A 57,671-nucleotide genomic window follows, 5' to 3' on the forward strand; every position below is an offset into this window, starting at 1 on the left:
TTGAGAACACGCCGTCGGTGACGATCAACTTGTGGCGAGCGCCAGCCGCATCTGCTGCGATCAATTGCTCTTCTAGCTCAGCCATGTTGTTGTTTGAGTAGCGGAAACGCATTGCTTTACATAGGCGTACACCATCGATGATAGAAGCGTGGTTCAGTGCGTCAGAGATGATAGCGTCTTCTTTGTCCAGTAAGGTTTCAAATAGGCCCGCGTTGGCATCGAAACAAGAGGTGTATAGGATGGTGTCTTCTTTACCTAGGAACTGAGAAAGCTTTTGCTCTAGCTCTTTGTGGATGTCTTGTGTACCACAGATAAAGCGCACAGACGCCATACCAAAACCGTGGCCGTCCATGCCCTCTTTTGCCGCTTCAATCAGCGCAGGGTGGTTCGCCAAACCTAGGTAGTTGTTGGCACAGAAGTTCAGCACTTCTTCGCCACTGGCAATCTTAACGGCTGCTTGCTGGTGAGAAGTAATAATACGTTCAGATTTGTAGAGACCTTCCGCTTTCACATCTTCAAGTTGATCGCGAATTTGCTGGTAAAATGCAGACGACATGGAGAATTTCCTTCCAGTTTGATTGGCCAACCTTGAGGTCGGCTGATTATAGGGCAGCCTTTATGTGATAATGGTCACAGGCGAATGCGCGTTATTACTTTCAAGTGTAATCCATGGCAGAGAAAACGATTATCCCAGTATTTGGAAAAGCATTAGTGAATTTCAGGCACAAATGAAATTTATACCCCTCCCCCATCCCATCCTAAAAAGAAAACGGAAGCACTTGGCTTCCGTTTTCATTGTTAACGCTAAGAGATGTTAGGCTCTGTTGACCTAAAAATTAAAGCGTTGCATGCCTGCCCCTGGTGCGAGCATTTTCTCGGCGATGTACTTGTGCACTGCCGTGGTGGGATGCGTCACGCCCCAGAACACGTATTTGTCTGAGCTGTGAGTGGCACACTCGTTGGTCAAGCTGTGGCTGTATAGGTAATCCGCAGAAGAGGCACGATTGATGTTCAAACAGGCGTCGCTGGCATTTACAAAACCATGTTGCTGTGGGTTTTGCGTCAGTTGTTCAAACAGGCCATGTGTATCGTAGAGGGTAATGTTGTAACCCTGAATGATGTAGAAGGCTGCTTGCGCTTTGATGAACTCATTAAACTCGACGATCTTCGCGCGCACTTTCTCTATTTCCGCTTGGGTGGAGTACTTGAACTGTGGCGCTTTGGTTGCGTCGGGTAAGGTCATCAGCATGATGTTCTTCGCCCCTGCGTCAGTGAGTTTGATCAGTGCGGTGCTGAAATCGGTTTTCACATCCACCACTTCGCGGTTGTAGTTCATGAAGTCGTTCAAGCCAAATTCCAGAGTGAACAAGGTGTTTTCTGGCTTGTAGTTTTTCGCCATTTTGGCGTACGTGAGGTAAGAAAGTACCTGATCTTTCACGCCAGTTAGCGCCACGTATTGGTTGGAACCAGCCGCGCCGCCCACAGCCCAGTTATAAAGAGGCAGTTTCTTCGCCTGCGCGATGTATTCCGTCCAAACAAAACCGTTAGAGAAATGGCCAAGGAACCAGGTATCTGGGTTGGGGAAGCGCCACTGCGCTGCGTTGAAGATGTTGCCGGTATCAGAAAGGCTGTCACCGAATGCGACAATCTTGTTGATTTGATCGGCTTGCATCACCGGATCATTGGTCCAAATGGTGTGGTTGTATGACCAACGGTTGTCCGCGGCAAAATAGGTGATGTCTGCGGCATCGTGCGTGACTCCTAGCGTCTCTTCACAACGTTGCTTAATCACGTTTTGTGATGTGTTGGTGTAGAACATGTTTTTCAGACGAACCGAGCTCCACCAGTAACCGTCGATGGTAAAGTAGCTGCCGTCCGGATTTTCCGCCCATTCCCAATCGGTCGCCGATTCGTCATGAGAGTTGCCCGTTCGATACCAACAACGTACATAAGTATACGTTTCTTTGCTTTGCGTACTGAACACCTGTGCTGAAGTGATCGCTTCAGGAGAGAGAGCTGGCTCATCCGCCACTGCAGATGTGAAGGGCAACAGAGCACCCAACAGAATAGTTATCTTCTTCATAGAACTATCTTCTTATGTTTTGATTATTAATCACCAGTTGAGAGCATTTCTCACTGGGAACCTTCTCATTTTGAGTACAAACTCTATCAAGTCAACTAACTAAGTATTCAATTTTACAAAACTGGTACCAAAGTCAAAAAGCATTCATGAGATTTATAGCACCATAATTTATAAATTTAGAATAATTACTCACTCACAATAGTTTAACATTCACTTTTTAGTAATTAAGCTTTTGCTTTATAAGAGTTTTAATCGAACAAACCATGTTCACTCGTTCTGTTTAATCGGTGACAGCCTGTTCATTATCTGTTCTATATGATGCATTTTTTTTGGCATTTTATAATCAAGCGTTATAGCTAAGTAACGCAATTGAAAACTCATGAAGTGACTTTTCATTGCGCATTTACGCATAAATAACCAGCTCAAAAGGAATAGAGCAAATGCATTACACAACAACAAAAGCTTCCGGGATTTTATCCCTCACTGCCCTTGCTGCAGCCATCATGACGTCCACATCGGCTCACGCAGTTCCGCCGATGGCCTTCGACGAAAGTGATCTTCCCACCAAATACATCGTGAAATTTAAGGAAGGCAGTAACGCTCGCTCAGCAATGACTCATAACCGCTTCTTTGCGCCAAACATGGTTCGTGAAGCGGTGTTGGATAAAGTCAAAGCGCGAAAAGTCGAAAGGCTTGGCAATCAAGCCATTTATAGCGTTGAAATCGACAACTCAGAACTCGGTGAACTGAGAAACCACACGGATGTGGAATATGTCGAAGTGGATCCACCACGCTATTTACTCAGTGAAACGACGCCTTGGGGTTATGGCGCGGTCAACGCCCAATTGTTGATGGACAGTGACGCTGGCAATCGCACCGTTTGTATCATCGATTCTGGCTACGATTTAAGCCACAACGACTTAAGCGGTAACCGCGTTAATGGCAGCAACGACAGTGGCACAGGATCATGGAGCGATCCGGGTAATAACAACGCCCACGGCACTCACGTTGCAGGCACCATCGCAGCGATTGCCAACAATGAAGGCGTGAAAGGCATTATGCCGAATCAAAACGTCAATCTGCACATTGTGAAGGTGTTTAACGAATCAGGCTGGGGATACTCTTCGAGCTTGGTGAAGGCGATTCAAACTTGTGCTGACAACGGCGCGAATGTTGTGAACATGAGCCTTGGTGGTAGCCAATCTAGCCGCACGGAAGAAAATGCCCTGAAGACGATTTACGATCAAGGCGTGTTATTGATTGCTGCGGCAGGTAACTCGGGCAATACCGCTCACAGCTACCCGGCTTCTTACGATTCTGTCATGTCCGTTGCGGCGGTGGACAGCAACAACGACCACGCAGCGTTTTCTCAAGCCACTAACCAAGTAGAAATTGCCGCGCCAGGTGTGGCGATTCTTTCAACCGTCACCGTGGGTGAAGGGGTGCTTTCCGATATCTCACTCAATGGCAGCAGCTACTTTGACCGTGGTGTGGTGCCACATAATCGCCTGATTGTTAGCGGCAGCAATTATGTGCCAGCCCCCGTGGCAGGCAATGTTACCGCAGCGCTCGCCTCTTGTGACGTCTCTTCCGGCCAATATGTGTGTGGCGATATGAGTGGCAAAATCTGTTTGACTGAGCGTATCGACAATCAAACCGCCTCCGCTCGTCCAGAAATCAACGCGGTGAAAGCGTGTCACGATGCTGGAGCCAGCGCGGCGATTGTCTACAGTAATTCGGCACTGCCGGGCTTGCAGAATCCATTTGTGCTCGATAACAACGACAGCTACCGCATGGTCTCAATGACGGTTGATCGCACATTGGGTCTGGAGCTGGCGAACGTAGTTGGTCAAACGTTGACGGTTTCCACCACCACAGGTCGCGATTACGAGTACTACAATGGCACGTCAATGGCGACGCCACACGTGACCGGCGTCGCGGGCTTAGTTTGGAGCTTCCACCCAACTTGTACCGCGCAGCAAGTGCGTAAGGCGTTAACCGCAACGGCAACCGATATCGATGTCGCAGGACGTGACAACCGTACAGGCTACGGCTTGATCAATGCTGACGCTGCCAAAGCGTACTTAGATGCCGGTTGTAATGGCCCAGTAGGTACGGGTGGAGATACGTACACCAACAGCAATGTGGTGTCGATCCCTGATAATTCGCGTGCGGGTGTGATCAGCGTTTTGGATGTAGCGCGCTCAGGCGATGCTGGTGTGGTTAGCATCGACTTGGATATCAGCCACACATACATTGGCGATCTTAAGGTCACACTCACCTCACCAACTGGTGGAGAAGTGGTGCTGCACAACAACTCTGGCGGTTCAGCGAATGACATTCGTCAAAGCTACCAAGTGGATTTCAGCGGTTTTGAATCTCAAGGTGTTTGGGAACTAAAAGCCGTAGACAGTGCCAGAAGAGACACAGGGACGATTAATAGCTGGACATTAACCTTCCAGTAAGGAGTCATGATGAAGAAGTTCACCGCAAAAACGACCGCGATGACGACAACGATTCTCGCCCTCACCATTGCCGCAGGGTATTCCTTCGCCAATAACAAGGGGTTTCCTGTCGATGGTCAAAACGAAGCGTTCGCCACTCAACAACCGGCAAGATACTTTGTTAAGTATCAAGCAGGCAAAGAGAGCGAGGTCCGTGAGCTTCTTCGCTCGCTCAAAATCGAAGTGGTGGATGCCTTGGTCAAACAACGTGTGTTGGTGGTGTCCGGTAGCCAAGAGCAAATGGATCAACTGGCTCAAAGCGAATGGATAGACTACACCGAGCAAGAGCCTGTTAGGCAACTGTACACCCAGTAATCGAGCGCAACGAGCCATGCAAAAACGCCCCAGAAGTTTGGGGCGTTTCGTCTATTGTTGGCCACTGTTTAGGGTTCGCGGCCATTTATTATGCCTATCATATTTGTGCCCGTCATAGAGGGTCACTGCGCGATGGCTTGTTCTCTTTCCACATTATCTTGGCTGTTTTCTGCAAGCCAGTAGAGCCAAATCATCATTAGGCATAGAGCGAAACAGAGCCCAAATAACCAGTTTGAGTTGAGCGAATCGATCACCATACCGCCGACCAATGGTGACACTGCAAAGCCCAACGAATAAAGCGCCGATGCGCCAAAATAGGAGCCGCGCAAATGCGCTGGAGCCAAGCGGTCAATCTGCACATTCAAGGTTGGGAAGGCAATCACTTCGCCTAAGCTCATGACGAAACAAGCCAGAGCCCAGCCCCAAGGTAAATCCGCTGGCGTGAGCATAAATCCGATTTGTGCCAGTGCCATCAACATCATGCCAATACGCGTACGCAAAAAGAGTGGCACGTGCTCAAGCCATTTCAACATCGGGAACTGGAAAATAATGATGGTCAACGTGTTCACCAGCACCAATCCGGCCACCAGCGTTGCCGCATCGGTAATATCTGAACGCACGATGACCTGTGGGATCGACGATTCCAACTGGGCATAGACAAACATCATCAAGAAGTTGGCAATCATCAATTTCACAAAGATGGCATCGCGGCTAATCACCTTCATCGTGGCACGGAAGTTAGGCAACAAAGAGGGATCGGGCTTGGTAAAGGTCTGTTTGCGTTCAATGCCAAAAAACAACCACACGGTGTAAAGCAAATACGTCACACCGGTGATGTAGAAAAGATGTTGCGGTGAGCTCAAACCAATCGTCACCCCCAACAGCGGGCCAATCGCACCACCTAGGTTAAGCAAAAAGTAACGAATATTCAGCGCCAGTTCGCGGTCTTTCACGTTGGCAAGATTATCGCCAATCACCGCTTTGGCGGGCGCTTCGATCATCGGACGCATTAGGCCCGTCACCAGCATCAGAAAGTAGAAGTGCCACAGTTGATCCGCCAAGGCGATGCCTGTGTACGCCGCAGACGCCACCAAACTGCCGCTCACCATCACCCACTTGCGGCCAAACTTATCGGACAAATAGCCCGAATAGAGCCCCGTCACCGCGCCAACAATCGCCGAGCCAGCCAGCATGCCGCCAATTTGCGCCGCACTAGCGTTGTAATCTTGGTATAGGAAAACAATTAAAAATGGCCACGCCATGAAATAACTGGTGCGCGCCAGCAAAGTCCCACTGAGCACCGTCCAGATGGAAAAATTAAAACGCCTTATTCTCTCTCTTTGAAATAAACTTTCTCTCTCCATACGCCTAGCCTCTCTCATCCGTTTTTTCTGTTTTTTTCTTTTTAAGTTTGTGTCAACGTGCCCATCGCAAGCGTTGAAAGCGCTCTCTTTCGCAATCGGTTGCTGATCACAATTTGGCCAGTATAGAGAGCCAAGTCACAATATGTAACCCCATTGTTAAAATTAATTTTCTCTCTTATACCGCGAGCTAACGCACTACCAGAAATGTGTTTTTTGAACCAAACAAACGTGAGCGGTTGCGCGCGAAAACAGGCGGATTTCTGTTACACTGCCAAGCCAAATGGTGTTGTACAAGAAGCGCATTCTCATGGTTAACCCGAAACTCATCGCCCTCCTGCCCGATCTTGCCAGTTTTATCTTGGTGGTGAATGAGGGCAGTTTTACCGCCGCAGCAAAAAAGCTCGATGTGACCCCTTCCGCGTTAAGCAAGTTGATCACCCGCTTAGAACAGGCATTGCAGGTGAAATTGTTTGAGCGCACCACGCGCAAATTGCTCATCACTCAGGCGGGGCAAAAAGTGTATGACCAAAGCATTGCGATGGTGAATGCCGCTCAGCAAGCAATTGAGATTTCTGCCTCTGACCACAGTGAACCGGCTGGCGCCTTAACCGTAGCGGCGCCAGAAGCGTTTTTGAACTCCGTACTGCAACCTTTTGTGGTGCCCTTTTTGCAGCAGTACCCGAATATCCAACTCAAACTGCGCGCCGCAGACGGCCAGATTGATCTGTTTCGCGACAATATTGACGTGGCGTTTAAACTGACCGACAAACCAGATGAAAATTTGGTGCTCAAAGAGCTCAGTAAAACCCATCTGGTTTTGTGCGCCTCTCCGGATTACCTCACGCAGCGCGGCATGCCCACCCACCCGACCGAACTCACCGAACATGACTGCTTGTATTTGGCAGAGAACGATAAAGACAACCTGTGGTCATTCTTTAAAGATGAGGCGTTTTATTCGGTGGCTGTTTCTGGTCGCTATGCCGTTAACCATTCCCAAATGCGTCTGAACGGCGTCAAACAAGGGCTCGGCATCGGCATCTTCCATGATTTTGTGATTCGCGATGCGCTTGAACGCGGTGAAGTGGTCAAGGTGTTGGACGATTGGATGATCAAAAGTAATTATCACGGCGCGATTGCCATGCAATATCCGCAAACCAAATACATGCCCGCTCGTTTGCGCGTGTTTATCGATTTTATTAACCAGAAGTTGGTGTTGTGATGCTGAAAGCCATTCATCATGTCGCGATTATTTGCTCCGACTACCCTCGCTCAAAGCAGTTCTACAGTGAACTGTTAGGGCTGACGATCATTGCAGAAAATTACCGCGAAGCACGAGATTCTTATAAGCTCGATCTGGCGCTGCCTTGTGGTACGCAGATCGAACTGTTTAGTTTTCCCAATGCGCCAGAGCGGCCCAGTTTCCCGGAGGCGCAAGGGTTAAGACATTTGGCGTTTGTGGTGGAAGACATTGTGCAGATGAAACACTATTTAGAAAGCCACGATGTGCTGGTCGAGCCGATTCGGATCGACGAGTTTACTGGTAAACCGTACACCTTTTTCGCCGACCCCGATGGCCTGCCGTTGGAGCTGTACCAACAGTAGCTTTACTAACGATAGCTTTACCAACGATAGCTTTACCAACGATAGCGTTATCACGCTAACCAAAGTGATTTGGGTGAGAGTACCCAAATCACCTCAGAACGTGTTCTGCGATCTCTTCAAACGCGCATTTAAACCTCTCTATTTAAACCTCTCTATTTAAAAAAATGGCTCGATTCAAATCGCTGAGCTTAACGCCTAACTAAACACGGCTTTCAAACGTTCAACACGATTAAACAGCAGCCAATCGAGCAGCAACGCCACCGCAATGCTTGCACCCGCCAGCGGGAAGAGCACGCCGATCACCACGAGCGTCACCAACGCTGTTTTCCACACGCCATCGCTGGCAAATTTTGCGGGCACGCCCAGCTTACCCTGACCAACAGGACGACGAAGCCACCACATGATTCCCCCTGTCACGGCAATCACCACAAAGGCCAAACACAATAGCGCGTTGGCCACTTTATTGAACACACTGATGTCTCCTTGGTGCAGCGCAATCCCTGCCGCCATGGCTTTGGCGACGAGGTTGTAATCTTTCCATGTCACATCGGCCAAGATCGCACCGCTGTATTGATCAAAATGGCTGGTGCGATCCTGCGTCGGGTCGATAATGTCGCCGCTCATGGTGTTGGCAGAAAGGGTAAAGACGCCTGTGTCTGAGCGAGGAAAATTGAGTTTGTAATGGGTAAACCCTAACTCACGCGCTTTGTTCACCATGGCATCAATACCGATGTTTTCCATCATGGAGTGATGCGCTGAATCTGCCATTTTGCTGTGATCGTGAGAGACAGGCAGTGGCGTTTGTTCCAAATTCCACGGCATTTCTTCTTCACTGCCATGGTTAAGATCTTGGTGTGTGAGGGTAGAAAGCGGCACATCGTCCCATTTCTGCGCGGGGAAGCTACTCCAAGGTTGCACAAACTTGCCTCCCCAAATCCCTGCCCACGCCAAGCCTGAAAGCAAGAAAAAGAGCAGAATAATGCTGGTTAGCCCACCTAGATTGGCGTGCAGATCTCGCATCATCACGCGCTTGCCTGAGTGCAAACGCACGCGCAAAAAGCCCGCACGGCTAGCGTTATCTCGTGGCCACCACAAGTAAATCCCCGTCACCAGCAACAAAATCGACAAACTGGCCGCCACTTCGATGAGGTAATCGCCATACTCACCCATCAGCAGCTCGCCGTGAATATCATTCGCCAATTGGTACCAACTGTCGCTGCGGTCAATCGTGCCAAGCACTGCGCCAGTGTAGGGATCCACCGTAACAAAACGTGAGGTGCCGTCGGCAAACTTGACGTTAAAACGGTTGGCTAAATCGGCCTGTTTCGCCGGCACAAATTGGCTAATGGTGCCCTCTGGATAACGCGCTTGCACATTGGCCAGCTGAAGCGATGGCAATACCTCATGATGTTGAGGCGTAACTTGAAGAATGGATTGATAGCGAGCCAATTCGATTTCATCATCAAATAGCATCACAAGCCCAGTGACACTGAGCATCAGCATAAAGGGGATAACAAATAGCCCGGCATAAAAATGCCAACGCCAGGTGAGGAAGTAACGAGATTTTGCACGCGAGCTGGGCTTGGCGGTCTTAGAGTGATCGCTCAACATTTTATAAATTCCTTTTGCGAACGCTAAAAAACACCGTGACCGAAGCGGAAACAGTGCATCTTGAGCGTGTTGACTTTACTTAAATGAGTGTTGTTTTAGATTTTGTATTAAGTCAGCGTCGTGAAAGGTGGCGCGCGAGGAACTTGTCTTTCAAATCGTACACTTAGAGCCAAAAAAGTGTAGCGGTCTGAAATAACCAAGCTCTGTCGTGTAAGAGCAAGTGCAGTTGGAAGCGAATCTTGATGGAAGGTAGAAAAATGGCTAAAGGGACAAGGCTTACCACTGTGAGTGGGCACCTCTTCGCCTTCTTTTATTTGAACCAGTTCAAAGCCATTAACGGTACAAAGCGTCGCCCATACGCCTGCGCTGCTACCATGAGCATTGATAACAGGCATTAACGTGACTAATACCCAGCTTAACGCGGTTGCCACGAGCATTGAACGATGGAAAGAAGATAAACGCATCATAACCGTTATGTAACAATTTGCTCGAAATGTTATAGCAAAGCGTTAATCCTTGCAAAAGGGAGGTGAATAAGTGATTCGTTTATCACAAGAAATCACGCATTGGGTTACGGTTCTCATCACGATGCTCCTCCCTTTTAAGTTTGATCTTGCTTCCATAACAGCTAAGCAATTGGATTTACATCGTTTTTATCTATTAAATCTATCGATAATTCCCATTAAACAAATGCGGTTTATAGGGATATATTTCCCGTGGGCAGAAAAGAGCTTTTGATAACCAACTTGGCATAAATAGACAAGTAAGTTGGTGCAACGCATTGGAGAGCAACCATGCATATGTCAAAAAGCTTTTTATTAATTTCGATGGGTTTGGCGAGTATTTCGGTACACGCTCAAACGCTTACTCGTGACAATGGTGCACCCGTTGGTGACAACCAGAATTCGATAACCGCAGGGGAAAACGGCAGCGTATTGCTGCAAGACGTTCACCTGATCCAAAAACTTCAGCGTTTTGCCAGAGAACGTATTCCTGAGCGCGTAGTGCATGCTCGCGGTACAGGTGCGCATGGTGAATTCGTCGCATCTGGTGATTTCAGTGATTTAACTCTTTCTTCTCCTTTTGCTCAATCAGGAAAAGTAACCCCTGTGTTTGTGCGTTTTTCTACTGTGATTCATTCCAAAGGTTCACCAGAAACTCTGCGTGATCCACGTGGATTTGCGACAAAATTTTATACCGAACAAGGCAACTGGGATCTTGTTGGCAACAACCTACCCGTCTTTTTTATTCGTGACTCGATCAAGTTCCCTGACATGGTGCATTCATTAAAACCGTCTCCGGTCACCAATCTTCAAGATCCGAATCGTTTTTTTGATTTTTTCAGTAGCCAACCAAGCGCAACCAATATGCTGACTTGGGTTTACACCAATTTAGGCACCCCAGCGAGCTACCGCACGATGGATGGCTTTGGTGTGCACGCGTACAAATGGATCAACCAAAAAGGCGAAGTGAACTACGTTAAGTTTCACTGGAAGAGCCAACAAGGTGTGAAGAGTTTACGCCCGGCGGAAGTGACCAGAGTGCAAGGGGAAGATTTCAATCACCTGACTAACGATCTCTATACACAGATTAACGCGGGGAACTTTCCGAAGTGGGATCTTTACGTCAAAGTGCTTTCTCCAAAAGCGTTATCAAAACTCGATTACAACGGTCTAGACGCCACCAAGGTTTGGTTGGATGTGCCTGAGAAAAAGGTTGGCACCATGACGCTCAATCGTGTACCCGATAATTTCTTTTTAGAGACAGAACAATCTGCCTTTGCGCCATCCAATATTATTCCTGGTATTGAGCCTTCGGAAGATCGTCTGCTTCAAGGCCGCTTGTTTGCTTATGCCGATACGCAGTTGTATCGCCTCGGTGCCAACTTGTTCCAGTTGCCCGTCAACAGCCCGAAAAGCCCAGTGGCCAATCACAACCAAGATGGCCCAAGCACCAACTCTACTGGTTTAAGCGATGCGACGGGTTTAAGAAATGTGGATAGCTTAGACGTGAATTACGAGCCGAGCCGTTTGGTTAATCTGACCGTGGATAAACAAGCGAGAGCAGTAGAAACGCCACTTTCTGGCCATGTTCAACAGCAGGCAATCCGCAATCCGCGAGATTTCTTCCAAGCCGGCGTGCTTTACCGCAGCTTGAGCGAACAAGACAAGACGGACTTAATTCACAACCTGTCTGGCGATTTAAACAAGGTAAACGATGCCGAAGTCAAAGCCATCATGGTGAGCTACTTCTACCGTGCAGACAAAGAGTATGGCACTCGTCTCGCCAAAGCGACTGACGTCAATCTAAAACAAGTCACTAAACTGGCGTCGATGTAAAAAGTTTTGGCCCATAGAAGAAAATTCTGCTCTTTTCTGCCCCGAAAAACAGGGCTTCTATGGGCCAAATTTGCTCAATGGAGAGACCACCAATGAAGCGATTTACTCACATTATTTTGTTTTGCTCAGTGACGATTTATTCCATCTTTGCGATTTCGAGCGAAACTGACACAGTTCAAGAAGATCTTTATCAATCCCTCATCGGTTTATTTTTTGATGCCACTAGAATAGGTAATGGCGAAGTCATCAATGAGTTTTTGGATGCCGGTTTTCCGATTAACCAAAGGAATTACCAAAGCTATACCGCCTTGATGGTCGCAGCCTATCAAGGCCAACGAGAGATTGTTCAACTGTTGTTGGCAAGGGGTGCCAATGCTTGTTTACAGGATAAGAGAGGCAATACCGCGCTGATGGGGGCGTTACTCAAACGTGAAATTGGTATCGCTAAGGATCTTTATCAAGCAGACTGCCCCAGCGATTTGCTCAACAAAGCGGGACTGGATTTGAAACAATTTGCCGAAATATACGGTCAATCTGAAGTACTAAAATCGCTAGCGAAACAACAACCTATAACATCTATTTCCTCTGGAGGAAAATAATGAATAAACACACCTTACTTGCTGCCGTTTTGCTTTATTCGACCTCTTCATTTGCGCAGAGTTTGAGCGTTGAGATGAAGGACTTATCCAGCAATCAAACACTCGGCACCGTGACCATCACTTCAAGTGACTACGGAACGGTGTTGACTCCTAATCTCAAAGGGCTACCTAGTGGCCTGCACGGTTTTCACCTCCACGCCAATGGAAGCTGTGAGAGCAGCAACAAAGACGGCAAAGTGGTATTAGGAGGGGCGGCTGGTGGGCACTATGACCCGCAGAATAGTGGCAAACACGGCTATCCATGGACTGACGACAATCACCTTGGCGATCTACCTGCACTGTTTGTTGATGCATCAGGCAACGCGTCACAGCCAGTGCTTGCCCCTCGTGTTGCGTTAAAAGATGTCCAAGGCCGCGCTCTGATGATCCATGCTGGGGCTGACAATCACTCAGATCACCCAATGCCGCTGGGCGGCGGCGGTGCGAGAATTGTCTGTGGTGTGATCAACTAACCCAGCCTTAGCCTCCCAACATGGCTCTTCGATTCTTCTAGGCTCAGGGAATCTTAGGAGCCAAAACAACAAAGCCGCCTTTGAGTAGTCAGGCGGCTTTTATTGCCAAAACGAATTCACATTATTGTAAGCGCTGTGCTTACTTACTCAGCATCGAGGTTAGCAGATTGGCTTAACCAAACAATTTGCCCCAAATGCTGGTTTTCTTCTTCTCGTGGTACTCTTTACGCAACTCATCCACTTCAACCAGAGCTTGCTTGGCAGCCTCAAGATTTCCCTGTTCAAGCTCACCATTCACTTTATCAAGCGCCACTGTCAGCTTGTTAAAGCCTTCATGATACAAGTCGTTTTTCTCCGGTGCGTATTCGCCGGTTTTTGAGTTTGCCACCAGCGAGCGCAATTGGTTGACAGCCGCTTGCATAGACTCAATATCCTGAGCTTCCGCAGCTTGACGAAATTCCAACTTCATCTCTTTCATGTTGGCTTTTAAATCCACTTTGCTTTCTTGGTTGGCAAACCCAGTAAAAGAGACCATCACCAATGCTGAGCCTAACAATACTTTACTTAACTTCATTACTTCTCCGAGTTTTGTTGTCTTTATTTTTCCGCAGTAAGTGTACTCTATGAAGTCTGAAAATAGGGTAAAGAAATTGTAAAGATCACTGACGTAATGACGCCAACTCGTCGATAGGCCCCCTGCCCCTTAACTCAAGAAAATCGAGAAATTGCGATGGGCTATGTGTAATCACACGATGTGAATCAATACCGACAGAGTCCAGTAGCTCGCTAGCAAGATCTAACTTGCCAACATCCTGACAGAAATGAGCATCACTGCCCGTGGTAAAATAGGCGCCAAGTGCTTTGCCTACGCGTGCAATCTCGTAGCAACGCTCCACACTGCCGACTCGGCTGTGCCCTTTCAGAGTGGAGTTATTGATCTCGATGGCCACGTTATGCTCTTTGGCACAGTGAAGTACGGCATGGAAATCAAAGTCAAAATGAGGGTTACCTAAATGCCCCAACGCATCGATTCGGCCACCTTGAATCACATTGAGCAATGCTTGGGTGTGCGCTTCTTTGTTGGACGGCGCAAAAACAGGCTCGTGGAAACTGGCGATCGCCCAATCCAAGTTGGGGTCCACGCTAAGAGGGAGATCAATCTCGCCTTCGGTATTGAGAATATTGGCTTCCACGCCACGTAAAATCGCCACGCCTTCGAGGAAACGAGGCAATACACGCTGGTTGGCGAAAAACCAATAGTGAGGCGCGCCTGGCATGGATTCTGCGTGGTCAGTGGTACAAAACATGGCCAAGCCGTTTTCTTTTGCGCTACGCGCATTTTCAATCAGCGTGCTATAGGCGTGGCCACTCGCATAAGTATGACTGTGCGTGTCGATCTTCAGTTCCATTTCACTTCTCTAATTCACTTAATCGGATTGACGTCGACATTGTACGACACTTCGTAGTGCAACGATCTGATGTGAAATAAGTTTACTCTTCACTCAGCGCTTTTATCAGGGGCAGCGCCTTTTCCCAACCATGATTGAACATGGAAACAAAATCGCTGTGCGTGGTGATCGTCACCATCAACAGCAGTTTTCCATCTTTAGGGCGAAGTTGGTAGCTTTCCGTCGAACCAATCCATTTCATGGCAACATCGCTGTCTATGTCTTGAACATGTTCTGGGTTAAAGATGGCAACATGATGAAGTTCGATCCGCTGCTGCGGTTCAATCGCGTCAATCACCGCACGCGTGCCTCCCATGTCTGGGTCAAAGAACTTGATGTCTTCCCCTTCTTGCCAGACGCCGTCAAATTGCGAGTGAGGAGAAAACGCTTTCGCCCACTGTTTATACAGTTCCAGATCCGTCAGCACTTGCCACACTTTCTCCGGTGTCGCGTCGATTTCAACATGATAATTCAATGTCAGCATACTCTAGCCTCCCTGCTTGTTTAGTTAACACGCTAGCCTATACAGGCTAAAAATCAACCAGTTATTTTTTGGCAAGCGGCATAATTTCGACAATACTTATCCAAAGTAGGCGCGATCTCTCGATTTCGCCCACAACACCGAGTAGTTGTTTGGTGACAAGGATTGAAACGAAGACGCGAACCTGGAGCGCTCATGAAGAAACAACGTTACCCGCTGAGTATTCATATCACGAGTCTGTTTTTAGTGCTGACAACGGTTGTTGGTATTGTTCTGATCACCATCAGCTACAACCACTCGCAAACCTTGTTGACCAAAAGTGCCGAAGGGTTGAGTAACGAGCACGCTCACAAACTGGAATCGGCGTTTCAAACCTCTGTTGGTCCAATTTTAACCACGTTGGATTTTATGGCTGTGAGTGCTTTTCTTGATGAATACAACAATGAGAACAAGCTAAAACCGTGGTTAAGCGCTCTGGCCCATATTTTTGAAGAAAATCCCAATTTGGTCGCACTGTATCACGCATCTGAAAGCGGGACTTTCACCCAATATCGTATGCTGAATTCGCCCACCATCCGCCAAAGTTTTTCCGCTCCAGCGAACGCGCTTTTCCTGATTAATAATACCCATGTGGATGGCACCAACGAGTTCATCTTTCTCGACAGCCAGTTTGAACGAATGGACTACAAAAAGACCAATGACAACACATTTGATCCTCGAGTGAGACCTTGGTTTATCAACGCCGAAATGGACGGCGAGATCAGACTGACAGAGCCATATTTTTTTTACTTTCTAAAAACCAACGGGGTGACGCTTTCTCGACGCTCGGTGAATGGGCAATACGTGGTGGGAGCCGACTTCACTTTGGCCACCTTATCAAACCAGCTTGAACAGCTCGCTTATTCAGATCGAACTCGCCTTGCCTTGCTCGATAAAGAGGGACGTTTACTGGCGCAGCACCAAGTTGGCATAGACATTCAAGCCGATGTCAGCGAACAGCAACAAGTGCTTAAAACCAGTATTTTTGCCTCGCTGCTCGCAAAGGTTGGCTACCCGACCACCCTATTTGAAACCGCCACCTTCAACGGCTTGGATTGGTCAATCACCATGACGCCGGTTTTTCTCACTGACAAAGTGCAGCTTTCACTGGCGGAAGCCTCACCCACCGATGAGATCTTGGCGGATCTGCTCTCGATGCGTGACAAACAAGTGCTCACGGCGATTCTTCTACTTGCCATCTGTTTTTGTGTGGTGTGGCTAGTGGCCAATCGGCTTTCAAAGCCCCTTATCAATCTTGTGTATCTGACAGACAACATCGCACGCTTTAACTTTAAGAAAACACGTTATCCTCAGAGCATGATCAAAGAGGTCTCTAACCTCACCAGCTCCATTGAATTGATGGAACACACACTGCACGATTTATTGCGATTATTGCGTGATACCGCTGGTAACCAAGAGTTTGAAGTGTTAGCCAAAACCATTGCGCACCAAGCGTATTTGGTGACCAAAGCTGAAACCATCTTGCTCTACATTCAGTCGGAAGAAGAGAAAAAGCTGATTTTGGCCGCCAATCACGCCATCATCCCATTTAAGGTCGACATCAATGATTTCGTTAATGAAACCCCTTGGTTGATGGCACAACTCAAGGAGGGCGATACCATCCACCTTGATCGCTCCACCAATGCGTTAAAACGTCATCAGGACACGATTTTTAACTCAGATATTTTTCTTTTTCCGCTCCTTAATCGTGAAAAACAATTGGTCGGCATTGTCACTGTGGGCTATGAGCGCCCACCCAGTGAAACAGAGCTCGCCAAGCACGCATTCTTGCGTGAGCTACTCAGTTTTGCCGAAATCGCCAAAGACAATATTGACCAAATGCAGCAACAAAAAGAGATGCTCAACGCCTTCATCGAGCTCATTGCCTCTGCGATCGATACCAAATCGCCCTACACTGGCGGGCATTGTCAACGCGTTCCACAGTTAGTGACTTGGCTGACGGAAGTGGTGGAGAAAGACAACAAATACTTCCCTAGCTTTAAAGTGAATGCCAAACAATGGGAAGAAATCAGACTCGCGGCATGGATGCACGACTGTGGCAAGGTCACCACACCAGAATACGTGGTGGATAAAGCAACAAAACTGGAAACCATTTACGATCGCATTCATGAAGTTCGTATGCGTTTTGAATTGCTCAAACTGCAAGGGGAAGTGGACTATTGGCGTGCACGCAGCCAAGGGGAAGATCCCGATGCGGCAAAAGCACACCTCACCATGCTCCATCGTCAGTTGGATGACGAATTTGCTTTTGTGGCCCGCTGTAATGCGGGGGGTGAGTCAATGGCCGAAGCGGACATTGAAAAACTCAACACAATTGCCAATCGCCAGTGGAAGCGAACGCTTGATGATCAACTGGGTGTTTCTTGGATTGAACAGCAACGGCACCGCAACAAACCTGAATTACCCGTGATGGAGCCACTGCTGGCAGATAAAGATGTGCACAAAGTGCCATGGGAAGCAGGATTCCACCCAAGCCAACACTGGCAGCAAGCGTATGTACTCAAGCCGGGAGCGTACAAGTACGATCGTGGCGAGCTGCATAACCTGACGGTTCGCTACGGCACGCTCACGGATGAAGAGCGCTTTATCATTAATGATCACATCATCCAGACGCAAATTATGCTTAATCGCCTACCTTACCCTGAGCATTTAAAAAACATCCCTGAAATCGCCGGGGGGCACCATGAGCGAATGGATGGTAAAGGCTACCCACTCGGTCTTCATGAGGAAGAGCTCTCCGTACCCGCACGTATTATGGCCATTGCGGATGTCTTTGAAGCGCTCACCTCTGCGGATCGCCCTTACAAGAAAGGCAAGACATTAGCAGAATCGCTGGAGATCATGACCAATATGGCAACATCAGGGCATATTGATCCTAAGATCTATCTCTTGTTCTTAATCCAAAAAGTGGACCAGAAATACGCCAGCGCATTTGTTAACCGCAGCCAGTTGTCTGAGATAGACCGAGAGTCGCACATTGAGCGGGTGAAAAACTACATGCGCAACCAGTTCTGATATTACGCCTGCCTCTGTTTTAGAAACGGAGGACGCGACATGATCATCGGCCAAAGTACGTTGAGCATGGTGGCGAAAATGATCAATCCCAAACCGGTGATTTGCCAAAGAGAAAACGACTCATCAAAAAACAGCCATTGCCAAGCCGAGGTAAACAGTAAATTGGTAAAAATCAATGGGGCTAACTGAGAGCCGCTGTTCGCTAGCCGGTACGCTTTAGCTCTGTTCACTTGGGTATTGATGATCAAACAAGAAATCGTCAGCAAAGCGATAGCCACTGGCAAACTGAGCCAAGTTTGCAACGTTGCTGTTGCCTCTGACGCTGCGATATCGACAAACACCAAAACAGGCAGGAGCAACAAGGCGGCCAAGCTGAATGTCCAGAAGTTAATCTCCTTGGGTGACAGCGCACTCTTACTGGCTCGATAGAGCGTCAGTTGAGATCCCGAGTTGAACACTCCCCCTGCCAAACCCGCCAGCAATTCGAGCCTTAATGAGAACTCCCCTTCTTTCCCTGCCAATAATATTACGCCGACAAACGTCGCCACCAACGCCGCTATCGTCAATTTCGACACACTGGTTTTGAAAAAGAGACGCTCAAGCAACGGCATAAACAATGGGCCAGTAGCAAAGAGCACCACGCTTTCCACCAAACTCAGATGTTGAAGCGACCAAAGGAAAAAGAGTTGGCAGAGGGCGATACACAGCGCGCGGCCGAGCAAGGGTTTCATTTCCGCCTTATTGGGTATTTTTATTTTAGTTATTCTTAATAGAGCCAATAGTAAAACGGCTGGCAAGGCAAAGCGTAAAAAGCTAAACCATTCGATAGGAACAATATCGACTAAATATTTGGAAATCAGACCTGTCACCGATAAACTCAATGTCGACAGGAGCATATACAAGATAGATTTGTCTAATGTGTGCATTTCACTACTCCTCAGTACCCGCTCATTTTAGGCGGATATGCGGGGTAAAAATAGCGAGTAATACTGACCATATCTGTAAGGTAAACTAACATGAGAAAACAAGTACCACTCAAATCTCTCTATGCTTTTGTGGCGGTGGCAGAAACGGGCAGTATGACCGAAGCGGCCAGTCTGCTTCATGTTAGCCATTCTGCAATCAGCCAAGCGGTCAAATCACTAGAAACTCAGGTCAATCGGCCACTGTTTGAAAGAGTGGGCCGACACGTTCGCTTAAACAATCATGGTAAGAAATATTACAAACAAGTCGCGCCAGCACTAGAACAGATTGTAAAAGCAACCGAAGAGTTGGCGCAGTCCAATGACATAGGACGAATAACTCTCAACATGGTGAACTCCCTCGCTCTGCACTGGTGGATCCCACGTTTGGATGACTTACAACAATTTGCGCCAAACCTGGATGTTCGGCTCTCCAATTTGACGGGCATTTTTCATCTTGAGCAACAAGGAGTCGACGTAGCACTGGTTCATGGTAGCCCTGATGAATGGCAAGATTACTACTGTGAAAAACTCAGTGACGATGAACTGATTCTGGTTTGTAGCCCAGAGTTACTTGCTCATCAACCTTCTGTGCCCGAGCTGCTGACCCAATCGCGCATCATCACCGTAACGAATGAGCGGAGAAAAAACGATTGGGATATTTGGTGCCAGGCGCAGCAGTTCCCACTACCTAAAACCGATAAGCACTTGCAGTTTTTAGTTTCGGTTCAGGCGGTTCAAGCAACCATACGACGACTGGGTGTACTAGTGACCCATAAACTGTTCGTCAAAGATGACATTGATGCCGGGCTGCTCACGCAAGTCGGCACGAGTGTAGTGAATCCTGATCTCGCTTTCTATTGGGTGTGCCATCCTAGCAAACTCAAAAACGAAAGTGTTTTAACGCTGCGCAATTGGATCAGGAATGACTTCATACCAAAATGAGAAAAATTCATGCTTGCCATGCGTCAAGACGCAAGTTAGATTAAATCCATTCCCTCAGTGAATACTTTACATTGCATTTTTAACCAAAAGAGGGTGACCAATATGATCGTAACAACGACTCAACATATCGAAGGCAAAAAAATCATCGCTTACAAAGGCGTTATTGCAGGAGAAGCTATTTTGGGTGCGAACCTGTTTAAAGATCTCTTCGCCGGAATTCGAGACATGGTTGGTGGACGTTCTGGTACATATGAACGTGAATTGGAAAGAGCAAGAACCATTTCTTTTCAAGAGCTGGAACAAAAGGCACGCGAGTTGGGTGCCAATGCGATCGTCGGTGTTGATATCGACTATGAAGTCTTGGGACAGAGCAATGGCATGCTGATGGTTTCAGCCAGTGGTACGGCCGTCGTTATAGAATAGAAATTCATAATAGCGCATCCAATGCGCTATTTTTATGCATAAGAACTAAGACTTTAGTTCAGGAAATATGAAATTATTATGAAAGCTTGTCTTAAAGTATTTACACCTAAAGAAAAAAGCTTTTAAATTGCATGCATATCCAATGTGATGCAGATTTACGACGCTTTCGCTTGCGCGTCTGGAATTGGCCGAGTTCAAATGAACTCGGCCTTTTTACTTTTTTAACCTAAGATTTTCTTACCTAAGAACTACGGACGTGTTGGATTAATCGTCAATGGCTCCAATGTCACCACCGCATTGACCCCGGCACCTGGGTGATCCACGTATGAAGTGTCTTGCATGAGCGTATAGTACACGTCAACAAAGTCGTCATCGTTGGTTAAAACGCCATCAGGGATCGCATCAATAATTTTATTGGTGATCTGCGGGATGATAGCGTACGCCTGAACTTCTGGATCCGGAATCGCTTTCAACACTTCTTCTGCCACCTGAACCAGCAACTTAGCTAGCTGTTTGTAGTCCGTGCCATCATCTTGTTCCATCAGCACCATATCCGCGGCCCCCCAGCGATAGCGGGACCAATGGATCACAATTTGATTAGGGTAATAATCTTTGTTGTCATAATCCAGATAAGGCATCTCCACAAGATCCAACGCTGGCTCATCTCGACTCGGATTCACCCCCGTCACAATGGCATAGATCTCTGCTTTGCCTGAGATCCAAGGTTCTTGGTCATCAGATAAGCGGATTTTCTTCAGTTGTGTGGTTTGGATTGGCGCGGTCGTTTCTGCCGAAAGGCTATACTGCGGTGCCATGCGAGGGGCTGCATTGCGTTCTTTTTCCACCACATAAGGCTGGATCTGCGTTAGTTGGCCTAAGCGTTTCATCTCCGCCTGCATGGCTTGTAGGCCTGCTTTAAGCTCTTTTGTACTGTTGTTATCGACAACAATGACTGGCACATCAGGCATGTTGTAAACATCCAATTGGTGGATCTGACCGTTGACATCAAAAGCTTCAATGTACTGCCAAAGCTCATCATCACCACTTGGTTCAAAAGCGAACAATGGTGAAACATCCCCTTTCTGCCAAGCCGCGAGCATCGCTTCATTGGCAAGGCGAACTTCAAGCAGTTCGTCGGTGTACTCACTCACGCCTTTCCAAGTTCGAATTTGCTCATCGGCTTGAACGAAACGTCGGCTCATTTGCGCCTGTGGTTTCTGCTCAACCAAAGTGGAAATGGGAACATTGAGTTGCTGAGCGTTGATGTTTTGACGAAGCGTGGATTCAACCGAGCTATAGTTTTCACCCAGTTGCTTGGCAAGCTCACGTTTGGTATTGACGATATCTTCCGCTTTCTCATTAGAGATGTTGGTCACTTTTGTCTCTTCAGACTGGCAGCCAACAAGCGCTAAAGTACAGAGTGCGGACAGTATTATTTTCTTTTTCATCTGGTGTCCTTCTATGATTTGATTGGATACAAATAGAGCTATTGCTCCATTCATATCCAAAATACCACCGAACACCACTCATTCAATTCGCTTTTATAAAATTGTATAAACTCTGCCCACAGGATCAAATTTCACATAAGGAATTGATAAAGTAGATTTATCTAAATCAACATAAATTGTTAGCTTAAACAGTGAGTTCGTCTTGCAAACAGCAATATTGGTTTTTACCAAGTCGCTTAGCGACATACATCGCTTCGTCTGCATGATGTATCCGCTCCTCAAGAGAAACGCCATCTTTGACTGCCCAATGGCTCACGCCAATGCTCGCGGTGACATCACATAAACATCCATCAATGCTGATTGGCTGTTGTAGCTGCTCTAAAATGCGTTCCACAACAGGCACGTAAGTATGCGCATCTCGAATACCAATCAAAAATTCATCGCCCGCCAGACGAGCTACCAAGTCGCGATTAAACACGCTGTTCTTTAGCCGTTTTGCGACCACTCGCAACAGATCGTCCCCAATAGCGTGACCAAACTGATCATTGACGGCTTTAAAACCGTCCAAATCCAAAAAGAGCAGATATTGATCTTTGCCTTGGTCATGCTCACTTTGCAAAGATTGAAAGGCGTGAGAACGATTGGCTAAACCCGTCAACGGATCGTGATTCGCCACATAATTTAAACGCTTAAGCTCTCTTTCCACCGATAGATCACTTAGCGTCACCACGAATGCTTCTACACGACCGGAGGTGCTTTTGAGCACCCTGAGCTTCAGTTGACAAGGTAACAGGCTGCCACCTTGGCACTTCACTTCCATGGCTCGAATCAAACCACCGCTTTTCATCAATGCCTTGAGTTCTGCTTGAGTAAACTGTAAAGAGTCGTAGTCGTGAATCTCTTCTAATCGGTGTACTTCGCCAAACCAACGCAGACTGGTGAGGTTTTGTGTTTCAACCGAGAACGTGCGTGAGAGCACCAAAATCGCGTCTTGGTTTTGTTCAAACATCAAGTCAATCAGTTTGCGGCGCTGCTCGGCTAAATAAGCTTCTGAGATATCTTCGAACTGAACCAGTGTCTCTTTACCTTCCGACATTGGGTGACAGGTAACTCGGTATCTTCGTTCCCCATCACGGGCACGCAGTTCCACCGCTTTGCCTTTGCAACCATTGACGATCGAGTGCATTAACGCATCCACCGCCATTTTAGGCTCATAATAAGCCTCGAGTCGCTGCGCGATGTTTTCTCCTTCGTTTTCAATCTTCAGCTCTTTTTGTGCCGCTGGATTGAAATAGCTGATGGTTTTGTTTTCAGACACAACCAATACCCCTCGACGCATGGCACCCAGCGCTCGTTGGATATAGCGGTTGCGCGCTTCCAAGTCATTGAGCACGTTTTGCAGATCGCTTTCTCGATCTCGCAGACTGATCACCATCTCGTTAAAGCAGTGAGTCAGCTTGCCCAATTCATCATCGTGGTAAATCGGCAGCTCTTTTTTCAACACGCCAAAACGCGACATCTGCTCCATAGAGCGATGCAATGAGGTCAGTGGCATAACAAAGACATTGTGCAGCACGCGAGCAAACCACCACACCATAAATGATAAGGTCACGGCGATCACCCCAAGCGTGAGCCACATTCTGCGTTTTCGTTCAAAGTAGGCTTCCAATGAGACCCACACTTCCAATTCACCCAGCACTTCACTGCCCAAGACGATCTCTTGACTTAAGCTCATGATCTCTTCGTTGCGGCACAGCACATTGAGTTCATCCCAGTAACAGTCCTGTGGTAGACGATGGATCGCGGCTTTGGTCAGCAAGTCGGTACTTTTGACTTGTGCCGCGATGATGTCGGGGTCAAAGGTCAAAATGTTCAGCTGCTCTTTTGCCGTTGCTGCGTCGGCGAAAGTCAATGCGGCTTGTAAAGTGCTGGCCACCCCTTGCGAAAGGATCTTAATCCGCCCATGCAAGCCGTCGTAGTGAGACAAGGAGATCACCTTGATGGCCGCCCCACCAACGCAGATAAATATCACGGTAAACAGCAACCATGTCGGCAGTGTCATCTTGTAGCGCAGCGGTAAACGGGCAAAGCGTTTGGTCATCATTGAGTGGGCTCCTCAAACAACTGAGCAATACTCAACAATTGAGCTCTCAAGCGAATCTGGCTTGGTTCAACATGCTTACGAGAGATCAATGGCAAGATACGATTATTCACTTTAATAAAGGCGATCATCCCACCGAGGCGGACAAACTCCTCACCATTCCCCACCAGCAAAGCGTGAGGGTAACGCAGCTTGAGTGTCGGCAATGCCGTCTGAGGATTCGACTCGACAAACACCAAATGGCAGGACTCTTGCGGGTCCACCTCCTCTAAGTATGAGAAAGTCGCCGCCTCTGGCTGAGTTTCCACTATGGCTTTTAAACGTTCTGCGATGACGCTATTGAACTCACCACAATAGCGTGTCTTCTGCTGCGCTAAAGGCGTCGATTGCCAATCGGCCAGTGAGGCAAAACGATACAAATACACCGCTTTCAAATCTTCATCGCTGTATTTAGGCCATGCGGGGACGGCAAGGCAATACACCCCCAAAAAAAGTGCGATTCGACAAAGCAATTTCGTGCTTAGCCTACGCTGCCTCATAGGGCACTGCCCTGCTCCATGGAAGGAGACCAAGCTAACGTCAGCCAATACTGCACCCCATTTTGATAGGGGGAAAAGGCTTGTGGAAACTCTGTACTTTGGTCTGCCCCAAGGTTTTCAACCACGGCCGTCAACCTCGGATAGGCCTTACTGTGCTGCCAGCTCAATGCAATATCCACACTGAATACTTCCGGCCATTGGTAACGCTCATCGGAGGTATAGTCCGAGTGCATCTGTGACTCTGAAATGTATTGAAGTGTACTGCTCGCCCACCATTGCGGAGTGATGTCCCACATTAACTGCGCGTTGACAAAATGGTTAGGCTGGTTCTCTAACTCTCGTTTCACGGCTTGGTTTGAGCCACAAATCGCCCCTTCACAATGACCAATAATGCGCTTGTAGCTGTAATTCATGTTGAGCTGTACAGCATCAATCGGTGCCCACTTGAAGGCTAATTCGCCACCCACGGTTTCTGACCAAAGGGGATCAACCATCTGTGAAACATACTGCTCGATCACAGTTCCGACCGTGCCAGGTGAGGAGTTACCAGGCAGCACAATTTGGCTTGAAGAAACACCTGCATACGCTCGAATATTGTGGTGCTTACTGTAATAAGTGCCTGCGCTGAACTGCCACACTTCATCGGACCAAATTCGATAGCCTAGTTCGTAAGTTTCCACGTTTTCTACACGTAGATCTTCACTTCCTTGATAAATGAAGGAATAGAAATAGTCGTATCGATTCCCGTCACTAAATAGTGCACCTTCAATGTAATTGTTACTTTGCAGCGAAGTGGTTAACTCAAGACGAGATGGCGTAACAATCGCCTTGCCCCAGCCTGCCCATATGCGCTGATTGTCAGCAAGTTCATAGCTGGCGCGCACCTGTGGTTGTGCATCTATCTCTTTGGTCAGGTTATTGTATTGCCAGCGACTGCCTAAAATGAGATCGGTTTTCTCCGTCACCTCTAGATCCCAGTTGACATACACACCATAGCTTTGGCTGAAAAAATCCGCTTGTTGAGCAATACGCAAGTAAGGCATGGAGAAATGTTCTTGCGGCGAATAGGTACCAAACTCTTCGTCAATGAGGCGGACATTGCCCCCAATCGTCAATTGGCTACCAAACCAACCTTGCACCACAATATGAGAATCGAGATCAAGACGAGTGAATCGGGCATTTCTGTCCGTACTGTCGTTAGCACTGTATGTTAGCCACGCTTCGTTATGCCATCGATTCCCTGAATGGTGGTCATAGATGTGTTGCACGCCAGCAAAGTACTCTTCCATCGTCATTTTTGTGTCGTAGAACTCGATATCGGCTTTGTCTGGGAAGAGAAAATAGGGATTAAGCGTCCCCCACTGGTAATCTTCTTTTGAACGAATCCCACCCACTTGTGCACTAACCGTATTGGCCAAATATTGGTAATCCAAACGTGCACCAAAACGCTCGGTATACACCGCATAATCTTGATGCGGTTGCACGCGCGCTTCTTCGCTGGTCCAAGGTTTATGTTCGACAAACTCCAGATAACCGCTGACATAAGCATATTCACCAAGCGGTGCTGCATGCCGCATTTGATACTCTTGATAGTCAAAGTTACCCACTTGCGCGGTCACTGTCGCCTTATCGGCCTCTTCTGGATCTTTGGTAATGATGTTCACCACACCAGTCACCGCATTGCCACCCCAGATAGTACCCACTGGACCAAGGACGATCTCAATTTGCGCGATATTGGCTAGACTGACGGGAATAAGATCCCAGTCAACACCCGAAAACATCGGGTTAAACACACTGCGTCCATCAACCATCACCAATAGGGTATTGCTTAAAGGCTGATTACTCCCACGTGCGGTAATACCCCAATCATAATTAGAAAATTTAGCCACATGCAGTCCGGGCGCTAACGCGAGCACATCGGCCACCGAGCGAGCGCCCGAGCGGTTAATTTCTTTAGCGGTGATAACGTAAACCGAGGCGGGGGTATCAGCCAGGCTTTGTGATGTTTTGGTTGCGGACACCACTTTTGTTTCAGCCAAAGAAGACAGTGGCATATCTAACAAGCTGAGAAGATCCTCACTTGCCACACTGGATGGCAAGATAAGAATGGATGGCAATAAAACGGAATAGAACGGTATTGAACGCATGTTGTCTGCTACTTGTGGCGACGACGAATCGAGCTAAACACTCATTGTGTCACTTTATCAAAATAATCAGAACAATGTACCAATAAAGAGGTACGCAAACATCAAAACACAGCTCATATTTCTATTTTTGTGAGCCACGAAGACAAAACTTATATCGCCAACGAAAACCTTCAATAAACCATTTTTATCAATTGCTTAAATGCATTTATTTTAATGATTAATATGAACTTTCTCGGGGAAATAAAAAAGGAGCGCATTGCGCTCCTTAGGTATAAAACGTGCTTATTGTGTTCTTAAACGCTGCCAGTATTTCTCATAAATGGCGAGCGCTTCTGGACCCACATCATTAATAAACTCCCCTTTCTTCACATCAGCATCAGCCGGGAAAATCGTTGGGTTGTTTTTTAGCTCATCAGGCAACAGCGCTCTACCCGCGTTTGTAGCCGACGCATAGCCTAAGCTATTAACGATTTCCGCTTGATGCTCAGGCTGGTACATAAAGTTGATGAACTTATGTGCGAGCTCTTTGTGCTTGCTGCCTGACGGAATAGTAAAGTTATCCATCCACATAACCGCGCCTTCTTCAGGCATGACAAACTTAAGCTCTGGCATTTCAACTTGACCTTGGTAAGCATTGCCATTCCATTGCATGCCAACCGACGTTTCTCCAGAGACGTAAGGCACTTGAGGTGCGTCTGAGTTATAAAGCAGGACATTGTTCTTCAGCGCAACCAATGACTCGTAGGCTTTTTTGATCTCATCTTCATTCTTCGTATTGATGCTGTAGCCATTTAGCTTCAGTGCCATGCCAAATACGTCGCGAATATCGTCAATGAGCATAACTTGTTGTGCGTATTTCTTGTCCCACAGGTCAGCCCAACGTGTCACTGGCGCATCAACCATGCTTTCGTTGTAACTGATGCCCGTAATGCCCCAAATGTAAGGCAAAGAGTAATCGTTGCTTGGATCGTGAGCTTGGCCTAATAGGCCATCCATGGTGTCTTGCATGTTTGGAATTTTGCTATGATCTAGCTTCGTTAGCAGCCCTTCACGTCCCATCTTTTCAATGAAATAGGCCGAAGCGAAAACCACGTCGTAACCCGTCCCTTTCAGCAGCTTGAGCTTAGTGTACATCGATTCATTATTTTCAAAAGTTGAATAATTAATCGTGACACCTTCTTGTTTTTCGAAAGCCTTTAATGACGCTTCAGGTAAGTAACTTCCCCAAGCATAAACGTTTAGCACTTCATTCTCTGCCTGAGAAAGAGAGCTAAATGAGAGCGCGCTCAGAACCAATCCTTTGATGAACATATTCATAGTTTGCAATCCAAACAGTACCAGCACCATGCTGGGGGTCACGCGCATAATTAGGCAATTGTTAATGATTTGAAAGAAAAATAAATTTGTCGTTACGAGTCAACAAATTTGTCGCTTTATTCATCACTCGGAGGTTGGTTACCAGAGTCGTCGAGGGGGCTTTTTTCGAGGTTAATTCATGGGTTATAAACAAAAATCGCCTGTATAAGTCAGGCGATTTTGCATCGTTTGCTTTACGCTTTTAGCCCCGTCACTTGGGCCACTTCATTCACAACGGCGGTAACATTCTCCGCAATCCGCGCCAACGTTGCGAGCTCTTCGTCGCTAAAAGGGTGCATCAAGACTTTTTCTGCACCTTGCTTACCCACCACCGTTGGTAAGCTCATGAGCACATTGTCGAGCCCATATTGACCGGACAACATAGTTCCTATAGGCAGAACGGATTTCTCGTTGATCATAATGGCTTGGATGATACGAAACACGCTGGCAGAGATGCCATGAGTGGTGTTGTGCTTTCGCTTGAAAATCTCATAACCCGCTTGTTTGACTGACTCAAGTAACTCATCAGCATCAATGCGCTTGATATGATTGATATCGCAGTAATAATCGGCAGATTGCCCTGCAATAGAAATCAAACTTTTCGGTGTGAAACAGTGACTACCATGTTCTCCCAATACGTAACCGAAGACATTTTTGGGGTCAAGTTGAACACGGTTGGCAACGATGGTCATCAGACGCGCGGTATCAATCACACAACCACTACTGATCACCTTGTTTGGTTTAAAGGTCGTGTTACTAACGATAAAATGACTCACCAAATCACATGGGTTCGAAACAACGATTAAGATAGCGTTAGGTGCAACTCGCTCCACTTGACGCGCAATATCAACCCCAATTTTGGCGTTAATTTCTGCAATATCAATTCGAGTTTGTCCTTGTTTGATCTGTGCGCCAGCGGTGATCACCACAATGTCGGCTGCGAGCAGATCGAGATAATCTTTGGTGGGAATAATATGGGTGTTTTTCGAAAAGGTCAGCGCCGCGGTATGGCGAAAATCAAACACTTCCCCTTCCGCACGCTCTAAGTTCTGGTCCAATAGCACCAACTCACTGACGCTTCCCATCGTGAGAAGGTAGTTACAAATGCCCACGCCCACAGATCCAGCGCCAATTACCCCTATTTTCATCATTCATTCCCTGACATAGTACAACTTAGATCACAATTTTATGCTTATTACGCTACCTACTTCCATTTTATTTGGTCAATAAGACATAATTAAGTTGAAACGTCTAACCACTTTTCTCTTCACGATATATGCGTCGATAAGGTGGCGATTTTTCATCCTCTCTATACAGATTTTCGACTCTTCACTAACAAGCTTAGCTTACCGTCTGTCCGATACAAAATCAGTGAGAATAAGATCAGACCGCAACCAACAAGCTTGTTGGTCGAAAGAGATTCGCTGTACCACAGCACACTCAGTATCACTGTCCAAACCGGTTCGAGGATCATGATAAGCGCCGCATTGCCAGGATTGATCTGCTTTTGGGCCATTGTCTGCATCACGTATCGCAATGCGGTAGCGAGAATGGTACTCGCCGCAAACCAAGCCCAGATCGTTGGCTCTATATGAGTTGGCACGCTTTCGAAGAGCAAACTGGCCGACAAACCAATTATCCCCGTCACAAACAATTGAATACAGGTTAAAACCAAAATGGGTAGTGTTTGCGAATATTTGCTGTTGATATTAAAGTGCAAAGCCAAAACGACCGCATTAAACAAAAACCACAACTGACTGACCGAACTCTGCCAACCATCCGCCAAAGAGAGGAAAGCCAACCCCGATGCGGCAATCGGCAAGGAGACCCAGAAAATGCGTTTGGGTCTTTGCTTAAACAGCACCCAAGCAACAAATGGCACCATCAACATGGAAAGGCTGAGAATAAATGCCCCTTCACCCAATGTATCGCTGATGGAAATAGCGTGAATCCAACTCATCAGGGCCGTAGCTAAGAGTAATCCCACTAACGCTGCGGAGCGAATATCCCTCCAACTGGCTTTAAACAGAGAACGATAGCAAAAGGGGAGTAAGCAGAGTGAGGCGAGTAAAAAGCGCAGACCGACAAAACCAAATGGCGGCAGCCCTTGTATGGTCTCTTTAGAAAAAATCCACCCAAAGGCAGAAAGGATTGTCGCAAGAATTAAAATGCTGGCAGCTTTACGTTCAGAATTCAAAAGTTTTACTCTTTTGCTTGTTCGAAGATGAATCTCTTCGTTGGTTATTATTTCCCGACATAAGCAGGATATTTATTGAGCAAAAACATAATGCCAAAACGCAACCGATATCGCGACACGTTGGGCGAGTAAATTCTCACTCAGTGAGAATTACTTAACCATTAATTAAAAAGAAAACGAACTGTTGTCGATGGATTGAAAAGATCACACGAGAAACATTCGTAACCCGCATAGCCGAAGGAGATAAATTACCACTCAATATGGATCGGGGTGCCCATCTTCACTAAACGGATAAACTCATCCATCTCTTGATTGGTAAGCGCAATACACCCGTTTGTCCAATCAAAGCTTTGCACAAATCGCGGATCTCGCTGTTCACCATCACGCAGGCCATGCACCTTGATATCACCGCCAGGAGAGATCCCTCTTTCCTTTGCCAGTAAGCTGTCTATCGGATTCGGGTAACTGATGTGTACAGAGCGATAAAAGGCAGACTCTTCTGTCACATAATCCAGCGTGTAAATCCCTTCAGGGGTACGTTGATCCCCTTCTTGAACCTTATGCCCTTGTGGTTGTTTGCCCAATGCGATTCGATATTCTCGTATCACTTCCTCACCCGACATGAGGTAAAGTCGCCGTTTTGATTTATCCACTTTCACCCAGTCAACTTGCTCGCTCGCAAAGCAGCCAGAGCCCGTGCTGAGTATCAATAGCATCAACAGTAATCGCATCATTCACCGTTTAAAAAAAGCGTTTCCCACACTATACCGGACGAGGAAAATAACAGACAACTCTCCCCTCGGGCTAATTTGAGTTTGGCACAAGCTTCGAGGAAGCGGCGAGCTTAGTTTGGCAGCAGATCAATAAAATCAGTGCCAAAGAAACACCCAATAAGCTTACGTAAAAACTGCTGTAGTAGTTAAATAGCTCGCCAACAATACCAACCGACAAGCTCGAAACCAGCATGCTTAGCTGTAACATATTGGAAAACAGAGTTGAAGCGGTGCCCAATTTGTCTTTCATCATATCCTGCATGACCACCATCCCCAGCGTTGCACAGGTCCCGATAAAAATGCCATTAAGTATTTGAGCAACAATGAGGTGCGTGTAGTTGGTAGCCACTAACATCGCGCTGTAGAAAAGCACACCTGAAGCAATACCGACTTTCATGATGGTCAATGCACTCCATCTCCTGGCCAACTTTCCAGCCCACAACATCACTGGAATCTCGCACAGTGCAGCCACACCAAACAACACGCCAAGCCAGTTTGCATCGACTTTCAATTCTTGAGACAAGTACAACGGCATCGAAACGATGTAGAGATTGTTTGCGGCAAACGCGAGCACGATAATTAGGCAATAAATAAACACCAACGGATTCACTGAAGATACCCAGCCCCCATTCGCCCTACTCGGCTCTTTTTCTACACGAAGGTTGCGTTCCACATTAGGGATACCACGAAATATCACTAAAATTGACAGAGCAATAACGATGGCTGCGACAGTAAATGACGCTTCAAAGCCATACGCCGCTTTGAGCAGAAAAGCCAATGGAGGACCAAATACCCAAGCGATTGCTATCCCCGCTCGCATAGTGGAAACAAAGCTCGCGCTGTCGGTCACATACTTGTCGCCATACTCTCGTCCCAGAGCAAAAAGTTGCCCAAATGCCGCGCCACTGATGCTGCCCAATAACGCAACCACGGCAATCGCAATCCAGTAATCACGGATAAAAATAAAGCTCACTACGGTCACAAGCTGACAACTGACCGAAATCAACAAGATCGTCTTACGTTGCCACCCTCTGTCTGATTTGCCTGCAATCACTTGCGAAACTGACACAGAGCTTATTACCGCAACCACCATATAAAGACTCAGCATCATTGGTGAGGCATTTAACTGTTCAACCAAAAACAAGCTGGTGAGTGGATAAAAAAACGCACCACACAAGCCGATAATGGTGGCGGTAATCACAAATAAAATAGCGGTACGATCTTGCAACATACTCATTTCCGACTGACTTCATAAATGCTGAATATATCGGCTAGTTTATTCTCATGAACCCGCGTAAAGTGGTGCCATTCCATCGTTAACTAATATCATTCCGTCACTTTTCATTAATTAGGTGACCGAAATAGCCTAGCAACATGAAACCTTTCGTCGAAAACGTACTGCTTGAAGAGAGTTTTAATTGGTTAGTAAAAAGGTATCACTGTGAGGTTCCATTAGAAGAGTTCGCATGCCCATGGCATTACCACACCGAGTATGAACTGGTTTTCTACCTCGACTCAGATGGCATCTTTGAAGGGAAATATTTTGCGGGTGATGCCATAGGAACCACATCTCACAATACCTTGCTGCTCTATGGGCCAGGACTGCCACATATGGTTGCAGGTCAGTCGACCAGTCACGTAGCCAACCCCCTAGAGACCGTGATCATATGGTTCAGTCATCGGTGGATACTGGATGTTGTAAGTACGATTCCAGACGCACAAAGCATCGTAGCTCTTTTAGAGGAATCAAAGTACGGCTTGCTCTTCTCTCCAAGCATCGTCAACGAACTATCCGCATGCCTAATCGGATTAGAGCAGAAGCAGCGAAAGTACCAAGCTCTTGATATCATTCATATCCTAATGTGCCTATCAGACGACAAGGCAGCGCAGAGAGTCTCTTATACCCCTTATCAGCTAAAAGCGGTTAATGAACAAGGTGCAACCAATAAAAGGCTGCAACTCGCCAGAGCATTCATCGAAAGCCATTACTCTAAAAACATTCGAATGGAAGATTTTTGCCGTGCTTTACATCTTAGTGAAAGTTCTGCCTATCGCCTCTTTGATAAACACTACGGCTGCAGTTTCTCAGAGCATTTGAAGCAATATCGAATCGGCAAAGCGTGCGAAAAACTCACCCGGACGGACCTACCCATTCAATTAATTGCGGAGCAAACTGGTTTTCAGAATCTCTCTAACTTTAACCGTCACTTTAAATCCTTGAAACAGATGACACCGAAACAATTCAGGATACAGTTTCGCTGATGTTCATTACCTACGCTTAAGCACTTGTTAACCGCACTCTCTTTATAGCGAGTCTTTTTATCAATGTGATATACTTCACGACCATTTATCACAGAGAACACACCCATGAGCTTAAAAACTGATATTCAACAGCTGCACAACCGTCTTGATGCTTGCCAGCGTAAACTAGACGCAGCCCGTTCTCGTGGCGATCATGAAATGATCAGCAAATTTACCGATGAAGTGGACCAAGTTAGCAAGAAACTCTCTCAGCTCAAGCACAAACAAAGCTACGAGCGTAACAAAGAGCGCAAGAGTATTCTCGACTTACCTTTCTCTCGTGAGATCACCAAAGCAGAACAAGCCGATATAGGTAAACTGAAAAAAAGCGTCAAAGGACTAGTGATCGTCCACCCAATGACCAAAATGGGTAAAGAACTGCGTTTGGAAGTCATGACTGGCTTTGCACCTAAACCATTTTAAGTTGCTCTACATATATGACTGTAGATAAGGCCTGAGATGATTCTCAGGCTTTTTATTTGTCTGTTACTTTTCAGTGACTATAACGCCACTCACTCATCTCGATAGCCCAAAATTTCGAGCTTAGATTGCCATCATGCTAAGTGCGCTTAACATGGAGATTAGGGATTCTTTGAAGTTACGATAATCTGCCTTCAATGTGACAACTCACTTCAGGACGAGACACAAAGTCATTTCAAGCCAACATTCAAACGTCAGAAATGACGAAAGCCTGCAAATTACTTTGCAGGCTTTCTATGTAGTGGCGGAGAGATAGGGATTTGAACCCTAGGTACGCTATTAACGTACGCCGGTTTTCAAGACCGGTGCTTTCAACCACTCAGCCATCTCTCCACAAATTGTCCTAAAACTTAGTCTTACTTAAATAATGCTAGGTTTTAGTTTTGCTCTCAGACATTAACAATCTAAAAGCGGTAAGTAAGCCTGGCGATGTTCTACTCTCACATGGGGAAACCCCACACTACCATCGACGCTATTTCGTTTCACTTCTGAGTTCGGAATGGGTTCAGGTGGGTCCAAAACGCTATGGTCGCCAAGCAAATTCTTGCTTTTACTTTCAGCTTTTTCTAAAAACTGAAGGCAAAAAATCTGGAAAGCTGTTTATGTTCTCTACACATTCAATTCGTTCTTGCTTTGAGTCCATCAAAACCCTTTGGGTGTTGTATGGTTAAGCCTCACGGGCAATTAGTACAGGTTAGCTCAACGCCTCACAGCGCTTACACACCCTGCCTATCAACGTTCTAGTCTCGAACAACCCTTTAGGATACTTAAAGTATCAGGGAAGACTCATCTCAGGGCTCGCTTCCCGCTTAGATGCTTTCAGCGGTTATCGATTCCGAACTTAGCTACCGGGCAATGCGTCTGGCGACACAACCCGAACACCAGAGGTTCGTCCACTCCGGTCCTCTCGTACTAGGAGCAGCCCCCTTCAATCTTCCAACGCCCACGGCAGATAGGGACCGAACTGTCTCACGACGTTCTAAACCCAGCTCGCGTACCACTTTAAATGGCGAACAGCCATACCCTTGGGACCGACTTCAGCCCCAGGATGTGATGAGCCGACATCGAGGTGCCAAACACCGCCGTCGATATGAACTCTTGGGCGGTATCAGCCTGTTATCCCCGGAGTACCTTTTATCCGTTGAGCGATGGCCCTTCCATTCAGAACCACCGGATCACTATGACCTGCTTTCGCACCTGCTCGAACCGTCATTCTCGCAGTTAAGCGGGCTTATGCCATTGCACTAACCTCACGATGTCCAACCGTGATTAGCCCACCTTCGTGCTCCTCCGTTACTCTTTGGGAGGAGACCGCCCCAGTCAAACTACCCACCAGGCACTGTCCGCAACCCCGATTAGGGGCCAACGTTAGAACATCAAACATACAAGGGTGGTATTTCAAGGACGGCTCCAACGCAACTGGCGTCACGTCTTCAAAGCCTCCCACCTATCCTACACATGTAGGTTCAATGTTCAGTGCCAAGCTGTAGTAAAGGTTCACGGGGTCTTTCCGTCTAGCCGCGGGTACACTGCATCTTCACAGCGATTTCAATTTCACTGAGTCTCGGGTGGAGACAGCGTGGCCATCATTACGCCATTCGTGCAGGTCGGAACTTACCCGACAAGGAATTTCGCTACCTTAGGACCGTTATAGTTACGGCCGCCGTTTACCGGGGCTTCGATCAAGAGCTTCGCTTGCGCTAACCCCATCAATTAACCTTCCGGCACCGGGCAGGCGTCACACCGTATACGTCATCTTACGATTTTGCACAGTGCTGTGTTTTTAATAAACAGTTGCAGCCACCTGGTATCTGCGACTCTCGTCAGCTCCATCCGCAAGGGACTTCACCATCAAGAGCGTACCTTCTCCCGAAGTTACGGTACCATTTTGCCTAGTTCCTTCACCCGAGTTCTCTCAAGCGCCTTGGTATTCTCTACCCGACCACCTGTGTCGGTTTGGGGTACGATTCCTTACAATCTGAAGCTTAGAGGCTTTTCCTGGAAGCATGGCATCAATGACTTCACTACCGTAGTAGCTCGACGTCGTGTCTCAGCCTTAAGAGTATCCGGATTTACCTAAACACTCAGCCTACGCACTTGAACCTGGACAACCGTCGCCAGGCCCACCTAGCCTTCTCCGTCCCCCCATCGCAATTGTAAGAAGTACGGGAATATTAACCCGTTTCCCATCGACTACGCTTTTCAGCCTCGCCTTAGGGGTCGACTTACCCTGCCCCGATTAACGTTGGACAGGAACCCTTGGTCTTCCGGCGGGGAGGTTTTTCACCCCCCTTGTCGTTACTCATGTCAGCATTCGCACTTCTGATACCTCCAGCATGCTTTACAACACACCTTCAACGGCTTACAGAACGCTCCCCTACCCAATGTTCAAAGAACATTGCCGCAGCTTCGGTTTACAACTTAGCCCCGTTACATCTTCCGCGCAGGCCGACTCGACTAGTGAGCTATTACGCTTTCTTTAAATGATGGCTGCTTCTAAGCCAACATCCTAGCTGTCTAAGCCTTCCCACATCGTTTCCCACTTAGCTGTAATTTGGGACCTTAGCTGGCGGTCTGGGTTGTTTCCCTCTCCACGACGGACGTTAGCACCCGCCGTGTGTCTCCCGGATAGTACTTACTGGTATTCGGAGTTTGCAAAGGGTTGGTAAGTCGGGATGACCCCCTAGCCTTAACAGTGCTCTACCCCCAGTAGTATTCGTCCGAGGCGCTACCTAAATAGCTTTCGGGGAGAACCAGCTATCTCCGAGTTTGATTGGCCTTTCACCCCTAGCCACAAGTCATCCGCTAATTTTTCAACATTAGTCGGTTCGGTCCTCCAGTTGATGTTACTCAACCTTCAACCTGCCCATGGCTAGATCACTCGGTTTCGGGTCTATATCCAGAGACTATGGCGCCCAGTTAAGACTCGGTTTCCCTACGGCTCCCCTAGATGGTTAACCTTGCCACTGAATATAAGTCGCTGACCCATTATACAAAAGGTACGCAGTCACACCACGAAGGTGCTCCTACTGCTTGTACGTACACGGTTTCAGGTTCTATTTCACTCCCCTCACAGGGGTTCTTTTCGCCTTTCCCTCACGGTACTGGTTCACTATCGGTCAGTCAGGAGTATTTAGCCTTGGAGGATGGTCCCCCCATATTCAGACAGGATAACACGTGTCCCGCCCTACTCGATTTCACTGAACATGCATCGTCAACTACGGGACTATCACCCTGTATCGTCGGACTTTCCAGACCGTTCGTCTAACACATGTAAAGCTTAAGGGCTAATCCAATTTCGCTCGCCGCTACTTTCGGAATCTCGGTTGATTTCTTTTCCTCGGGGTACTTAGATGTTTCAGTTCTCCCGGTTCGCTTCATTGAGCTATGTATTCACTCAATGATACTGGCTTATGCCAGTGGGTTTCCCCATTCGGAAATCGTAGACTCAAGTGGCTGTTACTGCCTCATCTACGCTTATCGCAAGTTACTACGTCCTTCATCGCCTCTGACTGCCAAGGCATCCACCGTGTACGCTTAGTCACTTAACCATACAACCCCAAAGGGTCTTTGTTAAACAACCAAAGTTGCTATCTCATTATTTGAATGAGCGAGATAGCGTTGATTTTGCCGGACTCAATTTCGAATAGTCACTTAACAGTGACATTCCCAAGAACACTTGAATGTGTTTGTTGGTGTTTGTCTTAAAGACAAACATTGAGAACTTTACAAACAACAATAAATTGTTGTTTTGTCAGCTTTCCAAATTGTTAAAGAGCAATGCAATTCTCTATGAGAAACACACTTTTTAAAGACTTTCAGCGTCGAAAAATCAACCACAGACATAAAGAAGGTGGTTTTCATTAAGAAACACTAAAAATATTTAAAGAGTGGTGGGCGATACCGGGTTCGAACCAGTGACCCCTGCTTGTAAGGCAGGTGCTCTCCCAACTGAGCTAATCGCCCATTGCGTTCAAGAATGGTGGAGCTATGCGGGATCGAACCGCAGACCTCCTGCGTGCAAGGCAGGCGCTCTCCCAGCTGAGCTATAGCCCCAACTCTTGAAGTAATGGTGGGTCGTGCAGGATTCGAACCTGCGACCAATTGATTAAAAGTCAACTGCTCTACCGACTGAGCTAACGACCCATGGTATCCCGTAGGGGAGTCGAACCCCTGTTACCGCCGTGAAAGGGCGGTGTCCTAGGCCTCTAGACGAACGGGACACTAAGATACTCTAAACTTTCTAAACCATATCAATCTGTGTGAACACTCATCGCAATAATCATCGTATAAGGAGGTGATCCAGCGCCAGGTTCCCCTAGCGCTACCTTGTTACGACTTCACCCCAGTCATGAACCACAAAGTGGTGAGCGTCCTCCCGAAGGTTAAACTACCCACTTCTTTTGCAGCCCACTCCCATGGTGTGACGGGCGGTGTGTACAAGGCCCGGGAACGTATTCACCGTGGCATTCTGATCCACGATTACTAGCGATTCCGACTTCATGGAGTCGAGTTGCAGACTCCAATCCGGACTACGACGCACTTTTTGGGATTCGCTCACTTTCGCAAGTTGGCCGCCCTCTGTATGCGCCATTGTAGCACGTGTGTAGCCCTACTCGTAAGGGCCATGATGACTTGACGTCGTCCCCACCTTCCTCCGGTTTATCACCGGCAGTCTCCCTGGAGTTCCCGACATTACTCGCTGGCAAACAAGGATAAGGGTTGCGCTCGTTGCGGGACTTAACCCAACATTTCACAACACGAGCTGACGACAGCCATGCAGCACCTGTCTCAGAGTTCCCGAAGGCACTCCAGCGTCTCCGCTAGATTCTCTGGATGTCAAGAGTAGGTAAGGTTCTTCGCGTTGCATCGAATTAAACCACATGCTCCACCGCTTGTGCGGGCCCCCGTCAATTCATTTGAGTTTTAATCTTGCGACCGTACTCCCCAGGCGGTCTACTTAACGCGTTAGCTCCGAAAGCCACGGCTCAAGGCCACAACCTCCAAGTAGACATCGTTTACAGCGTGGACTACCAGGGTATCTAATCCTGTTTGCTCCCCACGCTTTCGCATCTGAGTGTCAGTATCTGTCCAGGGGGCCGCCTTCGCCACCGGTATTCCTTCAGATCTCTACGCATTTCACCGCTACACCTGAAATTCTACCCCCCTCTACAGTACTCTAGTCTGCCAGTTTCAAATGCAGTTCCGAGGTTGAGCCCCGGGCTTTCACATCTGACTTAACAAACCACCTGCATGCGCTTTACGCCCAGTAATTCCGATTAACGCTCGCACCCTCCGTATTACCGCGGCTGCTGGCACGGAGTTAGCCGGTGCTTCTTCTGTCGCTAACGTCAAATGATAGTGCTATTAACACTACCACCTTCCTCACGACTGAAAGTGCTTTACAACCCGAAGGCCTTCTTCACACACGCGGCATGGCTGCATCAGGCTTGCGCCCATTGTGCAATATTCCCCACTGCTGCCTCCCGTAGGAGTCTGGACCGTGTCTCAGTTCCAGTGTGGCTGATCATCCTCTCAGACCAGCTAGGGATCGTCGCCTTGGTGAGCCTTACCTCACCAACTAGCTAATCCCACCTGGGCATATCCTGACGCGAGAGGCCCGAAGGTCCCCCTCTTTGAGCCGAAGCTATCATGCGGTATTAGCCATCGTTTCCAATGGTTATCCCCACATCAGGGCAATTTCCCAGGCATTACTCACCCGTCCGCCGCTCGCCACCCGAGAAACAAGTTTCTCTGTGCTGCCGCTCGACTTGCATGTGTTAGGCCTGCCGCCAGCGTTCAATCTGAGCCATGATCAAACTCTTCAATTAAAAGTTTTTTGAAGCTTTCGCTTCGGCTCAATGAATACTGAATAAATTGACTGTGCCGATACTTAGTATCGTTTTGGTCACTCAGTTCATTGATAAATCTTTTGGATTATCATCAACGAGTGCCCACACAGATTGATAGGTTTATATTGTTAAAGAGCTTTGCTTTTCGAGAAGTTTTTCTCTCAAAGCGGAGGTGCATTCTAGCGAGTTAATTTGAAGAGTCAAACACTTTTTCAAATTTATTTTCTCAGAAGCTTTTACCTCACCCGACGTTGCTGAGGCCTTACGCCGTCTGCCGTGTCGGTGGATGCGCATTATAGGGAAGGCAGTTTCTTTGGCAAGTGCTTTTCGATAAAAAATGTCATAAACCCGTTCGCATGCGCAAACAATGAACAAACGGTTATTTTTCTTGATTCCATGTTAAGAAAAAGCATCTATTTTCGTCAGAAATCGTTCAACCAAGCATCTTGGAAATCGGATACATTGAGTACTCTGTGGCTTTCTTCCCACTGATGAATCCTTTCCAGCTCATTCAATACACTCTTTATTGTCAGTGTATTGTTGTCTAACTCGAACACTTGCTGCTGAGTTTGATAGTAGAACTTGAGAATGGTTATTGCTTTCTCATTGTGTTCGTTGTGTGCAGCATTCTTGAGGATATTCAATTTTCGATAGATCTTTAAATGAGTCTGTTTGAGCTTCCACACATACAAGAGCTCATCAAAATAGCGATGTGTCTTTATTTGATTCATTATTGAAAGCGTACTGACAAACGCTATTAGTACTCCTAAAAGATTCCAAACAAAATTGCCCGTCGATTCGCCTTCTACAATCTCTGTGTTGCCAAATAGGGCAATCAACAATGTACTAAATGCAATGGCAGAACAAGCAAAAGCCAGTAGAAATGCCACTATCACCATGTTCCCTTTCTTTCTATATTCTTCTTTATTTATTTGACGCACGAATACCGCCCTCCTTCTTTTAGTGCCAGACTAGTTTAACCAAGCAATACGCACTCGCAACGTTTCCTTTGTAAGCTTTCTCTCAATCGCTCTCTCTTTCACTCTACACTTTGATAGCAGCATGACTCGCAACAGACTATTTGTTGGGTATATACTCCGTGCATTCGAATTCACTGCAAAGGTCTATCATGCGTACATTTGTATTACGCGCACGCGCTGCGCCGACAAACAGTCGAGCGTTATTAGAAGGGGTCGGTAACGAGGCTCATACTGAGATTCTTGCACATACTCTGATGAACACGATGTTTGTCGCACAGTCACATCGCCAAGATGTTGTCGTTCATCTGGTTTTAGAGAGTACCAAAGACTTTTCGCGTACGATTACCATTCACTCTAACGAAGTTTCAAACGTGGGTGGCTTCCACGAGGCAAACTTGTTGAACATTGTTGTTCGTGCGCTTGATGCTTCTACGGGTATGGGCAAAGAAGAACTAAGAAATGTCGAACCAGGTGTGACCGTTCGTACAATTAGCTTTGAACGATTGGTCCAGCAGTTGGCTGAAGACCATCAGCTATATATGTTGGAAAAGAAAGGCGAGTTTGTTCGCGACATTAAGTTTGCCGCCAATCCTTGTTTTTTACTTACTGACCATATTCCGATGCCAAAGAAAACTTTTAACAGTCTGAAGCGTCTCGGAACGCAAAACATTAGCCTTGGCCCTAAAATGTTGTTTGCCTCCCAATGCGTCACTCTGATTCAAAATGAATTGGATCTGCAGGAATAAATGCGAAGGGCTCATTAGAGCCCTTTTTCTTGCTCAAAATTCATCATTGGCGTTCTCTATCCCAATCAAGACGTAGATAACACTCCAAGTGTCTTTGTTCCCTTGAATACTCGCTTGCGTCGAGTTCAATTACTGATATCATTTTTGCCAACATAGTCGGGGAGCCTTATCGGCTGAGATCGCTACGCGAGACCCGTTGAACCTGATTCAGTTAATACTGACGTAGGGAACTATTACGCGCATATCGCTTTCTGCTTTATGCGTTGGTATACCAATATAGTTGGTAATATTGTTGGTATAGACAGTTCCTGTACGTCTTGTTCTAGGATACAAGATGCTACTTACTTCAACTACTCAATCTCTTATTCCATGCGTTCTCACCATTGCCGGTTCTGACAGTGGGGGTGGAGCAGGTATACAAGCCGATATAAAAGCCATTTCAGCCACGGGCAGTTACGCAAGCTCAGTGATCACTGCCATCACCGCGCAAAATACGATGGGCGTTAATGCCGTATTTCCGATCCCTACCGAGTTTGTTGCAGCGCAGCTGGATGCCGTTTTCAGCGATCTCAATATTCAAGCGGTTAAAATTGGTATGCTTGCAGACCGTCATATTATTCGATTGGTTGCCGAAAAAATTCGCCAATATTCGCCAGCGAAAGTGGTACTCGACCCCGTGATGATCTCCACCAGCGGCCACGCGTTATTACAACCAGATGCGATCGCCGCACTGAAGGAGCACTTGATTCCACTGGCAGATATCGTGACGCCGAATATCCCTGAATATGTGGCACTCACCGGAATGCCCATCCCTAACACTGAGCAAGAGATGATCTCGAGCGTCGAAAGTTTAAAAGCGCTGAACTGCCCTGCCATCTTATTAAAAGGCGGGCATTTGTATAATGAGTCCCACAGTAGCGATCTTTTGATCACGCCACAGTTTTGTGAATTCATCCGTAGCAAACGCCACTCTACACGCAACACCCACGGTACTGGCTGCACGTTATCTTCAGCCATCGCGTCTTATTTGGCTCAAGGTCATCGCTTACACAAGGCTGTCTTTTTGGCCAAGCAATACATATCACAGGCGATCGCTCATGCCGATGAGCTATCCGTTGGTCAAGGTCATGGCCCCGTCAATCACTTCTTTGCAGGACACATGAACGTCCGCTAGAAAAGGCCTCCATCGTCATCTTTTGCTCGGGAGTAAGTGCTGTCCCATGGCCTACAGTCACTACCCAGCGCTACCGAGCTTAGAACCCATCTCGAAATAATTGACAGATGCTTGATACTTTCATCTTGCACACTCACCTATAATGGCGGTTTTTCTTCACAAGCTTTCTCGATGAAAACAGTATTCACACCAAAACGTTACTCACTAGTCGCTCTTTCGTGTTTCGCAGCTTTGCTGACTTTAGTTACTTGGTTTGCCTCAGGTATTGATTTGAGGTCTCCTGTACCAGATTTTCTTGGTCTCACTTTTACCCTAGTGACCGATTCCGCTGGCAGTAAAGGCTTTGCTATTACACTGGTCGCTTTAAGCTTGCTGGTTTTACGTCAACACTCTGGACGATATTTTGTTGTGGGTCGATTTGCTGTACTAGCACTTATGCTGGTTTTAAGTTTTGCTGGAAAAACGGGATTAAAGCAACTCACAGAGTCACCCCGCCCCTACACCGAATGGATGGCTTCTGAACATTTAGTTGATACCCCACAAGCATTCTACAATCTCGATGCGACTCAACAAGTAACACTAGTAAAGACACAGGAAGAAACGATCAGTCCATGGCGTTTGCAACATTGGGAAGGTGAAACCGATTATTCCTTCCCCTCGGGTCATACAATATTTGCCAGTTTATGTGTGGCTTTCTTTGGGGGTATCTTTCTGATGCAAAAGCGCTATGTGGCGTTTGTCACGACCCTTGCTTGGGCGAGTTTGGTCGCTTATAGCCGCTTATGGATTGGTATGCACCGACCAGAGGATCTATTTGGCTCACTTGCGTTTATTGCCATGATCACAGCGCTATTGCCAAATTTTCTACCGATACCAACATCAGTCAGGAAGTTTTTACGCATTCGGGAAAGCACAGTTTAAAGCAGCCGTGTTTCATATTTGCCGACCAAGGATAGGGAGGTGAATAATGATGAAGAAACTGAATGGTGTTCAAAATAAACGTAAAAAGAAGGTCGTTTGGTAAAAGTAGGACAACCAAGCGACCAAAAGCTATTTAAGCTAAGCTAGTTTTACAACCAAAGCATAGAAAGTGTTGTCTGTGAGGACCAACTCACTTAGACGAGCACATTATAGCGAGACAATACGGAAAGGAAAGAAATAAAACCCATCATCCGTTATTTACTGACTTTTCTGTGACATCACTGGTTTACCTTTGGTTAAATTTCAACCCACTAGAAACCTTTCTAATTAGCTCAGCATATAGGACAGCTAATATGGACGACTGCATAGCCGATCGCCATATAAAGCGCTTTTTCCGCTTCTTTAGGATCACCAGAGATTCGATTGGTGAGAGACATTCGTCCTTCAGCACTACAAATGATCTCTCCCACGTTCTGGATGAGGTTCCGAAACATTCTATCTTCATTTACAGCGTTAACCCATGAGAGATAAAAGGCTTCAGGGGATGAAAATTCAAGAGCTTGGATGATGTGTTCGACCGCTTTCGGTTTAAGCTCATCCAATAACTCTTCTTTTTTCTTAAAATGCCCATTGACGCAAGAACGACTCACCCCTGTTTTCTCAGCAATATGCGTATAGGTTAAGTGTTCATAGCCTTCTAGCAGGAGTATTTTAAACGATGCATCTATAATATTTTGGTGTGTTTTTTTGGCCACAGCTTGGCTGACTCTTGGCATTGTCATCTCCTACTAAAAGCGGCAAATCCTAACGCTTTCATAAAACCTGCTCAAGAAAATTGATCGATAAAGTGGTCCGACTTTAGCGACATTCTCCTCTCATAAATCCGTTATTATTATTATCAACAAGGCTCAAAAAGCGCAACAATCAATCAAAAAGTATCATTTTATGGCACTCGCGATGATAAAAAAGACCACAATTTGAGTGTTTATCAATAACAAATATAAAAGACATTATCTTTTATTTATTTTCACAAAGTTCGATATCAGTATGCCTCACACTATTGGGGATAACCAAAAAGCAAAAATCCTTCGCGCAATACGAAGGATTTTGTTCAGTCGATAACATTTTAAGTCAGGTATGAGCAGGCGCAACTATGAAAATTAGAGATCACGCATTAAGATTTCGTACTCTTCTTGCGCTTCTTTAACCAAACTTTTTAGCTCTTGCGCGTCTGCGGTAGCAAGCATCACTTTCCAAGGAGAGTGTGCTTGTTGACAAACTAATGCCACCCCTTGTTTGTCACTAGAGAAAGCCAACTGTTCAAAATCAGCCACATAGTGTTGACGCTGACCTTTTATTTCAACATCAAGCTTTCCTACTGGGTTGATTTCTACATGTGCATAGCGCTCTGGTTTAATACTCACTCGATAATCCCTATGTACCGTGATCATGACGCCCTCCAAACTGTGCGGTTACCATCCCAACATCAGTTTAGGAGAGTTTCTACGCAGTGGAGGCCAAATCGGTTGGAATATTGATCCCGGTTAACTTGTCGTGCAAAAAACGTAAAAAATTGCGCATATCGAGTCATTTGACTGGGCATTTAATCAGACAACACCTGCTGCTGGATCACCTGCAAAACACCAGACTCTTCATTGCTTGGTGCGATAAAACGAGCGAGTGCTTTCACTTCAGGATGGGCGTTGGCCATCGCATAGGAATGGTAGCTTTGTTTAAGCATTTCTACGTCATTGAAATAATCACCAAAGCTCATGGTTTGTTGGCGTGTAAAACCCAACGTTTGCTGTAAATGTCTAATCGCCGCGCCTTTTGACGCTTCTGCGTTCATCACATCCAACCAAATCTTGGCACTCACCACCACCTGATGGGTCGCATCAAAACGTTCGCTGAATGATGTGTGTAATTTTTCTTGTGAACCTTCAAAATGACAAATCGCCACTTTGATGAAAGCCTCATCAACATCCAGCAGATCGGGGACATATTGGCAGCGATGGTAATACTTACTGATTTCTTCAATCGCCTCAGGATGCTTTGTTTCGACATAAGCCGATTCTTTACCACATAGCACAATGTGGGCACCATCAATGGTGCGAGCCAACTGAATAATGTCTTTAATATCCGTGCTAGCTAAACCACAGCTGTAGAGCTCTTTTCCTTGATGCATGACTAATGTGCCGTTTTCCGCAATAAACATCATGCGCTCGTTGATTGGGGAAAACGTCTCACGCAGGCTGTAATACTGCCGACCAGAGGCAGCCGCAAAGATAATTCCTTTATCTTCTAACGTTTGATAGATGTGGAAAAACTCTGGTGCCAATTTTCCTGATGGATCCAGCAGGGTGCCATCCATATCGGCAGCAATGAATTTGATTTCTGACAACGACATTTAATTACGACTCTAAACAGAAGAGAAAGGCCGTTATGTCACCAGAAAATATCGAGTTTGTACAGTCTTGATGAGTGGTATAACTCATAGAGAATATTACTTAAAAAGCGGTAGCAGCTGCTTAAACTCTGGACATTTCCCATCACGCATTAATTCAAAAAGCGCCATTTCCAACCCCGACAAACCGATGCCATTGGCTTCAAATTTTCTCAACGCTAAGGCTTTGTTTTGTGGGTCTCGGGATGAGACACAATCTGTCACCACCTCAACTTGGTAACCCATTTGTTTCAAATCAACTGCCGTTTGATAAACGCAAATGTGCGCTTCAATTCCGCATAGCAACCACTGCTCTACTTCGCTCGCTTGGATGGCATTGCTGATAGTTGCTGTACCGCATCCAGAAAAAGTCGACTTATGAAAAGGTTGATAACCTTGCAACGCATTGGCGATAGGCCCAACCGTAGCACCTAAATTTTCAGGAATTTGCTCCAGCCAAATGATGGGTAAACCCAACATTTTTGCTCCTTCAATCAACTTAGTGATGTTGGTGATCATCTGTTCACTTTGATCCACCATCTGCGCCAATTTCCCTTGCACATCCACCACGATTAGCCCAGTTTTCTCTTTCTCTAGCATGCTGACCTCTATCCATCAAACCCGTCTGTTTGCTTTCACTATAGCTTGCTTTTCAGTTGCCTACATCACGACCAAAGGCCAATAAGAGCTGAACACAAATCAAACAAACAGACACGCGTTACTTTTCCTGATGCTTTTTCCGCAGTAACATACTTCGGCTAACGTGCTGTATGAGACAGACGTTTGGCGAAATTATTTTTTTATTCTCAGGGCGGGGCGAAATTCCCCACCGGCGGTATACCGAATGAGGTGAGCCCGCGAGCGCTCGATTCGTCGAGGTCAGCAGATCTGGTGAGACGCCAGAGCCGACGGTTATAGTCCGGATGAGAGAGAATGAAACTTCACCAGAGCTGTTTAGCGCTGGTGCATTTCGTTTTGGAAGAGACACTTCCAGCCTCATGCTGCCCTGATTCTGGTGATTATTAGGAGTTAACCATGAATCAGTCATCTCTACTTGCCGAATTTGGCGATCCGATTACTCGCGTTGAAAACGCTTTGCTTGCGCTCAAAGAGGGACGCGGCGTACTACTGCTGGATGATGAAGATCGTGAAAACGAAGGCGACATTATCTATTCCGTTGAACACCTTACTAACGCACAAATGGCGCTGATGATTCGCGAATGCAGCGGCATTGTCTGTTTGTGCTTAACCGACGAGCACGCCAACAAGTTGGAACTGCCGCCCATGGTCGTTAACAACAACAGTGCTAACCAAACCGCGTTTACCGTCTCGATTGAAGCAAAGCAAGGTGTCACCACAGGTGTTTCTGCGCAAGACCGTGTGACGACAATCAAAACAGCGGCCAACCCACATGCAAAACCGGACGATCTTGCTCGCCCCGGTCATGTTTTCCCGTTACGTGCTCGTCCAGGTGGTGTTTTGGCTCGTCGCGGACATACCGAAGGCACGGTTGATCTGATGCAAATGGCCGGATTGCAGCCTGCAGGCGTGTTATGCGAGGTCACCAACCCTGACGGAACCATGGCCAAAACACCTGAGATTGTTGCCTTTGGCAAACAACACAATATGCCAGTACTCACCATTGAAGACATGGTGATGTACCGCAATCAGTACGACCTCAAGTTGGCGTAAGCGCAGTCAATCACTGAGCTGTTCACCATTGAGCGGTTCATCGTTGAGCAGCTCATCGGTAAACAGTAACAAGGCCAGCATTGCTGGCCTTGTTCTATCTTGGTGGTTCTGTTTTGGTGCTAGATTTTATCTAAAGGAACGCCCTTTCGTCGGTAACTTGACCAAATGAGCACTCGAATGTGGAAGCTCACGCGTACGGCGGACATTAGTTAACGGTTTGAAATCCTCCGCATTAAACGCATCATCCTTTTTAAGATCGTCGCACAACTTATCAATCAGCTTCTTAGTCACATCCCACATAGTAAACATATGAACGTATTTACGGGTCTTAAGTCCTGAGCTGGAGTCCGGCTCATCGATCTCTTCCTTGGCTAACGAGTATTTAAAGATAATCTCGTCCTTTGGCTGGCAGAAAATAAGCGACAAAGAGAGCGGCGTTCGTTGAAGCCACAACCCTTCAGGAACACCACTATCAGGTTTTTCATTTTTCCAATAGTCCGCGACTTCTTGCAACTTTTGATAAGCGTATTGCGCCATCTTCTGTCCGCGCATCGCCAGTTTGATCTGCTTTTCATAGCTGTGTTTGGCAAAGTAATCCCATAGGATTAGAGGGGATATTCCGCTACGGGAACCCGCAAAAGTAGTATCGGGAGAACCAATATAGGTTGGGTTATCCGGTGGAGAAACCATAAACTTATGCTTGGTCATATAAACCCCGGTCGGCCATGGTGCGCCTGGCCACTTATGACCACTAGTGACGATGGAGTGCACCATAGGGTTACGAAAATCGAAATCTGGCCCAGTGTAACAATGGTTTTCTTCAAAGAAGGCTTCATATTTAGGCAGTTTCGCCGCCATTTTGACAAACGGCATATAGCTCGCGCCAAGTGCGCCATCAATGTGAATCCAATAGCCCGTGCGCGTCTCCGTTTTAGAAGGGTCACTCGGGTCGATAGGCACTTGACGCTCGTACAGCCCATTCTCTCTGAACACCTCTTCCAACATTTGGGTTGCTTCATTGATGTTGTCATACGCACCTTTAAAGGTGGTACCGTAGTTGAGCACCACAATGATTGGGTAGCCTTTCTCAGCAAAAAACTTCACATAGGCCTTTAGCTTTTTAATATCGATCGCGCCTGAGCCAACAAGCTTGTTACTGGGTTTATCGTTGATTTGCGGCTTATCATCGTCAAACTCTACTGTTGGCGCTTCCGAAGGCACTTCAGAAGGCCAAACGTCGCCTTCCCCGCATGGGTTTTCATTTGGGTAGAGTCGGTTACCGAGTGAGCCGAAGGTTTCGATTTTCTCTACCGCCATCGCTTTAACAATCGAATAGTGGGTATCCTCAGAGAAAAAGGCAACTGGGGTGTAGGCATTGGGATTATCTTCCGGCGCTTGCGGATAGTGTGCATACAACTGGCTGCTTTTTACCACCTTGCCTTCCGCGTCTTCGCCACAAATTTCATCATCCAATAGTGTTTGACCAGACAAATAATCTCGCGCATTGAGCATTGCGTACAAGTTGCCTTCAGTGCTGCCCATGGTCAGTACATAGCCCCAATAACTTTCTGGATCACCGCGATCCCATGTACCATCGCCTTTTAAATATGGTCCTTGCGATGGCCATTTGGCGTTCCAAAGCGAAGCAAAATAATCCAGCACCATTCGTTCGACAAACTTGGTGTTAACGGTGTAATTGCCATCAACAAATGGGTCGCCGACGTTGTTCATACTGATGTCTAAAAACGGCGCAATTCGTTCGCGATAGTTGATTTTCTCTTCGGTCTGATAGCCTAAAAATCGTTTTTTTTGCTGATTAACGTATTGGAGAATTTCTTGAAAAGCAGCGCTTTGCTCACAAGCACATTGACCAGTGGGTGGAATTTCAAAGCTCGCTTGACGAATGCTCTGCTCTTCCAAACCAAATGATTCATTTCCTCTCAAATAGACTTTCACCGGGTCCTCCTCCGGTGGTGAAATCAGCCCTTGCGCAAATTCAGGGACTTGTTGATACCAAGGCAGTTGCTTCGGCCCGTAGCCGATGGTGACGTTGTGTTTCTCTGTCATACTATTTCCATTTTATTGTTATGGTCTGACTCAGACCCAGCCAAAAACAAATATGAATATAGTTGCTTATTTTAAAATTGCCATCGCCAAAAAAGGCGACCCGTGGTCGCCTTGTCCTCTGCTCTTTCTGCTTTACAGTGTCAGCAGATAATTCACCAGTTCATTGTATTCTTGAATTGTGGTGATTTTGTCTGCTTTCACAATGTACTTATTGTTCACGATCACGCCAGGTACACCCGTCAAAGTACTTTCCTTAAACTGCTTATCAAAACGCTTTTGCATCGAGTTAACGGCAAAACTGTTGTAAGCCGCATCGTATTTCTTGGCATCAACACCATTGTCGATGAAGAGTTGACGCAACTCAGCTTCCGTTTGCGGTGCTTTGCGTTTTTCGTGGATTTGCGTGAACATCGCCGGAACCATGGTTTTTTCTGCATCCAGCGACACCATTGTGGCGTACGCTTTGGCGACAGGGACTCCCATCTCGCCACCCATAAAGGAAACATGCACTTTCTCAAATCTTGCCTCTTCAGGCAGAGATTTCTTCATGCTCTCCACCACGCCCTCAAAACGGTAACAGTGTGGGCAGTAGAAGGAGAAATATTCCGTCACGACAGGTTTCTGCGATTTGGCGGTAGGTAATACCGTGTAATGAGTGCCTTGTTCAAATTTCGCTGCGTATGCAGACACGCTCAGCAACAATGCCGAGAACATAAAGACGATTTTCTTGATCATGTTAATACCTTGAATAATCTAATTTTTATTAATTAATGAATGAAATAAAGATTAAACAAAGGTTGAAATGGGAGGACGAAAGAGCGATTCGTTCATCGAGAAGGCTTTGACCGATTGGTCACGAGAAATCAATGCGAGAGCGAAAGCTTGTTGCAACGATGCCAGTTGCGCTTTAGAGGCGGGCATTTTGCCTATGCACACCGAATGACAGCCATGAGAAGGCTGACTACTTTCCAATTTTATGTCGTGATGAACATCAGGACATGTGGTTTCAGTTGCTTGCACTGCAACACTCTCTGAAAAAGAAAGCGTGTTTTTGATCATTTCTGACGATGCCATAAAGATGATCGCCACGGCTAACACGATCAATAGTGGCATTCTAAACAGTGAGTACAAAAACAACCTCTCCTTGGCAATGAGGGAACTTGCCCTAGGTTAACAGCAAAAAACGTTCTGATGGAAGCCTTTCAAACAGGCAAGCGCTCCAAGTATGACTTTCTTTCCTCTTATCAGTTCCCTAACCAAGCAATAATCAGGTTTAACCTGCCTTCGTAACTTGCAAACACTATGAAACAGGAGTAATACTTATTCGGTTGTTATGAGATATATAAGGATATTGTTATGTTAAAAAAACGCTTTTTCAAAACCAAAGACGAAGTCGAAGTGACGTTTGAGGTTCAACAAGAAAACTGGGAAAGCGCGCACGTTGTTGGGGAGTTTAACAACTGGAAGCCAGAGCCAATGACTTTGGTGAAAAAAAGTGGCTTATTTAAATTCAAGACGCGCCTGCCGAGAGAACAAAAAGTGGAGTTCCGCTATCTCTTTAATCAAAACCAATGGGGTAACGATCCGCAGGCTGATGGCTATGTTGCCAACGGTTTTGGTAGTGACAATGGTTTTGTCTTGACCAGCGAATAATGGCCAAGCAATGGCCGCTCTATCGAGTTGAAAGGCGCATTTTGCGCCTTTTTTCATTGAGTTTTTGCTCAGTCACTCTACTATGCAAACACGGCAAGGAGAGCCGAATAAACAACAAAGGAAATGCAATGTACTGGATTGTCACCAAATACTTAATCACGGCCGCGATCGTGGTATTTATTTCTGAGGTAGCCAAACGCAGCGACAAAGCGGGCGCGCTTATCGCCGCTCTTCCCACCGTGACCATCCTCGCGCTGATTTGGATGTACCTTGAAGGACAAGGCAACGAAAAGCTGACGAATCACGCTTACTACACATTTTGGTATGTGCTCCCTACGCTTCCCATGTTTCTGATTTTTCCGTATCTCATGGAACGATTTAGCTTTTGGATTTCCTTATTCTTTTGCGCACTGATTTCCGTCAGTTCTTTTGCCTGCGTCGCTTTCATTGTCAAACACTTTGGCATCAAGCTGACTTAATGCTCTTTTGTAACTGACGAAAATAATCGCTGGTGAACTCGATAAAGGTGCGAAGGCGTTTAGGTTGATAGCGATCACGATGATACAGCGCAGAGAACGCCACACTTGGAACATGCCAATCCTCAAACACCTCTCTCAGCAAGCCTTGCTCTAGTTCTTGCATACAGTAAAGCGTGGGGACACGAATGATGCCGTTTCCTGCCAAAGCCCCTTTCAACATCACTCGACCATTTTTGCAGCGCAATTTCCCACGCACCTGACAATCTGATGTTTGCTTAGTGTGTCGATGTTGGAAGGTCCAACGCGTCACCGAGCCCGTTAAACAAGCGTGTTGATCCAGTTCTTTGGGATGGTCAGGTCGTCCGTGCATCGCTAAGTAGCTGGGGCTGGCATAAGTGCCCATTTCCACATCAATCAGCTTGCGGGCGACAAAACCAGAATCTTCCAGTTTGCCCATGCGAAACGCGATATCAAATTCATCCTCGATCAGGTCAACACGATGGCTGCTAAAATCCAAATCCACTCGCACTTGCGGATATTGCTGCATAAACTGACCAACCACCTCCGCAATCACCTCTTCCCCTAAGTAACCCCCCACACAGTTAATTCGGATTTCACCCCGAACGGCTTCAATATCATCCACCGCTGCCAACACCGCTTGATCGATGCTATGCAGAGCCATCTCACACTGAGCAAACAGTGCTTTGCCCGCATCCGTTAGTTTGAGCGTGCGCGTGGTTCTGATCAACAACGTCACCCCCATTTGCTTCTCCAGTTGGCTAATTTGGCGAGACACATGCGAGCGCGATACTCCCAGTGCTTCTGCAGCTTTGGTGAAATTACCAAGTTGTGCGATCAGTACGAAGGAGCGGATATCCGCTAGGTTGATCTGTGTTTGCATCGGCGGTTTCTCTTTTCTTTTGATGTTTTATTGTTGCCATATAACAACAGAGTTTCAACTAGGTCGATATATATCAACAAAAATTCTTTTCATAAACTACGCATCAACAAGTCAAAACGACTTTTAAAGAGGATCACAAAATGAAAAAGTTAGTCGTTATTACAGGTGCAAGCTCTGGTATTGGTGAAGCCATCGCGCGTCGTTTCAGTGAAGAAGGTCATCCGCTGCTGCTCTTGGCACGTCGCGTCGAGCGCCTAGAGGCGCTTAATTTGCCAAACACACTTTGTGCTCAAGTGGACGTGACCGACAAAAGCACCTTTGACGCTGCGATTGCTCGTGCAGAAGAAATCTATGGCCCTGCAGACGTATTAGTAAACAACGCCGGTGTGATGTTACTTGGCCAGATTGACACGCAAGAAGCCAATGAATGGCAACGTATGTTTGATGTTAATGTCCTTGGTTTGCTGAACGGTATGCAAGCGGTGTTAGCACCAATGAAAGCACGCAACAGCGGTACCATTATTAATATCAGCTCGATTGCAGGTAAGAAAACCTTCCCAGATCACGCGGCATACTGTGGCACCAAATTCGCTGTGCATGCCATTTCTGAAAATGTGCGTGAGGAAGTGGCGGCCTCTAACGTGCGTGTCACGACCATCGCACCGGGTGCGGTCGAAACCGAATTGCTTTCACACACCACATCGCAACAAATCAAAGACGGCTACGATGCGTGGAAAGTGGATATGGGTGGCGTGTTGGCTGCAGACGATGTCGCAAGAGCCGTGCTGTTTGCCTACCAGCAACCTCAAAACGTCTGTATTCGTGAAATCGCTCTAGCACCGACCAAGCAACAGCCATAACTGCTCATGCTTATCGCACCACAAAGGCCTGCAACTACGCAGGCCTTTGCCACAATTGCACATTCTGATCCCATCGCTGCGCAATAAAATCAATAAACTGACGCACCACCGGAGTTTGATAACTGCGAGAGAGATAAACAGCCCACAAGGAAGACGAAGGCAAAGTATAGCGGTTCAATAGTGCGACAAGCTTACCCTGTTGCAAAAGCGGATTGGCCAAATCACATGGCAGACGGATCACCCCTTTCCCTGCCAACGCCGCACCTAATAAGGTACTGAGGTCATTTGCCCGTATATTGCCTTTTACCGACACTTCAGAGATTTGATTATCGGCAACGAATCGCCATAAGTGGGTACTCAAATGAACTAAGCAGTTGTGGTTGGCTAAATCTTCCGGTTCGACAATGGGCTCATGTTCATCCAAATACCCTTGGGTCGCACACACGACCGCATCGATATCCATCAGTTTTCTCGCAATTAACGTCTCATCGGGTTGATCGGTATAACGCAAGGCGACGTCTACGCGCTCATCCACCAATTGCGAAAAGCGATCGGAGGCAAGAATATCCACCGTCACTAAGGGATGCAGCCCAGTAAAGGCAGACACCGCATCAATAAGATGGTGCTGAGAGAAACCTATCGGGGCGGAAATGCGAATCGACCCCGTTAGCGAATCTCGGCTTTGAACCGCGTCCAACTCCAAAGCTGCCGCTTCATCTAAAATGCGCTGGCATCGAATAAAGGCTTGTTCGCCAGCGTGCGTCAGGCTGACTTTTCGAGTCGTGCGATGCAGCAAACGCTGTTGAAGCCAGCTTTCCACTTCTTGAACATGCCGAGTCACCTGAAGCCGGCTTAGCGATAAGGTTTCCGCCGCTTGGGTAAAACTTCGGCAATTGGCGACTTCAATAAAACTTTTGATGGCGTCGAGTCTGTCCATGAGCATCTCAATTAGATCGATTTATTGAAACAATCTATATCATTTCTTCGTATTTATCCCGATATATCTCATGAGTAGACTCTCTCCATAACGAAACCTCGTAGAACCGGAGAAGAGAAATGAAAATAGCAATATTAGGCGCAACAGGTTGGATCGGCAGTACCCTTGTCAACGAAGCACGCGAACGCGGTCATGATGTGATTGCTATCGCTCGCAATCCCAATGCCATTGAACGCGATGATGTAGAGAAACGTCCATTTGATGTTCGCCAGCCACACAACCTGGCGCAAACATTCCAAGATGCAGATTACGTTATTGCCGCCATTGGTGGCCGAGCGAATGGCGATCACAGCATCGTGGCTGAAACCGCTCAATTGTTACTGACGCAATTGGCCGACGTCGGTGTTAAGCGCTTGCTTTGGGTTGGCGGAGCGGGTTCGCTAGAAGTAGCACCGGGTGTCAAACTCGTTACCGTGCCAGAGTTCCCTGAGGAATACAAAGCGGAAGCGCTGGCTCAATCTGACGCCCTGGATCGGTTCCGTTCAACCTCCAGCCCCCTTACGTGGACATTTATCAGCCCAGCGGCAGAAATTTTTCCAGCAGAGAAACGTCATCAATACCGTGTCGGGGGCGATCAACTGCTCAGCGATGACGACGGTAAGAGCCAAATTTCCGTGGCAGATTACGCAGCGGCCTTGCTCGATGTATTAGAAACGAACCAGTACCTTAATCAACGCATTGGCGTAGCGTACTAAACTCACCGCCTGTTACCCCTTCAATTGACTAGGCACACCTGAGCGTCTTAAGCGTTCAGGTGTGCGCCTCATTCTTCTTTGTCCTTTGTCCTTTGTCCTTTGTCCTTTGTCCTTTGTCCTTCAAGATCATGACAAAGTCATACAAAACGACGACATTGATTTTGTGCCCATTCTGATAACCTCCTGCTGTCAATCTCCTTGGTGGTCATTTATATTTGAAAAGGTGAAGTGAGTCGTATAACTTCTCGTTTCATATCAGTACTTCTGATGACGTACTCAATATAACAACAAAACAAAGCATAGAATGACACCATGGTAGAAGACCAGAAGTTGATCATTGTTGAAGATGACATCAAGCTCCAACAGATGTTAAGTGACTATTTTATGTCACAAGGATTTTCAGTGATCACCGTTGATAATGGCACGGATGCGCCTGAAATGATCCTCAACGAAAAGCCTGCACTCGTCCTGCTTGACCTGATGTTACCTGGTCAAGATGGGTTGAGCGTGTGTCGGCAAATTCGCGACGCCTATAATGGTAAAATCCTGATGTTAACCGCCAGCGATGACGATTTCGATCACGTTGCAGCGTTGGAAATTGGCGCGGATGACTTTGTCAATAAACCCATTAAACCACGCGTATTGCTGGCTCGGGTGAGGATGCTACTGAGACGACCAGATGTAGCCGTTAACCAAGACGCCAACAACTGCCGATACGGTACGTTGAAACTCAATCGTATTCGTCGAGAGTGTCAACTGGCCGATCAAACCATCAATTTAACCGATGGGGAGTTTGATTTGCTCTGGCTGCTGGCAACATCAGCCGAGCAAGTGCTCTCGCGGGAATCTTTGACCAAGGCTTTGCGAGGCATTGAATACGATGGCGTGGATCGCACCATTGACAATCGTGTGGTCACGTTGAGGAAAAAACTCAACGATACCACCACACCACCAAAGAAAATTCTCACGGTTCGAGGCAAGGGCTATATGTTTATGCCAGACACATGGAATGAATAAACACCGAAAATGAAGCGCATTTATCTGGAAGCCTTTTTTGGCCTGATTCTTTTGTTTTTTGCCACATTGTGGGGCTACGAGGTGATCGTCTATCAGTTAAATACCGACTACGATCGTGTACTGACAGAATTCGAGATCAATGCGTTTCATGATCTGCTAACGCCACTGTATCAGGAAAAAGGCCAAGCCTATTTCACCGAAGCGATGGAAAATTACGCCGAAGCCACGCGTTCTATTTTAACCATCTACGAGCAAAAGCAGCTGCCAAAAGAGATTGCTGCTGTTTTTGTCGATCCTGCAATGCTGGTTTATCTGGATGATGATTTTGATGTTTGGATGCGCTTTTCAGCTAACTCGACCATCTATCACTTAAAAGAAGATCTGCAATCACCGTTAAGGCAAGCCATCGATTTTAGCGGTAATTTAGTTTGGGTTTTCTTCATTATCGGCTTTGCTATCTATTGCGTCATTTTGATTTGGTTTCTAAGTCGTCGAGTTCGTGAGTTAGAACGCGTGACATTGGCCTTTGCATCGGGTGATTTGTCCGCGCGAGCCCGCACCACCGCGCGGTATTCCGTCGGATCCTTGAACAAAAGCTTCAACCTCATGGCGGATAAGATCGCCAATCTGATCACCAGCAACAAGGTTTTGACTAACGCTGTGGCTCATGAGCTGCGCACTCCAATTTTTCGTCTGCAATGGCAAGCCGATTTACTTGCCGACTCGCCGCTCACCGAGATGCAACAAAAATCGGTTTCCAGCATGGTGGAAGACATTGATGAAATGGAAGCCATGGTAGAAGAGATGCTCTACTACGCCAAAATGGAAAGACCCGAAGCTCAGTTGCACACACAAGCGATTTCTCTCCTACCTTGGTGTGAAACCCTCGTGAGAAAGTGGCAGAGCGAAACTTATCATCCCATCCATTTGCAGATCGACAGCTGTTGTGATCAAGCCAATGTTGATCCTCACCTTGTGAAAAGAGCGCTCGACAATTTGGTGCGTAACGCGATGCGCTACACGCAAACACAAGTTCGCATTCAAGTGACACACACAGCCGAGCAGTTGGAGTTTCAAGTGCACGATGATGGCAAAGGCGTCGCTGAACAAGATTGGCCTTACCTGTTCGATGCCTTTTACAGCGCCGACAAATCGCGTAACAAATCCACCAGCGGTTATGGATTGGGTTTGGCGATCGTCAAACAGATTTGTCAGATTCACAACGGCAGTGCGCAAGTTGCGCATAGCCCGCTGGGCGGGGCCTGCTTCATTATTCGTTTTTCCCTCTAACACAGAATGATGCCCTCGGCATCATTCAGCTTACCAATCTTACAAAGCGCGACAATTCATTACACGTGCGTGACTGATTTTCATAATAAAACGCTGTACATTTCAATTTAGTCATTGATAGAAGTGATAACAAGGGCAGCTTTACGTTGTGATTCTTACGTTACTGGTGCCGAAACGCGCAGTTGACCAGCTTAATCTTTCCCAACGCCTCTATTGTCACTTCTTTTCACATTTGCTTGACGAGTGTTGAATTAGCTTAGCGGCCGCTAGCGACTCATTGGCCGCAACCAGCTTTGAGC

At 46.9% G+C, this 57,671-nt stretch carries 50 protein-coding genes, 5 tRNA genes, 3 rRNA genes and 2 riboswitches (1 of these 60 only partly in view); of the genes, 22 read left to right on the plus strand and 36 right to left on the minus strand.

The genetic code is table 11. The features are described from left to right. Both AOT11_RS16315 and AOT11_RS16320 read right to left on the minus strand, forming a co-directional pair. Nucleotides 1-556, minus strand: the start of a protein-coding gene (locus AOT11_RS16315; RefSeq protein WP_011082341.1) for a glycine C-acetyltransferase. The gene continues 638 nt to the left of window position 1, outside the view; 556 of the gene's 1,194 nt are visible here — the first part of the coding sequence; its start codon is at nt 554-556; its stop codon lies beyond the left edge, outside the window. A 273-nt stretch (nt 557-829) separates the two neighbouring features. Next, nucleotides 830-2,083, minus strand: coding sequence for an SGNH/GDSL hydrolase family protein (locus tag AOT11_RS16320; protein WP_017420102.1), 1,254 nt, complete (start codon nt 2,081-2,083; stop codon nt 830-832). A gap of 440 nt (nt 2,084-2,523) precedes the next feature. On the opposite strand from AOT11_RS16320, the gene AOT11_RS16325 reads away from it, so the two are divergent. Next, nucleotides 2,524-4,548 (plus strand): S8 family serine peptidase, encoded by a 2,025-nt coding sequence (locus AOT11_RS16325; RefSeq protein ID WP_017420101.1) that lies wholly within the window; start codon nt 2,524-2,526, stop codon nt 4,546-4,548. A gap of 6 nt (nt 4,549-4,554) precedes the next feature. Beyond that, complete coding sequence (locus AOT11_RS16330; RefSeq protein ID WP_017420100.1) at nt 4,555-4,902, plus strand: hypothetical protein; 348 nt, start codon at nt 4,555-4,557, stop codon at nt 4,900-4,902. A gap of 122 nt (nt 4,903-5,024) precedes the next feature. Here AOT11_RS16330 and AOT11_RS16335 read toward each other — a convergent pair whose 3' ends face one another. Next, nucleotides 5,025-6,266: an MDR family MFS transporter gene (locus AOT11_RS16335; RefSeq protein WP_017420099.1), complete on the minus strand. Its 1,242-nt coding sequence runs from the start codon at nt 6,264-6,266 to the stop codon at nt 5,025-5,027. 307 nt (nt 6,267-6,573) lie between these two features. Here AOT11_RS16335 and AOT11_RS16340 point away from each other — a divergent pair, with 307 nt between their 5' ends. Together AOT11_RS16340 and gloA2 are read left to right on the plus strand one after the other, a co-directional pair. Further along, nucleotides 6,574-7,485 carry a LysR family transcriptional regulator gene (locus AOT11_RS16340; protein ID WP_026050398.1) on the plus strand — a complete coding sequence of 304 codons (912 nt, stop codon included), beginning with the start codon at nt 6,574-6,576 and terminating at the stop codon, nt 7,483-7,485. Continuing rightward, nucleotides 7,485-7,868, plus strand: a complete 384-nt coding sequence (gene gloA2, locus AOT11_RS16345) for an SMU1112c/YaeR family gloxylase I-like metalloprotein (RefSeq protein ID WP_026050399.1) — start codon at nt 7,485-7,487, stop codon at nt 7,866-7,868. The genes AOT11_RS16340 and gloA2 overlap by 1 nt, the downstream gene beginning before the upstream one ends. Nucleotides 7,869-8,063: 195 nt before the next feature. Here the strand turns inward: gloA2 and AOT11_RS16350 are convergent, their stop codons facing one another. Further along, a complete protein-coding gene (locus AOT11_RS16350; RefSeq protein ID WP_017420096.1) occupies nt 8,064-9,479 on the minus strand; it encodes a PepSY-associated TM helix domain-containing protein in 1,416 nt (471 codons plus the stop codon). Nucleotides 9,480-9,586: 107 nt separating this feature from the next. Further along, entirely contained in the window at nt 9,587-9,943 is a 357-nt protein-coding gene (locus tag AOT11_RS16355; protein ID WP_026050400.1) for a hypothetical protein, read from the minus strand. A 330-nt stretch (nt 9,944-10,273) separates the two neighbouring features. Between AOT11_RS16355 and katE1 the strand changes: the two genes are divergently transcribed. The 3 genes from katE1 to sodC all read left to right on the plus strand — a co-directional run bounded on the left by katE1 (nt 10,274) and on the right by sodC (nt 12,929). Continuing rightward, nucleotides 10,274-11,818 carry a catalase KatE1 gene (katE1, locus tag AOT11_RS16365; RefSeq protein ID WP_017420093.1) on the plus strand — a complete coding sequence of 515 codons (1,545 nt, stop codon included), beginning with the start codon at nt 10,274-10,276 and terminating at the stop codon, nt 11,816-11,818. A 92-nt stretch (nt 11,819-11,910) separates the two neighbouring features. Further along, complete coding sequence (locus AOT11_RS16370; RefSeq protein ID WP_017420092.1) at nt 11,911-12,417, plus strand: ankyrin repeat domain-containing protein; 507 nt, start codon at nt 11,911-11,913, stop codon at nt 12,415-12,417. Further along, the gene (gene sodC, locus AOT11_RS16375) at nt 12,417-12,929 is read left to right on the plus strand and encodes a superoxide dismutase family protein (protein ID WP_017420091.1); all 513 of its coding nucleotides are present in this window, start codon (nt 12,417-12,419) and stop codon (nt 12,927-12,929) included. Before AOT11_RS16370 ends, sodC begins: the two co-directional genes overlap by 1 nt. Nucleotides 12,930-13,101: 172 nt before the next feature. Here sodC and AOT11_RS16380 read toward each other — a convergent pair whose 3' ends face one another. The 3 genes from AOT11_RS16380 to AOT11_RS16390 form a co-directional block, all read right to left on the minus strand. Beyond that, on the minus strand, nt 13,102-13,503 hold the full coding sequence (locus AOT11_RS16380) for a cytochrome b562 (protein ID WP_017420090.1): 402 nt from the start codon (nt 13,501-13,503) through the stop codon (nt 13,102-13,104). Nucleotides 13,504-13,588: 85 nt separating this feature from the next. Further along, the gene (locus AOT11_RS16385) at nt 13,589-14,338 is read right to left on the minus strand and encodes a phosphatase (RefSeq protein WP_017420089.1); all 750 of its coding nucleotides are present in this window, start codon (nt 14,336-14,338) and stop codon (nt 13,589-13,591) included. Nucleotides 14,339-14,420: 82 nt separating this feature from the next. Continuing rightward, nucleotides 14,421-14,861 (minus strand): SRPBCC family protein, encoded by a 441-nt coding sequence (locus AOT11_RS16390; RefSeq protein WP_017420088.1) that lies wholly within the window; start codon nt 14,859-14,861, stop codon nt 14,421-14,423. 192 nt (nt 14,862-15,053) lie between these two features. On the opposite strand from AOT11_RS16390, the gene AOT11_RS16395 reads away from it, so the two are divergent. Further along, nucleotides 15,054-17,933 carry an HD domain-containing phosphohydrolase gene (locus tag AOT11_RS16395; protein WP_026050402.1) on the plus strand — a complete coding sequence of 960 codons (2,880 nt, stop codon included), beginning with the start codon at nt 15,054-15,056 and terminating at the stop codon, nt 17,931-17,933. A gap of 2 nt (nt 17,934-17,935) precedes the next feature. On the opposite strand, the gene AOT11_RS16400 is transcribed toward AOT11_RS16395, so the two are convergent. Continuing rightward, nucleotides 17,936-18,859 carry a DMT family transporter gene (locus AOT11_RS16400; RefSeq protein ID WP_017420086.1) on the minus strand — a complete coding sequence of 308 codons (924 nt, stop codon included), beginning with the start codon at nt 18,857-18,859 and terminating at the stop codon, nt 17,936-17,938. A gap of 90 nt (nt 18,860-18,949) precedes the next feature. Here AOT11_RS16400 and AOT11_RS16405 point away from each other — a divergent pair, with 90 nt between their 5' ends. Next, nucleotides 18,950-19,840, plus strand: coding sequence for a LysR substrate-binding domain-containing protein (locus tag AOT11_RS16405; RefSeq protein ID WP_017420085.1), 891 nt, complete (start codon nt 18,950-18,952; stop codon nt 19,838-19,840). Nucleotides 19,841-19,942: 102 nt separating this feature from the next. Next, complete coding sequence (locus AOT11_RS16410; protein ID WP_017420084.1) at nt 19,943-20,263, plus strand: heavy metal-binding domain-containing protein; 321 nt, start codon at nt 19,943-19,945, stop codon at nt 20,261-20,263. 248 nt (nt 20,264-20,511) lie between these two features. Here the strand turns inward: AOT11_RS16410 and AOT11_RS16415 are convergent, their stop codons facing one another. The 9 genes from AOT11_RS16415 to AOT11_RS16455 all read right to left on the minus strand — a co-directional run bounded on the left by AOT11_RS16415 (nt 20,512) and on the right by AOT11_RS16455 (nt 32,055). After that, the gene (locus AOT11_RS16415; protein WP_026050403.1) at nt 20,512-21,711 is read right to left on the minus strand and encodes a DUF3103 domain-containing protein; all 1,200 of its coding nucleotides are present in this window, start codon (nt 21,709-21,711) and stop codon (nt 20,512-20,514) included. Between the two features lie 184 nt (nt 21,712-21,895). After that, a complete protein-coding gene (locus AOT11_RS16420) occupies nt 21,896-23,815 on the minus strand; it encodes a diguanylate cyclase domain-containing protein (RefSeq protein WP_017420082.1) in 1,920 nt (639 codons plus the stop codon). Further along, nucleotides 23,812-24,351: a YfiR family protein gene (locus tag AOT11_RS16425; protein ID WP_017420081.1), complete on the minus strand. Its 540-nt coding sequence runs from the start codon at nt 24,349-24,351 to the stop codon at nt 23,812-23,814. Before AOT11_RS16425 ends, AOT11_RS16420 begins: the two co-directional genes overlap by 4 nt. Continuing rightward, on the minus strand, nt 24,348-26,498 hold the full coding sequence (locus AOT11_RS16430) for a TonB-dependent receptor plug domain-containing protein (RefSeq protein WP_017420080.1): 2,151 nt from the start codon (nt 26,496-26,498) through the stop codon (nt 24,348-24,350). Before AOT11_RS16430 ends, AOT11_RS16425 begins: the two co-directional genes overlap by 4 nt. A 282-nt stretch (nt 26,499-26,780) precedes the next feature. Continuing rightward, nucleotides 26,781-27,815, minus strand: a complete 1,035-nt coding sequence (locus AOT11_RS16435) for an ABC transporter substrate-binding protein (protein ID WP_026050404.1) — start codon at nt 27,813-27,815, stop codon at nt 26,781-26,783. 233 nt (nt 27,816-28,048) lie between these two features. Next, nucleotides 28,049-29,002, minus strand: a complete 954-nt coding sequence (locus AOT11_RS16440) for a lactate/malate family dehydrogenase (RefSeq protein ID WP_026050405.1) — start codon at nt 29,000-29,002, stop codon at nt 28,049-28,051. 161 nt (nt 29,003-29,163) lie between these two features. Beyond that, entirely contained in the window at nt 29,164-30,051 is an 888-nt protein-coding gene (locus AOT11_RS16445) for a DMT family transporter (RefSeq protein ID WP_017420077.1), read from the minus strand. A 248-nt stretch (nt 30,052-30,299) separates the two neighbouring features. After that, entirely contained in the window at nt 30,300-30,785 is a 486-nt protein-coding gene (locus AOT11_RS16450; RefSeq protein WP_017420076.1) for a L,D-transpeptidase family protein, read from the minus strand. Between the two features lie 70 nt (nt 30,786-30,855). Further along, entirely contained in the window at nt 30,856-32,055 is a 1,200-nt protein-coding gene (locus AOT11_RS16455; protein WP_026050407.1) for a sugar efflux transporter, read from the minus strand. Nucleotides 32,056-32,198: 143 nt separating this feature from the next. Here AOT11_RS16455 and AOT11_RS16460 point away from each other — a divergent pair, with 143 nt between their 5' ends. After that, nucleotides 32,199-33,086, plus strand: coding sequence for an AraC family transcriptional regulator (locus AOT11_RS16460; RefSeq protein WP_017420074.1), 888 nt, complete (start codon nt 32,199-32,201; stop codon nt 33,084-33,086). 105 nt (nt 33,087-33,191) lie between these two features. Further along, nucleotides 33,192-33,548: a YibL family ribosome-associated protein gene (locus tag AOT11_RS16465; RefSeq protein ID WP_011082311.1), complete on the plus strand. Its 357-nt coding sequence runs from the start codon at nt 33,192-33,194 to the stop codon at nt 33,546-33,548. 299 nt (nt 33,549-33,847) lie between these two features. On the opposite strand, the gene AOT11_RS16470 is transcribed toward AOT11_RS16465, so the two are convergent. From AOT11_RS16470 to AOT11_RS16510, 9 genes are all read right to left on the minus strand, one after another. Then, nucleotides 33,848-33,938: transfer RNA gene (locus AOT11_RS16470), tRNA-Ser, on the minus strand. A gap of 88 nt (nt 33,939-34,026) precedes the next feature. After that, nucleotides 34,027-34,142: ribosomal RNA gene (rrf, locus tag AOT11_RS16475) — 5S ribosomal RNA — on the minus strand. Between the two features lie 126 nt (nt 34,143-34,268). Beyond that, nucleotides 34,269-37,156, minus strand: a 23S ribosomal RNA gene (locus AOT11_RS16480). A 340-nt stretch (nt 37,157-37,496) separates the two neighbouring features. Beyond that, a tRNA-Val gene (locus tag AOT11_RS16485) sits at nt 37,497-37,571 on the minus strand. A 14-nt stretch (nt 37,572-37,585) separates the two neighbouring features. Further along, a tRNA-Ala gene (locus AOT11_RS16490) sits at nt 37,586-37,661 on the minus strand. A gap of 14 nt (nt 37,662-37,675) precedes the next feature. Continuing rightward, nucleotides 37,676-37,751 (minus strand) — tRNA-Lys (locus AOT11_RS16495). Between the two features lies 1 nt (nt 37,752). Then, nucleotides 37,753-37,828, minus strand: a tRNA-Glu gene (locus AOT11_RS16500). Between the two features lie 67 nt (nt 37,829-37,895). Next, nucleotides 37,896-39,436, minus strand: a 16S ribosomal RNA gene (locus AOT11_RS16505). The 16S, 23S and 5S rRNA genes sit together here with 5 tRNA genes alongside, the layout of an rRNA operon. Nucleotides 39,437-39,879: 443 nt before the next feature. Further along, nucleotides 39,880-40,398, minus strand: a complete 519-nt coding sequence (locus tag AOT11_RS16510) for a DUF3087 family protein (RefSeq protein WP_017421888.1) — start codon at nt 40,396-40,398, stop codon at nt 39,880-39,882. A gap of 188 nt (nt 40,399-40,586) precedes the next feature. On the opposite strand from AOT11_RS16510, the gene trmY reads away from it, so the two are divergent. From trmY to AOT11_RS16525, 3 genes are all read left to right on the plus strand, one after another. Beyond that, a complete protein-coding gene (trmY, locus tag AOT11_RS16515; RefSeq protein ID WP_026050568.1) occupies nt 40,587-41,183 on the plus strand; it encodes a tRNA (pseudouridine(54)-N(1))-methyltransferase TrmY in 597 nt (198 codons plus the stop codon). 147 nt (nt 41,184-41,330) lie between these two features. Further along, a riboswitch (TPP riboswitch) is annotated at nt 41,331-41,429 on the plus strand. Between the two features lie 88 nt (nt 41,430-41,517). Then, complete coding sequence (gene thiD / locus AOT11_RS16520; RefSeq protein WP_017421887.1) at nt 41,518-42,357, plus strand: bifunctional hydroxymethylpyrimidine kinase/phosphomethylpyrimidine kinase; 840 nt, start codon at nt 41,518-41,520, stop codon at nt 42,355-42,357. A gap of 171 nt (nt 42,358-42,528) precedes the next feature. Next, the gene (locus AOT11_RS16525) at nt 42,529-43,278 is read left to right on the plus strand and encodes a phosphatase PAP2 family protein (protein ID WP_026050569.1); all 750 of its coding nucleotides are present in this window, start codon (nt 42,529-42,531) and stop codon (nt 43,276-43,278) included. Between the two features lie 332 nt (nt 43,279-43,610). Here the strand turns inward: AOT11_RS16525 and AOT11_RS16530 are convergent, their stop codons facing one another. From AOT11_RS16530 to AOT11_RS16545, 4 genes are all read right to left on the minus strand, one after another. Further along, nucleotides 43,611-44,054, minus strand: coding sequence for a TetR/AcrR family transcriptional regulator (locus AOT11_RS16530; RefSeq protein ID WP_017421885.1), 444 nt, complete (start codon nt 44,052-44,054; stop codon nt 43,611-43,613). Between the two features lie 384 nt (nt 44,055-44,438). Further along, a complete protein-coding gene (locus tag AOT11_RS16535; RefSeq protein WP_017421884.1) occupies nt 44,439-44,729 on the minus strand; it encodes a hypothetical protein in 291 nt (96 codons plus the stop codon). Nucleotides 44,730-44,881: 152 nt separating this feature from the next. Then, nucleotides 44,882-45,685 (minus strand): HAD family hydrolase, encoded by an 804-nt coding sequence (locus AOT11_RS16540; RefSeq protein WP_017421883.1) that lies wholly within the window; start codon nt 45,683-45,685, stop codon nt 44,882-44,884. Between the two features lie 96 nt (nt 45,686-45,781). After that, entirely contained in the window at nt 45,782-46,321 is a 540-nt protein-coding gene (locus AOT11_RS16545) for a hydrolase (protein WP_026050570.1), read from the minus strand. A 198-nt stretch (nt 46,322-46,519) separates the two neighbouring features. Beyond that, a riboswitch (FMN riboswitch) is annotated at nt 46,520-46,660 on the plus strand. Between the two features lie 96 nt (nt 46,661-46,756). Between AOT11_RS16545 and ribB the strand changes: the two genes are divergently transcribed. Then, nucleotides 46,757-47,413: a 3,4-dihydroxy-2-butanone-4-phosphate synthase gene (gene ribB / locus AOT11_RS16550; protein ID WP_017421882.1), complete on the plus strand. Its 657-nt coding sequence runs from the start codon at nt 46,757-46,759 to the stop codon at nt 47,411-47,413. 126 nt (nt 47,414-47,539) lie between these two features. Here the strand turns inward: ribB and AOT11_RS16555 are convergent, their stop codons facing one another. The 3 genes from AOT11_RS16555 to AOT11_RS16565 form a co-directional block, all read right to left on the minus strand. Further along, the gene (locus AOT11_RS16555; RefSeq protein WP_017421881.1) at nt 47,540-49,480 is read right to left on the minus strand and encodes a pyridoxal-dependent decarboxylase; all 1,941 of its coding nucleotides are present in this window, start codon (nt 49,478-49,480) and stop codon (nt 47,540-47,542) included. A 132-nt stretch (nt 49,481-49,612) separates the two neighbouring features. Further along, nucleotides 49,613-50,215, minus strand: coding sequence for a thiol:disulfide interchange protein DsbA/DsbL (locus AOT11_RS16560; RefSeq protein WP_017421880.1), 603 nt, complete (start codon nt 50,213-50,215; stop codon nt 49,613-49,615). Nucleotides 50,216-50,266: 51 nt separating this feature from the next. Next, a complete protein-coding gene (locus AOT11_RS16565; RefSeq protein WP_223848366.1) occupies nt 50,267-50,611 on the minus strand; it encodes a hypothetical protein in 345 nt (114 codons plus the stop codon). A gap of 225 nt (nt 50,612-50,836) precedes the next feature. Between AOT11_RS16565 and AOT11_RS16570 the strand changes: the two genes are divergently transcribed. Together AOT11_RS16570 and AOT11_RS16575 are read left to right on the plus strand one after the other, a co-directional pair. Next, complete coding sequence (locus AOT11_RS16570) at nt 50,837-51,133, plus strand: isoamylase early set domain-containing protein (protein WP_017421878.1); 297 nt, start codon at nt 50,837-50,839, stop codon at nt 51,131-51,133. 128 nt (nt 51,134-51,261) lie between these two features. Beyond that, a complete protein-coding gene (locus AOT11_RS16575; RefSeq protein ID WP_017421877.1) occupies nt 51,262-51,612 on the plus strand; it encodes a DUF3147 family protein in 351 nt (116 codons plus the stop codon). Here AOT11_RS16575 and AOT11_RS16580 read toward each other — a convergent pair. Beyond that, nucleotides 51,599-52,513 (minus strand): LysR family transcriptional regulator, encoded by a 915-nt coding sequence (locus AOT11_RS16580; RefSeq protein ID WP_017421876.1) that lies wholly within the window; start codon nt 52,511-52,513, stop codon nt 51,599-51,601. The genes AOT11_RS16575 and AOT11_RS16580 overlap by 14 nt on opposite strands. Nucleotides 52,514-52,653: 140 nt before the next feature. Here AOT11_RS16580 and AOT11_RS16585 point away from each other — a divergent pair, with 140 nt between their 5' ends. Next, nucleotides 52,654-53,373, plus strand: coding sequence for an SDR family oxidoreductase (locus AOT11_RS16585; RefSeq protein WP_017421875.1), 720 nt, complete (start codon nt 52,654-52,656; stop codon nt 53,371-53,373). A gap of 34 nt (nt 53,374-53,407) precedes the next feature. On the opposite strand, the gene AOT11_RS16590 is transcribed toward AOT11_RS16585, so the two are convergent. Continuing rightward, a complete protein-coding gene (locus AOT11_RS16590) occupies nt 53,408-54,310 on the minus strand; it encodes a LysR family transcriptional regulator (RefSeq protein WP_017421874.1) in 903 nt (300 codons plus the stop codon). Nucleotides 54,311-54,429: 119 nt separating this feature from the next. On the opposite strand from AOT11_RS16590, the gene AOT11_RS16595 reads away from it, so the two are divergent. The 3 genes from AOT11_RS16595 to AOT11_RS16605 all read left to right on the plus strand — a co-directional run bounded on the left by AOT11_RS16595 (nt 54,430) and on the right by AOT11_RS16605 (nt 57,372). After that, nucleotides 54,430-55,065, plus strand: a complete 636-nt coding sequence (locus AOT11_RS16595; protein WP_017421873.1) for an NAD(P)-dependent oxidoreductase — start codon at nt 54,430-54,432, stop codon at nt 55,063-55,065. Between the two features lie 312 nt (nt 55,066-55,377). Beyond that, nucleotides 55,378-56,082 carry a response regulator gene (locus AOT11_RS16600; RefSeq protein WP_017421871.1) on the plus strand — a complete coding sequence of 235 codons (705 nt, stop codon included), beginning with the start codon at nt 55,378-55,380 and terminating at the stop codon, nt 56,080-56,082. A 9-nt stretch (nt 56,083-56,091) separates the two neighbouring features. Then, complete coding sequence (locus AOT11_RS16605) at nt 56,092-57,372, plus strand: ATP-binding protein (protein WP_017421870.1); 1,281 nt, start codon at nt 56,092-56,094, stop codon at nt 57,370-57,372. Nucleotides 57,373-57,671 lie beyond the last annotated feature (299 nt).

Source organism: Vibrio vulnificus NBRC 15645 = ATCC 27562, from assembly GCF_002224265.1.
GTDB classification, from domain to species: Bacteria; Pseudomonadota; Gammaproteobacteria; order Enterobacterales; family Vibrionaceae; genus Vibrio; species Vibrio vulnificus.

Excerpts from the sequence above, each read along its gene's own strand:
- gloA2 (WP_026050399.1), top strand. The coding sequence starts at position 7,485 with ATGCTGAAAGCCATTCATCATGTCGCGATTATTTGCTCCGACTACCCT.
- AOT11_RS16335 (WP_017420099.1), bottom strand. The coding sequence starts at position 6,266 with ATGGAGAGAGAAAGTTTATTTCAAAGAGAGAGAATAAGGCGTTTTAAT.
- AOT11_RS16440 (WP_026050405.1), bottom strand. The coding sequence starts at position 29,002 with ATGAAAATAGGGGTAATTGGCGCTGGATCTGTGGGCGTGGGCATTTGT.
- AOT11_RS16595 (WP_017421873.1), top strand. The coding sequence starts at position 54,430 with ATGAAAATAGCAATATTAGGCGCAACAGGTTGGATCGGCAGTACCCTT.
- AOT11_RS16545 (WP_026050570.1), bottom strand. The coding sequence starts at position 46,321 with ATGCTAGAGAAAGAGAAAACTGGGCTAATCGTGGTGGATGTGCAAGGG.
- AOT11_RS16575 (WP_017421877.1), top strand. The coding sequence starts at position 51,262 with ATGTACTGGATTGTCACCAAATACTTAATCACGGCCGCGATCGTGGTA.
- AOT11_RS16405 (WP_017420085.1), top strand. The coding sequence starts at position 18,950 with ATGAGAAAACAAGTACCACTCAAATCTCTCTATGCTTTTGTGGCGGTG.
- AOT11_RS16580 (WP_017421876.1), bottom strand. The coding sequence starts at position 52,513 with ATGCAAACACAGATCAACCTAGCGGATATCCGCTCCTTCGTACTGATC.
- AOT11_RS16535 (WP_017421884.1), bottom strand. The coding sequence starts at position 44,729 with ATGATCACGGTACATAGGGATTATCGAGTGAGTATTAAACCAGAGCGC.
- AOT11_RS16455 (WP_026050407.1), bottom strand. The coding sequence starts at position 32,055 with ATGTTGCAAGATCGTACCGCTATTTTATTTGTGATTACCGCCACCATT.
- AOT11_RS16385 (WP_017420089.1), bottom strand. The coding sequence starts at position 14,338 with ATGGAACTGAAGATCGACACGCACAGTCATACTTATGCGAGTGGCCAC.
- AOT11_RS16460 (WP_017420074.1), top strand. The coding sequence starts at position 32,199 with ATGAAACCTTTCGTCGAAAACGTACTGCTTGAAGAGAGTTTTAATTGG.
- AOT11_RS16410 (WP_017420084.1), top strand. The coding sequence starts at position 19,943 with ATGATCGTAACAACGACTCAACATATCGAAGGCAAAAAAATCATCGCT.
- AOT11_RS16325 (WP_017420101.1), top strand. The coding sequence starts at position 2,524 with ATGCATTACACAACAACAAAAGCTTCCGGGATTTTATCCCTCACTGCC.
- AOT11_RS16430 (WP_017420080.1), bottom strand. The coding sequence starts at position 26,498 with ATGCGTTCAATACCGTTCTATTCCGTTTTATTGCCATCCATTCTTATC.
- AOT11_RS16420 (WP_017420082.1), bottom strand. The coding sequence starts at position 23,815 with ATGATGACCAAACGCTTTGCCCGTTTACCGCTGCGCTACAAGATGACA.
- AOT11_RS16355 (WP_026050400.1), bottom strand. The coding sequence starts at position 9,943 with ATGCGTTTATCTTCTTTCCATCGTTCAATGCTCGTGGCAACCGCGTTA.
- AOT11_RS16530 (WP_017421885.1), bottom strand. The coding sequence starts at position 44,054 with ATGCCAAGAGTCAGCCAAGCTGTGGCCAAAAAAACACACCAAAATATT.
- AOT11_RS16395 (WP_026050402.1), top strand. The coding sequence starts at position 15,054 with ATGAAGAAACAACGTTACCCGCTGAGTATTCATATCACGAGTCTGTTT.
- AOT11_RS16435 (WP_026050404.1), bottom strand. The coding sequence starts at position 27,815 with ATGAATATGTTCATCAAAGGATTGGTTCTGAGCGCGCTCTCATTTAGC.
- AOT11_RS16540 (WP_017421883.1), bottom strand. The coding sequence starts at position 45,685 with ATGTCGTTGTCAGAAATCAAATTCATTGCTGCCGATATGGATGGCACC.
- AOT11_RS16415 (WP_026050403.1), bottom strand. The coding sequence starts at position 21,711 with ATGAAAAAGAAAATAATACTGTCCGCACTCTGTACTTTAGCGCTTGTT.
- AOT11_RS16340 (WP_026050398.1), top strand. The coding sequence starts at position 6,574 with ATGGTTAACCCGAAACTCATCGCCCTCCTGCCCGATCTTGCCAGTTTT.
- AOT11_RS16425 (WP_017420081.1), bottom strand. The coding sequence starts at position 24,351 with ATGAGGCAGCGTAGGCTAAGCACGAAATTGCTTTGTCGAATCGCACTT.
- sodC (WP_017420091.1), top strand. The coding sequence starts at position 12,417 with ATGAATAAACACACCTTACTTGCTGCCGTTTTGCTTTATTCGACCTCT.
- thiD (WP_017421887.1), top strand. The coding sequence starts at position 41,518 with ATGCTACTTACTTCAACTACTCAATCTCTTATTCCATGCGTTCTCACC.
- AOT11_RS16570 (WP_017421878.1), top strand. The coding sequence starts at position 50,837 with ATGTTAAAAAAACGCTTTTTCAAAACCAAAGACGAAGTCGAAGTGACG.
- AOT11_RS16320 (WP_017420102.1), bottom strand. The coding sequence starts at position 2,083 with ATGAAGAAGATAACTATTCTGTTGGGTGCTCTGTTGCCCTTCACATCT.
- AOT11_RS16450 (WP_017420076.1), bottom strand. The coding sequence starts at position 30,785 with ATGATGCGATTACTGTTGATGCTATTGATACTCAGCACGGGCTCTGGC.
- ribB (WP_017421882.1), top strand. The coding sequence starts at position 46,757 with ATGAATCAGTCATCTCTACTTGCCGAATTTGGCGATCCGATTACTCGC.
- trmY (WP_026050568.1), top strand. The coding sequence starts at position 40,587 with ATGCGTACATTTGTATTACGCGCACGCGCTGCGCCGACAAACAGTCGA.
- AOT11_RS16465 (WP_011082311.1), top strand. The coding sequence starts at position 33,192 with ATGAGCTTAAAAACTGATATTCAACAGCTGCACAACCGTCTTGATGCT.
- AOT11_RS16555 (WP_017421881.1), bottom strand. The coding sequence starts at position 49,480 with ATGACAGAGAAACACAACGTCACCATCGGCTACGGGCCGAAGCAACTG.
- AOT11_RS16600 (WP_017421871.1), top strand. The coding sequence starts at position 55,378 with ATGGTAGAAGACCAGAAGTTGATCATTGTTGAAGATGACATCAAGCTC.
- AOT11_RS16560 (WP_017421880.1), bottom strand. The coding sequence starts at position 50,215 with ATGATCAAGAAAATCGTCTTTATGTTCTCGGCATTGTTGCTGAGCGTG.
- AOT11_RS16525 (WP_026050569.1), top strand. The coding sequence starts at position 42,529 with ATGAAAACAGTATTCACACCAAAACGTTACTCACTAGTCGCTCTTTCG.
- AOT11_RS16400 (WP_017420086.1), bottom strand. The coding sequence starts at position 18,859 with ATGCACACATTAGACAAATCTATCTTGTATATGCTCCTGTCGACATTG.
- AOT11_RS16370 (WP_017420092.1), top strand. The coding sequence starts at position 11,911 with ATGAAGCGATTTACTCACATTATTTTGTTTTGCTCAGTGACGATTTAT.
- AOT11_RS16350 (WP_017420096.1), bottom strand. The coding sequence starts at position 9,479 with ATGTTGAGCGATCACTCTAAGACCGCCAAGCCCAGCTCGCGTGCAAAA.
- AOT11_RS16590 (WP_017421874.1), bottom strand. The coding sequence starts at position 54,310 with ATGGACAGACTCGACGCCATCAAAAGTTTTATTGAAGTCGCCAATTGC.
- AOT11_RS16380 (WP_017420090.1), bottom strand. The coding sequence starts at position 13,503 with ATGAAGTTAAGTAAAGTATTGTTAGGCTCAGCATTGGTGATGGTCTCT.
- AOT11_RS16585 (WP_017421875.1), top strand. The coding sequence starts at position 52,654 with ATGAAAAAGTTAGTCGTTATTACAGGTGCAAGCTCTGGTATTGGTGAA.
- katE1 (WP_017420093.1), top strand. The coding sequence starts at position 10,274 with ATGCATATGTCAAAAAGCTTTTTATTAATTTCGATGGGTTTGGCGAGT.
- AOT11_RS16390 (WP_017420088.1), bottom strand. The coding sequence starts at position 14,861 with ATGCTGACATTGAATTATCATGTTGAAATCGACGCGACACCGGAGAAA.
- AOT11_RS16330 (WP_017420100.1), top strand. The coding sequence starts at position 4,555 with ATGATGAAGAAGTTCACCGCAAAAACGACCGCGATGACGACAACGATT.
- AOT11_RS16605 (WP_017421870.1), top strand. The coding sequence starts at position 56,092 with ATGAAGCGCATTTATCTGGAAGCCTTTTTTGGCCTGATTCTTTTGTTT.